The organism is Kitasatospora sp. Xyl93, assembly GCF_055383135.1.
Map to the genome: position 1 here is coordinate 7080001 of NZ_AP029185.1, position 57671 is coordinate 7137671.

A 57671-nucleotide genomic window follows, 5' to 3' on the forward strand; every position below is an offset into this window, starting at 1 on the left:
AAATTCCTTGTCGGGTAAGTTCCGACCTGCACGAATGGCGTAACGACTTCTCGACTGTCTCAACCATAGGCCCGGTGAAATTGCATTACGAGTAAAGATGCTCGTTTCGCGCAGCAGGACGGAAAGACCCCGGGACCTTTACTATAGCTTGATATTGGTGTTCGGTTCGGCTTGTGTAGGATAGGTGGGAGACTGTGAAGCAGCAACGCCAGTTGTTGTGGAGTCGCCGTTGAAATACCACTCTGGTCGTGCTGGATGTCTAACCTGGGTCCGTGATCCGGATCAGGGACAGTGTCTGGTGGGTAGTTTAACTGGGGCGGTTGCCTCCTAAAGGGTAACGGAGGCGCCCAAAGGTTCCCTCAGCCTGGTTGGCAATCAGGTGTTGAGTGTAAGTGCACAAGGGAGCTTGACTGTGAGACTGACGGGTCGAGCAGGTACGAAAGTAGGGACTAGTGATCCGGCGGTGGCTTGTGGAAGCGCCGTCGCTCAACGGATAAAAGGTACCCCGGGGATAACAGGCTGATCTTCCCCAAGAGTCCATATCGACGGGATGGTTTGGCACCTCGATGTCGGCTCGTCGCATCCTGGGGCTGGAGTAGGTCCCAAGGGTTGGGCTGTTCGCCCATTAAAGCGGTACGCGAGCTGGGTTTAGAACGTCGTGAGACAGTTCGGTCCCTATCCGCTGTGCGCGTAGGAGTGTTGAGAAGGGCTGTCCCTAGTACGAGAGGACCGGGACGGACGAACCTCTGGTGTGCCAGTTGTTCTGCCAAGGGCATGGCTGGTTGGCTACGTTCGGGAGGGATAACCGCTGAAAGCATCTAAGCGGGAAGCCTGCTTCGAGATGAGCACTCCCACCTCCTTGAGAGGGTAAGGCTCCCAGTAGACGACTGGGTTGATAGGCCGGATATGGAAGCCCTGTGAGGGGTGGAGTTGACCGGTACTAATAGGCCGAGGGCTTGTCCTCAGTTGCTCGCGTCCACTGTGTTGTTCTGAAACAACGACCCGCCCGTTTCCACGGGTGTGCGGTTGACAGTTTCATAGTGTTTCGGTGGTCATAGCGTGAGGGAAACGCCCGGTTACATTCCGAACCCGGAAGCTAAGCCTTACAGCGCCGATGGTACTGCAGGGGGGACCCTGTGGGAGAGTAGGACGCCGCCGAACAATTCTTCTAGAGAAGCCCCCGCCGGTGAACCGGTCGGGGGCTTCTCTGTTGTAGGGTCAACATGCAATTGTCGTCGTACCGGACAGGAGGGCCCCCGGGTGGAGGTCCAGGAGACGCGGGTCCAGACCGATCGCGTCCTCACCATCCCCAACATGCTGAGCATGGGCCGGCTGGTCGGTGTTCCGCTGTTTCTCTGGCTCATCCTGTGGCCGGTCTTCGACGGGCCCAACAACGACGGTTGGGCACTGCTGATCCTGGCGCTGAGCGGGGTCAGCGACTACCTGGACGGAAAGCTCGCCCGGCGGTGGGGACAGATCAGCCGGGTGGGGCAGCTGCTCGACCCGCTGGCCGACCGGCTCTATGTGCTTTCCACGCTGGTCGGATTGACCTGGCGTGAGATCCTGCCGTGGTGGCTCACCGCGATCCTGTTGGCCCGTGAGGTATTCATCGCCGCGCTGCTGCCGATTCTGAACCGGCACGGCTACGGCCCGCTCCAGGTGAGTTTCCTGGGGAAGGCCGCGACCTTCAACCTGATGTACGCGTTTCCGCTTCTGCTGCTCGGCAGTGTGGACAGCTGGATCGCCCGGCCGGCCGAAGTGGTGAGCTGGGCCTTCATCTGGTGGGGGACGACGCTGTACTGGTGGGCCGCGATTCTTTACGCGGTCCAGGCGCGGCGGATCGTCCGGGGCAGCACCGCGGGCTCGGCGTCCACAGTCTGAGACCTGATCTGAGAGAAGCCCCACGCCTCATCGGTGCGTCGGACGATATCTTCCGGGTAGACAACCTTCTGGAACGGTTTGATGGACCTGCTGGTCCACCACCGCGAAGGAGGACGCACCCGTAATGAAAGCCGTTGTAATGGCAGGGGGCGAGGGCACCCGACTCCGCCCGATGACCTCCAGCATGCCGAAGCCGCTGCTTCCGGTCGCCAACAGGCCGATCATGGAGCACGTGCTTCGGCTGCTGAAGCGGCACGGCCTCTCCGACACAGTCGTCACCGTGCAGTTCCTGGCATCGCTGGTCAAGAACTATTTCGGTGACGGCGAAGAGTTGGGCATGCATCTGACCTATGCCCACGAGGAGACGCCACTGGGCACTGCGGGGAGTGTCAAGAACGCCGAGGACGCGCTCAAGGACGATTCCTTTCTGGTGATCTCCGGTGACGCGCTGACCGACTTCGATCTCTCGGAATTGATCGACTTTCACCGCAGCAAGAACGCTCTGGTCACCGTCTGTCTGACGAGGGTGCCGAACCCGCTGGAGTTCGGCATCACGATCACGGACGACGAGGGGAGGGTGGAGCGGTTCCTGGAGAAGCCGACCTGGGGGCAGGTCTTCTCCGACACTGTGAACACCGGTATCTACGTGATGGAACCCGAGGTCTTCGACTACGTCGCGGCGGGTGAGTCCGTCGACTGGTCGAGCGACGTCTTCCCGCAGCTGTTGAAGGAGGGCAAGCGGGTCTACGGCTACGTCGCCGAGGGCTACTGGGAGGACGTGGGCACTCACGAGAGCTACGGCAAGGCCCAGGCGGACGTCCTGGAGGGCAAGGTCGACGTCGAGCTCGACGGCTTCGAGATCTCCCCGGGGGTCTGGGTGGCCGAGGGCGCCGAGGTGGACCCGGACGCCGTGCTGCGCGGGCCGCTGTACATCGGGGACTACGCCAAGGTCGAGGCCGGCGCGGAGATCCGTGAGCACACCGTGCTGGGCAGCAACGTGGTCGTCAAGCGCGGCGCGTTCCTGCACAAGGCGGTGGTGCACGACAACGTGTACGTCGGGCCGCAGAGCAATCTGCGGGGCTGCGTGGTCGGCAAGAACACCGACGTGATGCGGGCCGCGCGGATCGAGGACGGCGCGGTGATCGGGGACGAGTGCCTGGTCGGCGAGGAGTCGATCATCGGGGCGAACGTCCGGGTCTACCCGTTCAAGACCATCGAGGCCGGCGCCGTCGTCAACACCTCGGTGATCTGGGAGTCGCGCGGCCAGGAGCACCTCTTCGGGGTCCGCGGCGTCTCGGGCGTCCTGAACGTCGAGATCACCCCGGAGCTGGCCGTGCGGCTGGCGGGGGCGTACGCGACGACGTTGAAGAAGGGCGCGACCGTCACCATCGCGCGTGACCACTCGCGTGGTGCGCGTGCCCTCAAACGGGCGATGATCTCGGCGCTCCAGACCTCCGCGATCGACGTCCGCGACCTCGAGAACGTGCCCATGCCGGTGGCCCGGCAGCACACGGCGCGGGGGAGCGCGGGCGGCATCTTCCTGCGGACCACGCCCGGTGTGCCGGACTCGCTGGACATCCTCTTCTTCGACGAGCGCGGGGCGGACCTCTCCCAGGCCGGCCAGCGCAAGCTCGACCGCGTCTACGCGCGCCAGGAGTTCCGGCGGGCCTTCCCCGGCGAGATCGGGGACCTGACCTTCCCGTCCAGCGTCTTCGACTCCTACGCGGGCAACCTGCTGCGGACGGTGGACACCACCGGCGTCCGGGAGGCCGGGCTGAAGGTGGTCGTGGACACCGCGCACGGCAGCGCGGGCCTCGTGCTGCCGAGCATCCTCGGCCGGCTCGGGGTCGAGGCGCTCACCGTCTCCAGCGGGCTGGACGAGGCGCGGCCGACCGAGGACGCGGAGACGCGGCGGGCCGGGCTGGCCAGGCTCGGCGAGCTCGTGGCCTCCTCGCGGGCGGCCTTCGGGGTGCGGTTCGACCCGGTGGGCGAGCGCGTCGCGTTCGTGGACGAGCTCGGCCGGGTGATCGACGACGACCGGGCGCTGCTGGTGCTGCTGGACCTGGTCGCGGCCGAGCGGCGCAGCGGGCAGGTGGCATTGCCGGTCACCACGACCCGGATCGCCGAGCAGGTCGCCGCGTACCACGGCACCCAGGTCACCTGGACCACGACGACGCCGGACGACCTCGCGAAGGCGGCCTCCGCCGAGGGCACGGTGTTCGGCGGGGACGGGCGCGGCGGCTTCGTGGTGCCGGAGTTCAGCGGCGTGCTGGACGGCGCCGCGGCGTTCGTCCGGCTGGTCGGCCTGGTGGCCCGGACCCAGCTCACGCTGAGCCAGATCGACGCGCGGATTCCGCAGGCGCACATCCGGCGCCGGGACATCGCGACGCCGTGGGCGGCCAAGGGCATGGTCATGCGCTCGGTGGTGGAGGCTGCCGGCAGCCGTCGGCTGGACACCACCGACGGCGTCCGGGTGGTCGAGACGGACGGGCGCTGGACGCTGGTGCTGCCGGATCCGGCCGAGGCGGTCACCCACCTGTGGGCGGAGGGCCCGGACGACGAGGCCACCGAGGCGCTGCTGGACGAGTGGGCCGCCGTGGTCGACGGAGCGGGGCGGTGACGGCCCGGAGCTGAGCACGGCCTGAATCCGGAACTGCTTCGAACGGCGGGGCGCACGGTGTGATTCGTGCGCCCCGCCGTCCGTTTTCGCACCATTCGGAACAATCCGTCACTTTCCGTCATGTGTGCAGCGTGTGTGCAGCTCAGGGGCCGTGCACGGGCCCGCTCGGCGGCGTGGGACGATGGTCTCCATGCCAGCGACGCCGACGCCGAGTGCCCCGAACGGACGGTACAACCGTCCGGACGCCTCGATGTCCCTGCTGACCAACGTGATGGACCACAGCCTCGACGAGGGCTACGCGGAGGCGGCCGCCGCGCGCGGCGGGGCCCGCGACAGCCGGATGCCCGGAACCCTGCAGGGCCTGCTCACGCTGGGCGCCGGGCTGGCGCTGGTCGGCGCGGTGGTGACGGTGGGTGCGGTGAACGCGCACAAGGCCGAGCCGTCGCTGGCCAAGGAGCGGGACGCGCTGATCCACCGGATCAACGACAGCAACACCTCGGCCGACCGGCTGCAGAAGCAGGTGCAGCAGCTGCGGCTCAAGGTCGACAGCACCCAGCAGCAGGCACTGGCCTCGGGGGACGCCGATCCGGGCGGGGTGACCGGGGCCGTGGGACTGGGCGAGGTCACCGGGCCCGGCGTGAAGCTGGTCCTGGAGGACGCCGCGGGCACCGGCCTGGGCGGCAACGTCGACCCGCGCGCCGGGCAGGGCTTCTCCAACAGCGGCCGGCTGCGGGACCGCGACCTGCAACTGGTGGTGAACGGCCTCTGGGGTTCCGGGGCCGAGGCGATCGCGATCAACGGCCAGCGGCTGACCGCGCTGTCCGCGATCCGGGCGGCGGGCGAGGCGGTGCTGGTGGACAACCGGCCGCTGGTGCCGCCGTACAGCGTCCAGGCGATCGGGGACGGCTCGAAGCTCCTCAACGCCTTCGAGAAGGACATGGCAGGGCAGTACCTGCGACTGCTCCAGGAGCAGTACGGCATCAAGTCGACGCTCTCGGTGCAGAAGAACCTGACGCTGCCGGCGGCGGTGGGCGTGACGCTGCGGACCGCGCAGCCGGTGACGCCCGAGGCCTCGCCCACGGCTACCCCGACGGCTCCGGTCGGCACGCCGTCGGCCGGAACCCAGGAGAGCCCCGGCGCGTCGGTCCCACCACCGGCCTCGCCGTCCGCGACCGTCTCGCCGACCGCCACGAGCAGTACCTCCACCGCCAAGCGGCGTCCGCCGACCGGAACCACCAAGACCCCGACAGGGACAGGAGCAGCCAGACCGTGATTGCCGTACTGGGTCTTGTGATCGGGGTGGTCGTCGGCCTCTTCGTCCAACCCGAGGTGCCGGACGCCGTCGTGCCGTACCTGCCGATCGCGGTGGTGGCGGCGCTGGACGCCGTGTTCGGCGGTGTCCGGGCGATGCTCGACGGGATCTTCAACGACAAGGTGTTCATCGTCTCGTTCCTGTCGAACGTGGTGGTCGCGGCGCTGATCGTCTTCCTCGGCGACCAGCTGGGCGTCGGCTCGCAGCTGTCCACCGGTGTGGTCGTCGTCCTCGGCATCCGCATCTTCTCCAACGCCGCCGCGATCCGGCGCCATGTCTTCCGTGCCTGAGCCCGGCCGCGAGGCGGCGGAGAAGCGGGAGACGGCGGCGGTCGAGCCGGCCGCCGGGCAGCCGGGCGGCTCGTCGGGCGGGAAGGCGGACGGGAAGTCGGTTGCGAAGCCCGTCGAGAAGGCCCTGGACGCACCTGAGCGGGAGCCGGGCGGGGAGCCCGGGCCGGAGGGCGCGGCGGACCCGGCCGGGGCTGCTGAGACGGCCGGGGAGACCGCCGGCGAAACCGCCGGGGCCGAGGCGGCGGCGGAGGAGTCTGAGGCTGAGCTTGAGGCCGGTCCGGTGCCCGAGCCGACGCTGCGGCTCACCAAGATCCCCGGACCGGCGCCCGAGGCGACGCCGGAGGCCGAACCGGAATCCGGGCCCGGGGCCGAGGCGAAGACCGTGCCGGCACCCGTGTCCGTGCCGGTGCCCGCGCCCGCCGCTGAGCCCGAGCCCAGGCCTGCGCCGGAAGCGGACCCCGAACCGGAAGCGGCAGCCGAGCCCGAGCCCACGCCCGAGCCCGAGCCCGCCGCGGAGCGGAACGCCGGCCGGCGGCGCCTGAAGGCGGCGCTCTGGCCGCCGCGGCTGTCGCGCGGGCAGCTGGTGGTGGCACTGCTGCTGTTCTCGCTCGGCCTGGGGCTGGCGATCCAGGTGCGGTCGACCAACGACCACCACAGTCAGCTGCGCGGGGCCCGCCAGGAGGACCTGGTGCGGATCCTCGACGAACTGGACAGCCGTCAGCAGCGTCTCCAGCAGGAGAAGGCGGAGCTGGAGCAGTCCCTGGCGAAGCTGGAGAACAGCTCCAACCAGGCCAAGGAGGCCCAGGAGCAGACCAGGAAGAAGGCGACGGAACTCGGCGTGCTCGCCGGTACCGTCAAGGCCACTGGTCCGGGCATCGTACTCACGGTCGATGATCCCCAAGGGCAGGTGAAGGCGGATATGCTGCTGGACACCCTGCAAGAACTTCGAGCGGCGGGGGCGGAGGCGATTCAGATCAACGATGTGCGCGTGGTGGTCAACACCTACTTCACCGACCTGTCGGCCGGTGGGGTGCAGATCGACGGGAAGAAGGTCTCACAGCCCTACCGCTTCACGGTCGTGGGGAACCCGCAGGATCTGACCCCCGCGCTGAACATCCCGGGGGGTGTCGTCCGTACGCTGGAGAGCCACCAGGCGCGGGCGACGATCACCCAGCAGCAGAAGGTGGTCGTCGACGCCCTCGTGGACCCGAAGGCGCCGCAGTACGCCAAGCCGGCTTCGAAGTGACGGGGCGCCCGGCGAACGGCCCGTCAAGGGCGGGCGGCACCCGCTGCGGGGCGCCGCCGTCACATGGGCGAGACTGGTTCGCACCGGTACGCTCCGGAGCAACAACCGCAGTACCAGCCGCCGGAGTGCCACTCCGGCGGGCCCGAGCCGCGAAGACCGGGCTCGCAGCATGTCCGAGGTTCTCACCCTGCCCCGCGGGCGGGTCTGTCACACGCAAGGGGATTCGCCCGTGAGTTTCTTCTCGAAGTTGTTCGGTCGCAACAAGGGCCGTGACGCCGCCGCCGTCGAGGCGCCCACCGCGCGTCACCGCCGGCCGGAGGACGAGCCCGCGGTGCCGGGCATGCGCCCGGCCCCCGAGGCCGCGCCGTACGGCCAGCAGCTGTACCGGGACGGCGGAGCCGCCCAGTACGCCGGGAATCCGGCGGGCTACGGCGCGTCGGTTGACCCCTCCGGCGAGCCGCGCATAGGTTTCCCGTCAGGACCCTCAACCTCTGGTGGAGGGTTTGCCCCGGATCCGTACGCCGGGCACAACCCGTCGGGTGTGCCGCGCCAGGAGGCTGTGAACATGGCTGGCCCCACTCCGTGCCCCAGGTGCGGCAACCAGAACCCGGCCTCGGCGCGGTTCTGTTCCAACTGCGGTACGGCGCTGCGCGGTGGCCTGCTCCCGGAGGGGGCTGCGGAGACCACGTCGACCATCTCCATCTCCGGCCTGGAGTCGTACGACCCCACCACCACGACCGGCACCGGGGCCACGCCGGCCCTGTCGGCCGAGGTGCTGTCGGCGATCGACGCGCTGCCGCCGGGCTCGGCCCTGCTGATCGTGCAGCGCGGTCCGAACTCCGGCAGCCGCTTCCTGCTGGACTCGGACGTCACCACGGCGGGTCGTCACCCGCAGGGTGACATCTTCCTGGACGACGTCACGGTCTCGCGCCGCCACGTGGAGTTCCGCCGCACCCCGGCCGGCTTCAGCGTCGCGGACGTGGGCAGCCTCAACGGCACCTACGTGAACCGGGAGCGGATCGACGAGGTGTCGCTGAACAACGGCGACGAGGTGCAGATCGGGAAGTACCGGCTGGTGTTCTTCGCCGGCCACAACCGGGGGTACTGAAAGCGACGTCGGCGGGAGCCCGAGTGAATACGAATTCCCCCTCCTCTTCTCTCGGGGCGGCCACCCCCACCGCGTCCGGTCCGCAGGCGGACCGCGGCGGGCGCGGGGTGGTCGCGGGCCCGCGCCGGCCGGTCCGCGCGGAGCGGCCCGCCGGGCGCCGGCGGGCCGCCGACGAACTGCTGAGCATCGGCGCGGTGCTGGCCTTCCTACGCGACGACTTCCCCGAGGTCACCATCTCCAAGATCCGCTTCCTGGAGGCGGAGGGGCTGGTCGAGCCGCAGCGCACGCCCTCGGGGTACCGAAAGTTCAGTCCGGCCGACGTCGAGCGGCTGGCCTACGTCCTGCGCATGCAGCGGGACCACTACCTGCCACTGCGGGTGATCCGCGAGCACCTGGACGCCATCGAGCGCGGCGAGAGCCCGCCCGCGCTGCCCTCCGCCGCCGACACCCGGCCCGGCCCGCTGGAGGAGGCGGACCGGGAACTGGTGGCCGCCGGCGAGGTGCCCTCCGGCGTCCGGCTGGGGCGCGCCGAGCTGCTGGCGGCGGCCGAGGCCGGGGAGCCGGAGCTGGCCGAGTGGGAGTCCTACGGGCTGGTCGCGCCGGGCCCGGACGGCGGCTACGACGGCGAGGCGCTCCAGGTGGCCCGGCTGGTCGCCGAGCTCGGCCGGTACGGGCTGGAGCCCCGGCACCTGCGGGCCATGAAGGCGGCGGCGGACCGCGAGATCGCGCTGGTGGAGCAGGTGGTGGCGCCGTTGCGCCGGCACCGGAACCCGCAGACCAGGGCCCACGCGGAGGCCACCGCCCGGGAACTCGCCACGCTGTCCGTGCGGCTGCACGCGGCGATGGTCCAGGCCGGTCTGCGGACCCGGGGCTAGCGGTGCCGATGCCCCGGCGGCACCGGCTGCACCGCGCTGACCAGCGGCGTCGGCCCTGCGCTTTCATATCCGGGAGCGGAGCCATAGGGTTGCCTGTGTGAATGAGCTCGACGTCGTGGGTGTCCGAGTGGAGATGCCTTCCAACCAGCCGATCGTGCTGCTGCGGGAGGTCGGGGGAGATCGCTACCTGCCGATCTGGATCGGCCCCGGCGAGGCGACCGCGATCGCCTTCGCCCAGCAGGGCATGACGCCGGTGCGCCCGCTGACGCACGACCTCTTCAAGGACGTCCTGGAGGCGCTCGGCCAGCAGCTCACCGAGGTCCGGATCACCGACCTGCGGGAGGGCGTGTTCTACGCCGAGCTGGTGTTCGCCGGCGGGGTCGAGGTGAGCGCCCGGCCGTCCGACGCCATAGCGCTGGCGCTGCGCACCGGCACGCCGATCTACGGGAGCGAGGAGGTGCTCGCCGAGGCGGGCATCGCGATCCCGGACGAGCAGGAGGACGAGGTCGAGAAGTTCCGCGAGTTCCTCGACCAGGTGTCGCCCGAGGACTTCGGGGGCGGCGGTCCGCAGTAGCGGGGCCCGACCGTGCGGCCAGTTGGCCCACCGTTTTGCCAAAAACCGTCCATCTACCCACACTAGGGGCACGAAAAACCACTCTCCTGAGTGATGTGGTTTGTCTGGCCCGGCGTGGCGATCGTTGACGGGTCATAGGGGACTGCCTACCGTCAGGAGTGGCTGTCCGGGTGGCCGATGCCCGCAGTCGGGTTGCCCGCAGCACAAGTGGACGGAGGCAGGCATGAGAAGCACCGGCGATGACGCGGCCGTGGGAGGCCGGTGCGCCGTGCACATGCCGCGCACCGCTCGTTCCGTCACGGACCTCCCCCGGCTGGGCAGGTTCCCGGCCGTGCAACCGGGCCAGCCGGCCATCGAGCGGCTGTCCCCGACGTCCGACCTCCTCGGCTTCCGGGGCCCGACGGCCTGTGCGGCGGCCGGCATCACCTACCGCCAGCTGGACTACTGGGCCCGCACCGGACTGCTGGAGCCCAGCGTCCGCACCGCGTACCCGTCGACCAGCCAGCGGCTCTACAGCTTCCGCGACATCCTGCTGCTGAAGATCGTGAAGCGGCTGCTCGACGCGGGTGTCTCGCTGCAGAACATCCGGGTGGCCGTCGCCCACCTCCAGACCGCCGACCAGGCCGACCTGGCCGGGATGACGCTGATGTGCGACGGCGCGACGGTGTACGAGTGCACCACGCCGCAGCAGGTGGTGGACCTGCTGAAGGGCGGTCAGGGGGTGTTCGGCATCGCGGTGGGAGCGGTCCGGCAGGAGCTGGAAGTCACCCTCGGGCGGCTGCACGCCGAGCGCACCGACACCGGCGAGACCCTGGTCGGGCACGACCCGGCCGACGAGCTCGCCCAGCGGCGCAACCGGGCGGTCTGAGCACGCGTTCGACGGGGCCGCGGGTCCGGACGGGGAACCGTCCGGACCCGCGGCCCCGTCGTGTTCCCTGGTTGACGTGATCGAGGGAGGGCGCGTGGAGGTCGGCACCGGGATATCGGGGCTGCTGCGGCGCAGGGCCGGTCTGCTGGCGACGCGGCTGCGGCAGCGGCGGACCCAGCGCAGGGTGTTCCAGGTCGCAACGGTGCTCTGCTCGCTGGCGCTGGCGCCGAGCGCCTGGGTGTGGTGCGCCGCGGGGGACCGGGTGGGCACCGTGGCGAGCGCGCCCACCGCTCCGGTCGCGGTGGTCTTCGGCGCCGGGCTGGACCAGGGCAAGCCCTCGCCGTACCTGGAGCACCGGCTGGTCGCGGCGCTGGACCTGTACCGGGAGGGGAAGGTGCAGGCCATCCTGGTGACCGGGGACAACGGGCGGGTCGAGTACGACGAGCCCGACGCGATGTACACCTACCTGACGGCGCACGGGGTGCCCGAGGACCGGGTGGTGCGGGACTACGCGGGCTTCGACACCTGGGACTCCTGCACCAGGGCGCGCCGGATCTTCGGGGTGGACCACGCGGTGCTGGTGAGCCAGGACTTCCACGTCCGCCGGGCGCTGGCGCTGTGCGAGGCGGCGGGCATCCGCTCCTACGCGGTCGGAGTGCCGGAACTGCACGACGCGACCTGGCTGTACGGCGGACTGCGGGAGGTCGCCGGGGCGGGCAAGGCGGCGGCCGATGCCTGGCTGCGGCCGGACCCGCTGTTCCTCGGGCCGACCGAGGACGGCATCCCGAAGGCGCTGGCGGAGGCGGCGAGGAGGTAGCGGCCGGGTAGGCGTCCGGCCGGGTTCGTACGCACTGTCGGACCCGTACGCGATGATCGGCGGGTGCGATCTCTGCCGAGCATCATCCACCTCGACATGGACGCCTTCTTCGCGGCGGTGGAGCAGGCGGCCAAGCCGAGCCTGCGCGGCAAGCCGGTGATCGTCGGCGGACTCGGCGGCCGCGGGGTGGTCTCCACGGCCTCGTACGAGGCGCGCAGGTTCGGGGTGCACTCGGCGATGCCGATGGCCCAGGCGCGCCGGCTCTGCCCCAACGCCGCCTTCCTCTCGGGGCGGTTCGAGGCCTACCGGCAGAACAGCGAGATCGTGATGGGCCTGCTGCGGCAGCTGTCCCCGCTGGTGCAGCCGCTCAGCCTGGACGAGGCCTTCGTGGACCTGGAGGCCGGCCCGTACGGCCCCGCGCTGCTGGACGCGGACCACGAGACCGGCGAGCAGCTGGTGCTGGCGCTGGCGGAGGACCTGCGGGCGGACATCCACCGGCTGACCGGGCTGACCGGCTCGGTCGGGGCGGCCGGGTCCAAGCTGATGGCCAAGATCGCTTCCGAGCAGGCCAAGCCGGACGGCCTCGTGATGATCGAGCCCGGGGAGGAGCGGGCCGTGCTCGGCCCGATGCCGGTCCGGGCGCTGCCCGGAATCGGGCCGGCCACCGAGCAGGTGCTGCGCCGGGCCGGGCTGAACACGGTGGCCGACCTCGCGGAGGCGGGGGAGGCGGAGCTGGTGCAGCTGGTCGGGCGGGCGCACGGCGCCGGGATCTTCCAGATGTCCATAGGGCTGGACGACCGGCCGGTGGTCGCCGACCAGGACGCCAAGTCCGTGTCGGTGGAGGACACCTACGAGGTGGACCTGGCCGACCGGGAGCGGGTGCTGCGCGAGGTGGAGGCGCTGGCCGGCCGCTGCGTGCGGCGGCTGCGGGCGGCCGGGCGCTCGGGGCGGACGGTGGTGCTCAAGGTGCGGCGGTTCGACTTCTCGACGCTGACCCGCTCGGAGACGCTGGGCGGCCCCACCGACGACGAGACGGTGATCACCGCGACCGCGCGCCGGCTGGCCGAGCAGGTGGACATCACCGGCGGGGTCCGGCTGCTCGGCGTGGGCGTCGCCCAACTCGCCGACTACACCCAGGAGGACCTGTTCGCCCAGGCGCTGCGGGAGGAGGCCGCGGAGCAGGTGGAGGCGGCGGCCGAGGCGGTGGAGGCCGAGGAGGAGCCGGAGGCCGTCGTGGTGCGGCGCTGGATGCCAGGGCAGGACGTCCGGCACGAGGAGTTCGGGCCGGGCTGGGTGCAGGGCAGTGGCGTCGGGAGGGTCACCGTACGGTTCGAGACGCCGTGGAGCGGGCCGGGGCGGGTGCGGACCTTCGCGGTGGACGACCCCGCGCTCGAACCGTCCCGCGCGCTGCCGCTGCGGCAGGACGAGGAGGCGGACGGCGCGGCGGGCGCGGACGGCGGTCCGGCCGAGGGGGCCTGAGACGCGAAGCGGCCCCACCCGGTGGGGGAGTACCGGGTGGGGCCGATCACCGTGCCGGACCCCGTACGTTCGTGATGCCCTCGCGACGCACGGAGGCCGGGCCCCGCGCCCTGTCCCTGAGCGCGGGGGCCGGACGCCTCGTCAGGCGTCGGTCTTGACCAGCGCGGGGCTGGAGTCCTGCTGGGCCGAGCCGCCGACGACGGCCGGGGTGGCGGCCGACTTGGCGCCGCGGATCAGGAACGGGACGACGCCGGCGACGATGCAGACGACGGCCGCGGTCCAGAACGCGTGCTTGTAGGCGTCCAGGGTGGGCAGGGAGAGCGGGATCTGCGGCGGCAGCTTCATGAGGTCGCCGGTCAGGATGGCTGCCATGACGGCGGTGCCGATCGCGCCACCGACCGTGCGCAGCACGGAGTTCATGCCGTTGGCGATGCCGCTCTGCTCGGCCGGGACGGCGCCGTTGATGTAGGCGGGCATCGCGGCGAAGGCGAGGCCGACGCCGAGACCGAAGATCGCCGAGGCGGTGTAGATGTCACCCTCGCGCCCGTGGCGCACGGCCAGGTAGGCCATCGCGACGGCGCCGAGGACGCCACCGAGGACCAGCGGCAGGCGCGGGCCGCGACGGGCGATCAGCAGGGCGCCGACCGGGGCGGCGACCATCGAGCCGATCGCGGACGGCAGCAGCATGATGCCGGCGTGCAGCACGGTGGCGGTGAAGCCGTAGTGGGTCAGCTTCTCCGGGGTCTGGGCGAAGTTGCTGATGACCATGAAGGAGCCGTACATGCCGAAGCCGATGAGCAGGCCGGCCACGTTGGTGAAGGCGACGGCCGGACGGGCCATCATCTTCATGTCCACCAGCGGGTGCGCGACCTTGGTCTCGATGATCCCCCAGACGAGGGCGACCACGGCGGCGACGGCGAACAGGCCGAGCGTCTTGTTGGAGGTCCAGCCCCAGTGGTTGCCCTGGCTGACCGCGACCAGCAGCGCGGAGAGCCAGCCGGCCAGGGTGATCGCACCCAGCGGGTCTGCGCCGCCCTCCTTGTCGGTGACCGGGTCGGTCGGGACGCGGAAGGCGACCAGGGCGACCGCGAGCAGGCCGAAGAGCAGGCCCATCCAGAAGATCGACTTGTAGTCCCAGTGCTCCAGCAGGAGGCCGGTGGCGACCAGGCCGAGGCCGGAGCCGACGCCCATCGAGGCGCTGATGGCGGCGACGCCGCCGGTGACCTTCTCCTTGGGCAGCTCGTCACGGACGATGCTGATCGCCAGCGGCAGGACGCCACCGCCGGCGCCCTGGAGGACGCGGGCGACGACCAGCCAGGTGAAGGAGTGGGTGCTGACCGCCAGCGCCGAACCGGCGACCAGGCCGGCCAGCGAGATCAGCAGCATCGGCTTGCGGCCCCGGAGGTCGCCGAAGCGGCCCAGGAGAGGAGTCAGCACGGCTGCGGAGAGCAGGTTGGCGGTCATCAGCCAGGTGATGCTGGACGCGGAGACGTTCAGTTCCTTGGCCAGCGAGGGCAGGATCGGGACGACCGCGGTCTGCACCACGCTGAACGACAGCATCGCCAGGATGAGGGCCGGCAGGACCCGGGCGCTGCTCTGCTTCTCGGCCGCGGTGGTGGGCTGTGGTGCCTCACTCACGGTTGCTTCCTCTCGTACATAGTGAATGAACTGAAGTAACCATGCCGGGTGATACTTCAGAGTGTCAAATATCGAGTGGTTAAGCTTTGGCAAAGGCGAAGGGTCCGGTACGCGACAAGGGCCCCGGACGGCGTCCGGGGCCCTTGTCGGGGGTGTTGTCAGACGAGCGGCCGTACGGGGGCCGGGCGGGACGAGGCGGCGGCCGGGGTCGAGTCGGTCGGCGAGCCGTGGGCCTGGCCGGCGGTGGTGTCATGGACTTCGACGTGCTCGCGGCGGAGCTCCTCCCGGACCGTCTCCTCGGTGGTGTACCGCTCGACGATCAGGCGGACCCGCTCGATGGGGGCGAGGTGCTTGTGGACCACCGGGCGTTCCTCGCGGATGGTGACCTCCTCGACGGCCTCGGCGATGTCCTTCTCGGTGAGCGCGGCACGCTCGGCCTCGCTGACCGGCATCCGTTCGACCCGGACGCGCTCGCGGACCACCGGGACGCGGCGCTCGACCTGTTCGGTCGTCACGTACTTGCGCAGCTTCGCGGTGCCGAGGGTGTGCCACTCGGTGGTGATCTCCAGCCGCTCCTCGCGGCAGGTGATCTCGACCGGGCCGCTGGGAGCGGAGCCGGCGTTCGCGGCGGTGGTCGTGGTGGGGGCGGGCGCGGGGGCCGGCTGCGAGTGCGGCCTCGGCTCCATGGCCGGCGCCACGGACGGGGTGGTGGGCGGGGCGGTCGTGGAGGTGGCGGCCGAGGGAGTGCTGAGGGTCCGCATGTCGGCCTCCGGGGCGGTCCTGGTGGTGTCGGCGACGGTGGGGGCGGTGAGGGTCGGGGCGGTGGAGCCGGGCGCGGCGGCGGTGGGAACCGGGGTCCTGGCCGGGGCCGGCTCGGGCGAGCGCTCGGGGGTGTGGAAGGTGAGCGGCTTGGCCGGGGCCGCCGCGGTGGTGGTGGCGGCGGCTGCCGTGGTGCCGAAGTCGAGGTCGGGCTGCTTGGCGTGGCTGCCGTTCTCGCCGTTCGGGCGGCCGTCCATCGAGGTGTCGAGCCCGTAGTAGCGGTAGAGCTGGAGCTCCTGGGCGGGGGACAGGTGCTGGCCGACGCCGAAGTCCGGCGACTCCTTCACCAGCGACTTGTCGTACGGCACCCGGAGTTCCTCGCCGGAGAACTCGCTCGTGGTCAGTGGGACGAAGGCGTCCCGGCCGAAGATGCCGGTCCGGACCGCGGCCCACTCCGGCCGGCCGGTGGCGTCGTCCAGGTAGACCTCGTCGACCGTGCCGATCTTGTCTCCGTTGCGGTCGACGGCCTTGTGACCGATGAGGTCCCGTGGGTCGATGTCGGTCTGCACTCTTTCCTCCCGTGCGCTGAGCCTGCGGAAGTCCCGCAGAAAGGCGGCCGGAGCACCCGTGCCGGTCGCCACTTCACACCAAAAGCCATGAATCGGGCGGTCGCTACCCGGGTGCGCCCGGACGGGCGGCGCGCTGGACCGTCCGGGGGACGCGCGTAGACCCCGAGTGACCTGACGCACCCGTGATCGGAGGGCCTCCCGCTGGTACCCTGGGCGGCGACCGCAGAGCCCGCTCGGGAGAGTCTCCGACCGCGAAAACCGCTGGTCGGAGCGCCGAAGGAGCAACTCCTCCCCGGAATCTCTCAGGCATCCGTACCGTGTGGGGTAGGTCACTCTGGAAAGCAGGGCAGGAGTGTCGGCATGGGAGCCGGCGATCACCACCCTCACCGACGGTGCAAGCCGGCGGGGTGCCACAGCGCTCCGTGCGGGTGAAGCTCTCAGGTCCCGATGACAGAGGGGGAGGCCTGTCGGGTCCGCCCGCCCCGGTTCGTCCGCTGTGCGCAGCGGCGACGGCCGGCCGGCGTGCGTACCCCCGCCGGTCCGTGACCAGGAGGCCTCGACCACCATGAACGCCCAGCCGAACGCGGGACGCCCCACCAGCGCCTCGACCCTCACCGAGCTTGAGCTGGCCAGCCCCTTCGAGAACCGCCACATCGGCCCCGATGCCGCCGCGCAGGAGAAGATGCTGGCGTCCGTCGGCTACGGCTCGCTGGACGAGCTCGCGGCCACCGCGGTGCCCGAGGCGATCCGTTCCATCACCGCCCTGGACCTGCCCGCGGGCCGGACCGAGGCCCAGGTCCTCGCCGAGCTGCGCGAGCTGGCCGGCCGCAACCAGGTGCTCCAGCCGATGATCGGCCTGGGCTACTACGGCACCTTCACCCCGCCGGTCGTCCTGCGCAACGTCATGGAGAACCCGGCCTGGTACACCGCCTACACCCCGTACCAGCCGGAGATCTCGCAGGGCCGCCTGGAGGCGCTGCTCAACTTCCAGACCGTGGTCTCCGACCTGACCGGCCTGCCGACCTCCGGCTCCTCGCTGCTGGACGAGGGCACCGCGGCCGCCGAGGCGATGGCGCTGGCCCGCCGCGTCACCAAGGTCAAGGGCGGTGTCTTCCTGGTCGACGCCGAGACCCTGCCGCAGACCGTCGCGGTGATCAACACCCGCGCGGTGCCGACCGGCGTCGAGGTCGTCGTCGCCGACCTGTCCGAGGGCATCCCGGCCGAGATCGCCGAGCGCGGCGTCTTCGGCGTGCTGCTCCAGTACCCGGGCGCCACCGGCGTGGTCCGCGACCTCGCCCCGGTGATCGAGCAGGCGCACGGCCTGGGCGCGATCGTCGCCGTCGCCGCCGACCTGCTCGCGCTGACCCTGCTCAAGTCCCCGGGCTCGCTGGGCGCCGACATCGCCTGCGGCACCTCGCAGCGCTTCGGTGTCCCGATGGGCTTCGGCGGCCCGCACGCCGGCTACCTGTCGGTGCGCGCCGAGTACGCCCGCTCGCTGCCCGGCCGCCTGGTCGGCGTCTCCGTCGACGCCGACGGCAACCGCGCCTACCGCCTGGCGCTGCAGACCCGCGAGCAGCACATCCGCCGCGAGAAGGCCACCAGCAACATCTGCACCGCCCAGGTGCTGCTCGCCGTGATGGCCTCGATGTACGCCGTCTACCACGGCCCGGACGGCCTGGCCGACATCGCCCGCCGTACCCACCGCTACGCCGCCGCCCTCGCCGAGGGCCTGCGGGCCGGCGGCGTCGAGCTGCTGCACGGCGAGTTCTTCGACACCGTCACCGCCGTCGTCCCGGGCCGCGCCGCCGAGATCGCCGCCGCCGCCCGCGCCAACGGCATCAACCTGTACCAGGACGGCGAGGACCGGATCTCCGTCTCCACCGACGAGACCACCACCCGCGAGCACCTGGCCGGCGTCTGGGCCGCGTTCGGCGTCCCCGCCGTCGAGGTCGCCGAGGCCGCCGACGCGCTGCCCGCCGCGCTGCTGCGCGAGGACGAGTACCTGACCCACCCGGTCTTCCACAGCCACCGCTCGGAGACCGCCATGCTGCGCTACCTGCGCCGCCTGTCGGACCGGGACTACGCGCTGGACCGCGGCATGATCCCGCTGGGCTCCTGCACCATGAAGCTCAACGCGACCACCGAGATGGAGGCGGTGACCTGGCCGGAGTTCGGCCAGCTGCACCCCTTCGCGCCGATCGACCAGGCCCAGGGCTACCTGACCCTGATCCGCCAGCTGGAGCAGCAGCTGGCCGAGGTGACCGGCTACGACGCCGTGTCGATCCAGCCGAACGCGGGCTCGCAGGGCGAGCTTGCCGGCCTGCTGGCCGTGCGCGCCTACCACCACGCCAACGGCGACACCCAGCGCGAGGTCTGCCTGATCCCGTCCTCGGCGCACGGCACCAACGCGGCCTCCGCGGTGATGGCCGGCATGCGCGTGGTCGTGGTGAAGACCCTGGTCGACGGCGACGTGGACGTCGACGACCTGAAGGCCAAGATCGAGCAGCACCGCGACAACCTCGCCGTGCTGATGGTCACCTACCCGTCCACCCACGGCGTGTACGAGACCCAGATCACCGACATCTGCGCCCTGGTGCACGAGGCCGGCGGCCAGGTGTACGTGGACGGCGCCAACCTGAACGCCCTGGTCGGCCTCGCCAAGCCGGGCAAGTTCGGCGCGGACGTCTCGCACCTGAACCTGCACAAGACCTTCTGCATCCCGCACGGCGGTGGCGGCCCGGGCGTCGGCCCGGTCGCGGTGCGCGCCCACCTGGCGCCGTACCTGCCGAACCACCCGCTGCAGGAGGAGGCCGGCCCGGCCACCGGCGTCGGCCCGATCTCGGCCGCGCCGTGGGGCTCGGCGGCCATCCTGCCGATCTCCTGGGCGTACGTCCGGCTGATGGGCGGCGAGGGCCTCAAGCGTGCGACCCAGGTCGCGGTGCTGAACGCCAACTACATCGCCAAGCGCCTGGCGCCGCACTTCCCGGTGCTCTACACCGGCCCGGGCGGGCTGGTCGCGCACGAGTGCATCATCGACCTGCGCCCGCTGACCAAGGAGACGGGCGTGACGGTGGACGACATCGCCAAGCGCCTGATCGACTACGGCTTCCACGCGCCGACGATGTCGTTCCCGGTGGCCGGCACGCTGATGATCGAGCCGACCGAGTCCGAGGACCTGCACGAGATCGACCGGTTCTGCGACGCGATGATCACCATCCGGGCCGAGATCGACAAGGTCGGCTCGGGCGAGTGGGCGGCCGACGACAACCCGCTGCGCAACGCCCCGCACACCGCCGCCACGCTGGCCGGCGACTGGGCGCACGGCTACTCGCGGCAGGAGGCGGTCTTCCCGGCGGGTGTGAACCCGGCCGACAAGTACTGGCCGCCGGTGAGCCGGATCGACGGCGCGTACGGCGACCGCAATCTGGTCTGCTCCTGCCCGCCGCTGGACGAGTACGGCGTCTGACCGGACCGGGCTCCGGAGGTCCGGGTCGGACGGCAGGGCCCCGGCGGAGTTTCCGCCGGGGCCCTGCCCGTTTACGCCGGTCGAGTCGGCGGCTGCCCCCGCCGTCCGGACGGACCGGGTGGTCAGGCCGCGTGGGCGACGGGGCGGCGCGGGGCGATCACCCGGCCGTCGGGCAGCAGTTCCCCGGTGTCCTCGAACAGGACGACGCCGTTGCAGAGCAGGCTCCAGCCCTGCTCCGGGTGGCGGGCCACCGACGCGGCCGCCTCGCGGTCCTCGGACTCGGCCGACGGGCACTCAGGACGGTGCTGGCACATACGCGTACCCTCGCTTCGCTCTGCGATCCTCCCCGTGGTGCGGCGCCGGAGGTCGTACCGTCCGGAACCGCCGCGGTGGTCGGATCCTGTCCGCACGCCGGCCAGGTGTGGACCGGCGTTCAAGTGGGTAGGACAGGTGGTCCTTCCACGCTGGTTCCCAGTGTCGGCATCCTGCGACCCGCGCGCAGGGATTTCGTGACATGCGCCACAACTCCCGGGCAGAGATCACCCGTTCAGGTGGGGCCGACGGGAAAAGACGCACCAGTGGGTCAGCCGGGGCATGGTCCGATGGGGCCATGCCGGATGGCCCGTTCGGGTGGTCACCGATCGGATGAGGGTCTTCGGGGCGGGCCGGGAGGGTGCGCGGGCGGCCGCCGGCGTCGTCGGGAGGGTGCGCGGGCGCGGTCGAGGGCCGTCGGGCGGGTGGGCCCGGCGGCCCTCGGGGTCGTCGGCGGGTGTCAGGAGGAGCCCAGCAGCAGCGGCCGGGGGAGCGGGGCGCGGACGAGCAGCGGCAGCAGCTCGGCGGCCGGGTAGGCGCGGTGGGCGGTGACGCCGAGCGGGGCCGGGGCCAGCGGGATCAGCAGGTCGGCGGCCGGGCCGGCGTCGGGGCTGTGCAGCCACAGCGCCGTGGCGTACTGGCCGGGGAAGGTCAGCAGCCGGGGCTGCTGGCGGGTCCGGGAGCTCTGGGCGAGCTGCCAGGCCTCGCGCAGCGCCCGGACCGTCGAGTCGAGGTAGGGGCCGGCGGTGAAGTGGGAGAAGCTGTGGCCCTCGGCGCTCTGCACCACCTCGGCGGCGGCGGCCACCTCGGCGCCGTCCTTGATCAGGAAGCGCCAGCCGGTGCGGCGGGCGGCCGGCAGCTCCGGCCGCGGGCCGTCCAGGACGTGCACCGCGAGCGGGTGGGCGGGGAGCAGTGGGCCGGTCGGATGGCGCAGGGCTGCGGCGGCGGGCTGGCGCAGTGCGGTCTCCGAGTCGAGCGCGCCCAGGACCGCGCGCAGGGCGCTCGGTGGGGGCTGGGGGGGTTGCAGAGTCATGGCGGGTCCGCCTCTCCTAGCGAGATCGGCGTGCGAGTGCGGCATACCGGCGTGGCGGGCGACGCGTCCTCGATGACGGGGCCCGGCCGTGTCCGGTTGTGCAGGATCGCGGTGCCCGGCACGGTCGCCGCCGTCGACGTGGGGTTCGGAGCGGGGCGGGCCGGCCAGGGCGCTGTGCGAATTCGAACAGGTGCGCAGGGTGATCTGTTTATCACAGGCAGTGGTGCCGGGCAAGTCCACAGTTCCTCTGATTTTCCGTCAGATGCCTTGCAATGCAAGCCAGTACGCGCATTCGGGTATCGATCTTCGAGGTGGGCATGATGCTTGCACGGTCGGTCGACCGGGTGCTCGACGGGGTGGCTCTGGAGGAGGGGACCGTGGGCGAGAAGGTCGTGGCGACTCGGGCGGAACTGGCGGACCGGCAGCAGTACCGGCGCAAGCTCCACGCCTGTCTCGAAGCGCTCGGACGGATGCTCCAGGAGGACCGGTTCGACCGGCCGCGAGCCGTGGTGGGCCTGGAGATCGAGCTCAACCTGGCCGACGAGCAGGGCCTGCCGGCCATGAACAACGCGCAGGTGCTGAGCTCGATCGCCTCCAGCGACTTCCAGACCGAGCTGGGCCGGTTCAACATCGAGGTCAACATCACGCCGCACCGGCTCTGCGGGCACGTCTTCGAGGACCTGCGCGAGGAGATCGACACCGGGCTGCGCTACGCCGACCGGCGGGCGGCCGAGGTGGGCGCCCGGATCGTGATGGTGGGCATCCTGCCGACTCTGGAGCACGCCCACACCGGGCTGGACGCGATGAGCCACAACCAGCGGTACAGCCTGCTCAGCGACCAGATCCTGGCCGCCCGCGGGGAGGACATCGCACTGGACATCGAGGGGGTCGAGCACCTCCAGCTGGAGTCGATCACCATGGTGGCCGAGGCCGCCGCCACCTCGCTCCAACTGCACCTCCAGGTGACGCCGGAGCGGTTCTCCTCGGTCTGGAACGCGGCCCAGGCGATCTGCGGGCCGCAACTCGCGCTCGGCGCCAACTCGCCCTTCCTGTTCGGCCGGGAGCTGTGGCGGGAGACCCGTCCGGTGCTCTTCCAGCAGGCCTGCGACACCCGTACGGCGGAGCTCAAGGCGCAGGGCGTGCGCCCGATCACCTGGTTCGGCGAGCGCTGGGTGGACTCGGCGTACGACCTGTTCGAGGAGAACCTGAAGTACTTCCCCGCACTGCTGCCGATCTGCGACGACGAGGACCCGCTGAAGGTGCTGGCCTCCGGCGGCGCGCCCAGGCTCGCCGAGATGCGGCTGCACAACGGCACCATCTACCGCTGGAACCGCCCGGTGTACGACGTCGCGGGCGGGGTGGCGCACCTGCGGGTGGAGAACCGGGCGCTGCCGGCCGGGCCGACGGTCGCCGACACGCTGGCCAACGCCGCCTTCTACTACGGGCTGGTGCGGGTGCTCGCCGAGCAGCCCCGGCCGATCTGGACCCGGCTGCCGTTCGAGCGGGCGGACGAGAACTTCCAGCAGGGCGCCCGGTACGGCATCGACGCGGTGTTCCAGTGGCCGCGCCCCGGCCGGGCCGGGCGCGGCGGCGGGCTGCAGACCGTGTCCGCCGTCGACCTGGTGCTGAACGAGCTGCTGCCGATGGCCTACCAGGGCCTCGACGAGTGGGGTGTGGAGCCCGCCGACCGGGACCGCTACCTGGGCATCATCGAGCAGCGCTGCCTGCGCCGCACCAACGGCGCGTCCTGGCAGGCCGCGACCTTCCACCGGCTGCGCGAGCAGTACGGGATGGACCGGCCGGCCGCGCTCGCGGCGATGACCAGGCGCTACGCCGAGCACATGCGCGGCGGCGAGCCGGTGCACACCTGGCCGGTGGGCTGAGACCTCGCCGCCGGGGCGGTCCGGCGGCTGTGTCAGGATGATCGCTCCGGCGGTCGGCCGACGGCCGGAGCGACCGCCCGTCCGCTGGAGCCCCCGTGACCACCGTCCCGACCGCGCCGGAGACCGCGAAGCCCACCCGTCGGCTGTTCGGCGTGGAGCTGCTGATCGTCCTCGGCCTCTCCCTCGGGGCCAGCGGGATCAGTGCGCTGATCAGCTTCGCCGGCTCGCTCACCGAACCGCTCAAGCTCGGCCAGCAGGTCGCCACGCTGAACGGCTCGCGGGCGCCCGGGCGGCCCTGGCTGGACCTGGTGTGGCAGCTGTACTACGTCGGGCGCGGGCTGATGCCGGTGGTGCTGGTCGGCTACCTGCTGGTGCGCGAGGGGGTCGCGCTGCGGGTGCTGGGCTTCGACCTCGGGCAGAAGCTGCGGGACCTGGGGCGGGGCGCCGCCGTCGCGGCCGCGATCGGCGGGTCGGGGCTGGCGCTCTACCTGGCCTCGCAGGCGGCCGGGTACAACCTGACGGTGGCGCCGTCCGGGCTGCCGGACGTGTGGTGGCGGGTGCCGGTGCTGGTGCTGTCGGCCTGGCAGAACGCGATCCTGGAGGAGGTCGTCGTCCTCGGCTACCTGCTGCGCAGGGCCGGGCAGTTGGGGTGGTCCTGGCCGGCGGCGGTGGTGGCGAGTTCGGTGCTGCGCGGCTCGTACCACCTGTACCAGGGGGTCGGCGGGATGGTCGGCAACATGGTGATGGGCGCGGTGTTCTGCCTGCTGTACCGGCGCTGGGGGCGGGTGATGCCGCTGGTGGCGGCGCACGCGCTGATCGACACGGTGGCCTTCGTCGGGTACGCGCTGCTGGCCGGGCACGTCAGCTGGCTGCCGACCCCCTGAGCGCCTGCGCCCGGCCGTGCGGCGGCCGGGCGAGCAGCCGGTCGACGTGCCGGCGCTCCAGGCCCTGGCCGGGGTCGACGGGCAGCAGCAGGCGGTCCTGGCGCCAGTGGGAGCGGCGGACCAGCCGCGGCGGGATGACGTCGTCCACCCAGGCGAACGGCCGGCTCCCGGCGTAGCGCAGCAGCGGCGCCCACTTGGCGGCAGAGAACAGCTCCATCAGGGGGACGCGCGGGTCGCCGGGCTGCGGGACGTAGCCGGTGAAGGTGACCACCGGGAGCGGGTCCAGTCCGATCGCCGGGGCGATGTGGGTGTTGGCGTGCTCCTCCCAGGTCGTGGCCCAGACCAGGTCGTACGTTCCGGTGAGTTCGCGCAGCCAGGCGCCGTGCCGGGCGGACAGCAGGACGGTGTAGCCGAACAGGGTGTGGGCGTCGAACCCGGCGTCCGGGTGCGGGCAGACCGGGTTCAGGACGCCGTCGACGTCCAGGAACAGCAGTGGCTTCGGCACCGGTGGGCCCCCAGGGACGGTGGTGTTTCCTGACTGGTCGGACGCCCCGCGCGTACCTCCGGTTGCCCACGGGCGGGCGCACGCGGGGCGCGCGGGCGCTCAGGGGGCGGGCGCGGGCTCGTCGACGCGCACCGGTGCGTCCGCCGTGCTCCGACGGCTCAGCCGACGCACCTGCGGGTCCAGCAGGACGACCGCGCTGAGCACCAGGCAGGCGACGGCGCAGGCCCAGAGCGCGCCGGCCAGCCCGAGCGCCACGGCGGCGGGGCCGGCCAGCGCGGTGCCGACCGGGGCGAGCGAGTAGGAGCCGAGCTCGTCGTACGCGGTGACCCGGGAGAACATCTCCTCGGGTATCTCCTGCTGGAGCGCGACCATCCAGTTGACGCTGAAGACGGTGACGCCGACGCCGGACAGGAACATCGCTGCGACCAGCAGCGGCAGCGGCACCTCGGCGGCGAGGGCGAGGGCGGGCACGCCGAACAGGAAGACCCCCCAGTTGCCGACCAGCAGGATCCGGCGGGGCCGCCAGCGCGTCATCAGCAGGCCGGCGGCCACCAGGCCGACACCGTAGGCGGACATCGCCAGACCCCAGGCGCCCGCCCCGCCGAGCCGCTCCTTGGCGGCCGTCGGCCCGTACACCGACTCGACCGCGTTGACGCAGGCGACCAGGACGGAGAACTGGAGCACGATCACCCAGAGCCAGCGGCGGGAGGCGAACTCCCGCCAGCCCTCGCGAAGGTCGCGCAGCATGCTGGAGCCGGAGGGGGCGGGGGCCTTCTCCGGCTCCAGGAAGAAGCGGAGGGCGGCGGCGGCCAGGAAGCACAGGGCGTCCAGGGCGAGCACCCAGCCGGGGCCGACGGCGGCGGTGAGCGCGCCGCCGAGGGCGGCGCCGCCGATCTGGGAGGCGTTGAGACCCATCCGGAAGACCGCGAAGGCGCGGGCGGCGTGCTCCTGGGGGACGGCCTGCATGATCATGCCGCCGGAGGCGGGGGAGTAGAGGGCGTAGCCGGCCCCGCCGGCCGCGGAGAGGGCCAGCATCTGCCAGAGCCGGACGTCCCCGGTCAGCACCAGGGCGGCCAGGACGGCCTGGGAGACGCCGCTGAACACGTTGGCGGCGACCATGATCAGGTGGCGCGGCAGCCGGTCGGCGAGGGTGCCGCCCACGATCATGAGCAGCACGGTGGGGACCAGCCGGGCGGCGGTGACGTAGCCGACCTCGGTGGTGCTGCCGCCGGTGCCGAGCACGGCGAAGGCGGTCGCGATGGGGGCTCCGGCGTTGCCGAGGCCGCTGATCACGGTGGCGGCGGTCTGGATGCGGAAGTTGCGGCTCGCCCAGGCGAAGCGGCGTGGGGGCGGGGGTGGGGTCGGCACCCGGCGACTATGCCGTGGGGCCGTACGGGTGTCCATCCGCTTTTCCCACCGGGACGCCCGGAGGGTGGGGTTTCAGCCGGGGTGGCGCCGGCGTGGGCGGAGGTGGCCCGGGAGCCGGGCGGGGCGGCGCCGGAGTCAGCCGAGGTGGCCCCAGAGGAAGGTGAGGGTCCGGCGCCAGGCGATCCGGGCCTGGAGCGGGTCGTAGGTGCCGAGCAGGTTCTCGTCGTTCATGAAGGCGTGCCCGGCCGGGTAGAAGTGGACCTCCGGGCGGACATCGGTGGCCTCGCCGATCCGGATCGCCGCCTCGTCCACCGCGTCCATCGGGATCGAGCCGTCCAACTCGCCGAAGTGGCCCAGCACGTGGGCGGTCAGGCCGCGGTAGTCGAAGTCCGGGTCGGGTGGCAGGCCGTAGAACGGGACCACGGCGGCCACCTTGTCGCCGGCCCGGGCGGCCAGCAGCAGGGCGAAGCCGCCGCCCATGCAGAAGCCGACCGCGCCGACCGCGTCGCCGACCACGCCGTCCAGTGCGAGCAGGTGGTCGACCGCCCCGGCCAGGTCCTCCACCGCCCGGTCGACCGGGAGGTCGCGCTCGAAGCGGGCCGCCTCGGCGCCGTCGTGGGTGGTGGCGCCGCCGAACAGGTCGGGGGCCAGGACGGTGAAGCCCTCGGCGGCGAAGCGGTCGGCCACGTCGGCGATGTGCGAGGTGAGGCCCCACCACTCCTGGACCACCACCAGGCCCGGCCCGACGCCCTGCGGCGGGCGGGCCAGGTAGCCGTGCGCGGTGCGGCCGTTGCTCGGGAAGGTGACGTTCTGCCGGGAGCCGCCCTGTTCAGGCATGGCTTCCTCTCGGTGGTTCGGGCCGGGTACGGCGGGGGATCGGTGGGGCGGGCCCCGGGGGTGCTGCGCCGGGGGTGCTAGCCCATCTCCTCCAGGGCACGGCCCTTGGTCTCCTTGATGCAGAAGGCCACGAACGGGATGGAGAGCAGCGCGAAGGCCGCGTAGATGACGTACGTCGCGGACAGGTTCCAGTCGGCGAGGTCCGGGAAGCTGACGGTGATCGCCCAGTTGGCGATCCACTGCGCCGAGGCGGCGACGGACAGCGCCAGGGCGCGGATCCGGTTGGGGAACATCTCGCCGAGCAGCACCCAGACCACCACGCCCCAGGAGAACGCGAAGCAGAGCACGAAGACGTGCGCGGCGACCAGGGCGACGGTGGCGTGGGTGTCGTCCAGGGTCGCGGTGTCGCCGGTGCCGTGCCGGTAGGAGAACGCCCAGGCGGCGGTGCCCAGCGCGGCCGCCATGCCGATCGAGCCGGCCAGGGCGAGCGGCTTGCGCCCGATCCGGTCCACCAGGGCCATCGCGATCACCGTGCCGATCACGTTGATGATCGAGGTGGAGAGGCTGATCAGCAGCGAGTTGGACTCGTTGATGCCGACCGACTGCCACAGGAAGGACGAGTAGTAGAAGATCACGTTGATGCCGACGAACTGCTGGAACACCGAGGCGCCGATGCCGACCCAGACGATCGGCAGCAGGCCGAAGCGGCCGCCGAGCAGGTCGCCGAGCCGGGGCTTGCGGGCGGACTCCAGCACCGCGCGGATCTCCGCCACCCGGGCGTCCAGGTCGACCCCCTCGCCCTCGACCTCGACCAGCACCTTGCGAGCCTGCGCCTCGCGGTGGTCGGCGATCAGGAAGCGCGGCGACTCCGGGATGGCGAGCGCCATCAACCCGTAGACCAAGGCCGGGATGGCCTCGACGCCGAGCATCCACTGCCAGGCCTGGACGCCGCCGAGGTGGTTGGTGGACTCGCCGCCGGCGGCCTGGTTGAGCGCCCAGTTGGCGAGCTGGGAGACGGTGATGCCGAGCACGATCGCCATCTGCTGGAAGGAAGCGAGCCGGCCGCGGTACGCCGTCGGGGCGACCTCGGCGATGTAGGTCGGCGCGATCACCGAGGCGATGCCGATCGCGACGCCGCCGACCACGCGCCAGGTGGCGAGAACCTCGATGTTCGGCGGGAACATCGAGCCGATGCCGCTGGCCGCGAACAGTGCGGCGGCCAGCAGCATCGTGCGCACCCGGCCGAGGTGGTCGGCGAGCCGGCCGGCCATCACCGCGCCGGCCGCCGAACCCAGCAGCGCGATCGCCACCACGAAGGCGGTCGTGCCGTGGCCCACCGCGAAGTGCTTCTGGATGCCCGTCACGGCGCCGTTGATCACCGCGCTGTCGTAGCCGAACAGGAAACCGCCCATGGCGGCGGCCGCCGAGATGAACACCACGTGACCGAGGTGGGACTCGCCGGCCGCCGGTTGGCTGTTGACTGAGGACACGCGCGCTCCCGGGGTGGACGGGCCCGCTCTGACGCCGAGTGGGCAGGGCTCGTCTCACATTCGAGCAGCGCCGCCGCCGACCTGCCCGAGTTGGCGGCCGATCGGGTGATCCGGGGTCAGCCGGTGGTGCGCGACCGCTCGGTGCGCGGCCAGGGTGTGGCAGACACGCCTAGGCGGTGCGCCGTCGGTGACGGCGGAGCAACTGGGTACGGGCCGCGGCGTACTGGTCGCGGCCGCGCCCGCTGCCGTCGGCCCGCTCGGCGAGCCGGTCGGCGATCGCGTACTGCGCCTCGGCGGGCTTCTTGTCGTCGTACTTGAACTTGGCCCGCACCTCGTTCACCGTCAACCGGAGCGCGCGCAGCCCGGGCAGCTGCCGGGCCAGCTCGCCCTCGCCGGGCACCACCCGGACCTCCGGCGTCTCGGGCTGGAAGTGCGCCAGCTGACGGTTGAGGATCTCCGCCTTGCCGGCCGCCGACTCCACCACCTCGGCGGTGCAGTGGAAGTGGACCGAGGCGTAGTAGCTGGTGGGCGTGCCCGGGGCGCCGCGCCAGTGGCCCGGGGCGAAGGCATAGCCGTCGGTGACCGCGAGGGTGACCTGCGGATCGGCCCGGACGGCGGCGAGCAGCGGGTTGGGCGCGGCGAGGTGGAGCAGGACCTCGCCGCGGTCGACGTCCAGCAGGAAGTGGGTGGGGACGAGCACCGGCCCCTCCCCGGGGCGGCCGTTGGCGGCGAGCAGGCCGAAGTCCCGCCCCTCGGCCAGCCAGGCGCGCCACTCGGCCTCGTCGCCGCGGTCCCAGGATCGGATCAGCACGGGTGGGCCTCCCGTCAGCGGGGGTAGCCGCGCAGGTGCGCGGGGAGCGGGACGGTGGTGCCGGGGTGCGGCTCGGGGGTGCCGTGCACGGTGGTGACCGGGATCAGGCCGGACCAGTGCGGCAGGCCGACGTCCTCCGGATCGTCGTCGGCGCCGTCCTCGCGGGTCTTGGCCGAGACCTCGTCCAGCTCCAGCCGGATGACGGCGGTGGCGGCGAGCTCCTTGGCGTTGGCCGGACGGACCTCGGCGGAGCGCCCCGGCACCGCGTGGTCGACCAGCGCGGCGAGCGCGACGTCCAGCTCCTCGGGGTCGGTGACCTGGTACGCCGTGCCGTGGGCGACCACCGAGCGGAAGTTCACCGAGTGGTTGAACGCGGACTTGGTCAGCACCAGCGCGTCGACCTGGGTGACGGTGACACAGACCGGCATGCCCTGCTCGCCGGCGGCGTTGCGCAGCGGGCGGCTGCCGGTGGAACCGTGGACGTAGAGCCGGCTGCCGACCCGGGCGTAGATCGTCGGCAGGACCACGGGGGCGCCGTCGACGACGAAGCCGAGGTGGCAGATGTAGGCGCTGTCGAGGATGGCGTGGATCGCCTCCTGCTCCCAGGTGGCCCGGTCCCGGTAGCGGGTGGGGGTGGTCCTGGGTGTGCGGGAGTAGCTGGGCGAGCCTTCCGGGTTGGCTGACATGACATCCTCTATGTACTAGTGCATAATTTGCTTTGTGCTAGGAGACTATCCGCTGAAAGGGCGACGCGCCAGCGAAATCGCCGCCCACATCGAACAGGGCGTGAGCAGCGGACGGCTCGCCCCCGGAACCGCGCTGCCCCCGCTGCGCGACCTCGCCGCCGAACTGGGCGTCAACCCCAACACCGTCGCCGCCGCCTACCGGCTGCTGCGCGACCGCGGGGTGATCGAGACCGCCGGGCGCAAGGGCAGCCGCATCCTGCCCAGGCCCGCCCTCACCCCCCGCGACCAGATCCGCATCCCCGTCCCGCCGCACGCCCGCGACCTCTCCACCGGCAACCCCGACCCGGCCCTGCTGCCCGACCTCACCCCGGCGCTGGCGGCCGCCGCCGAGGCCGCGCGCACCGACCCGGTGCTGTACGGGCACGCCGCCGTCGACCCGCTGCTGCTCGCGCTCGCCCGCGCCTCCTTCGAGGCCGACGGGCTGCCCGGCGGCCCGATCGCCGTCGCCTCCGGCTCGCTGGACACCATCGAACGGATCCTCGGCGCCCGGCTGCGCCCCGGCGACGCGGTGGCCGTCGAGGACCCGGGCTGGGGCAGCCTGCTCGACCTGCTGCCGGCGCTGGGGCTGCGGCAGGTGCCCGTCCGGCTGGACGACGAGGGCCCGCTGCCGGACGCGCTGGCCGAGGCGCTGACCGAGGGCGTCCGCGCCGTGGTGGTCACCAGTCGGGCGCAGAATCCGACCGGGGCGGCGCTCACCGCGCGGCGGGCCGAGGCGCTGAAGGCCGTCCTGGCCGAGCACCCCGGGGTACTGCTGGTCGAGGACGACCACGGGCACGGCATGGTCGACCAGCCCTACCACTCGCTCGTCGGCGCCGAGACCCGGCACTGGGCGGTGGTGCGCTCGGCGGCCAAGGCGTACGGGCCCGACCTGCGGGTCTCGGTGGCGGTCGGCGACGAGGAGACGATCGGGCGGGTGGCCGGCCGGCTACGGCTGGGCGCCGGCTGGGTCAGCCACCTGCTGCAGCGCACCGTCGCGGAGCTGTGGCGCGGCGACGCCGCGCCGGCGGACCGGGTGGCCGCCGCGTACCGGGCCCGGCGGGACGCGCTGCTGGGCGAGCTGGCGGCCCGGGGGATCGCCGCGCACGGGCGGAGCGGACTGAACGTCTGGGTGCCGGTGCCGGACGAGACCTCGGTGCTGGCGGCGCTGGTGCAGCGCGGCTGGGTCGCGGCGCCCGGCGCGCGGTACCGGATCCAGTCGCCGCCCGGGCTGCGGTTCACCACGGCGCGGCTGGAGGCGGCGCAGGCGCGGGACCTGGCGGAGGACCTGGCGACGGTGCTGGGGACGGGTGGGGGTGGATCGCGGCTGGTGTGAGCCCCCGGGCCCCGGGGTCTGGGGGCTCGGGCCCGGGGCCTCGCGGCTCGGGGCCTGTGGGGTGGGTGGGGCAGGTGTTGCGGGTGTGAACCGCGGGCGGCATCCGGTCGTCGGCCGCGGGCTTGGTCTGAACCCGGCGGTAACAAAAGCGGAAACCTCCTGCAGCTACCTAGCGGTAACCGGCGCGGGCATGTCATCTTCATCGCGCCACCGGCCGGCGGCCCACCCTCACCCAGGCGTCCTCCCGTTCCCCATGCCGCGGGAAGACCGAGCCGCAGGAGTTCCGCAGTGCCCGAGAACTGTTCGAACAACACCCGCAGCGCCCCTCGACCCGCCCGACGGCTGCTCACCGCAGCGCTCGCCCTCCCGCTCGCCGTCGCGGGCCTGGCCGCCGCCTCGCCGGCCTCCGCCGCCCCGTCCGCGACGGCCGCCGTGCCGTCCGGGCCCACCGCCAGCGTCACGCTCGGCGACAGCTACATCTCCGGCGAGGCCGGCCGCTGGAAGGGCAACTCGGCGGGTACCAGCGGCAGCCGCAACGGCACCGACCGCGCCTGGACCGGCAGTTCGTACGACCCCTCGCGGATCTACGGCGCCACCGCCACGAGCGGGTGCGACCGCTCGGACGTCGCCGAGGTGCTCAGCGCCTCCACCGGCGCCCAGAACGAGATCAACCTGGCCTGCTCCGGCGCCGTCACCGCGAACGTCTTCCGCGCCTCCAACGGCGGCCAGTCGTACAAGGGCGAGGCCCCGCAGGCCGACCAACTCGCCGCCGTGGCGCGGCAGAACAACGTCAAGCTGATCACCCTGTCGATCGGCGGCAACGACCTGGGCTTCGCCGACGTCATCTCCACCTGCGTGCAGGACTACCTGATCTGGTACTCGTACTGCCACGGCTCCGCGCAGTCCCAGATCGACGCCAAGATGCCCGCGGCGATGGCCGGGGTCGGCAAGGCGATCGACGAGGTCCGCGCGGTGATGGCCGACGCCGGCTACGCGCAGTCGGACTACCGCCTGGTGCTGCAGTCCTACCCGTCGCCGATCCCGCGCAGCGCCGAGATGCGCTACCCGGAGAGCGGCTGGACCCGCTCCGACACCGGCGGCTGCCCGTTCTGGGACGGGGACGCCGACTGGGCGCGCGACTCGATGGTGCCGCAGATCTCCCGGTCGCTGGCGGGCGTCGCCGCCGCCAAGGGCGCGCAGTTCCTGGACCTGTCGGACATGCTGCAGGGCCGCGAGGTCTGCTCGACGGCCACCAGGCAGCCGACCGCGACCTCGGGCCCGTCCGCGACCACCAGCGAGTGGGCGCGCTTCCTGGACGGCGGGCTCAACTCCACGCAGGGCGTGCTGCAGGAGTCGATGCACCCCAACTACTACGGCCAGCAGGCGGTCGGGCGCTGCCTGACGCTGCTGTGGGCGCGTCCGAGCGGTGACTACGCGTGCCGCAACACGGCCGGGCAGGACGCGAGCGGGATGTACCTGACCGCACGGTGACCGCACGGTCCGGCGCCTCCGCGGCTCCGGCCGCGGGGGCGCCGTTCGGCTCGCCGTCCTGCCTCCGCTCCGTGTTCCGGTCGGCGCGCGGTGCTCGGCGCTCGGAGCTCAGCCCTTCGCGAGCAGCGACTGGGCGTGCGCGCGTACCTGATCCTTCGTCAAGTACGCGTCGGTGTACTCGAAGTCCTGCAGCCGGGCGGGCTGGCGGGCGAGGAAGCCGGTGCGGACGAAGTCGTCGCCGGCGGTCGCGTTGAGCAGCCAGTTGGCGCCCACCCGGAACTTGGCCGCGTTGGTGCGCATCGCCATCAGGTGGTAGCCGCGCGCCACCACCTGGGCGGGCACCCCGCGCAGCTCCACGCCGAGCGGCTTGGACACCGCGTCCTTGCCGCCGAGGTCGACCACCAGGCCCAAGTCCTTGTGGTAGTAAGGCTCCAGGGGCTGGTTGTGGAGCGAGGCGATCACGTTGTTCGCGACCGCGCGGCCCTGGCGGGCGGAGTGCTGGGCGGTCGGCGGGCAGACCGCGCCGTCACCCTTGGCGAGGTCGGGGACGGCGGCGGCGTCGCCGATCGCGAACACGCCCTCGAACTGCGGCACCCGCATCTCCGCCGTCACGGCCAGCCGGCCGCGGACCGTCTCGGCGTCCAGGGTGCCGATCAGCGGGCTCGCGGCCACCCCGGCGGTCCAGATCAGGGTGCGGCAGGGGAGCACCCGGCCGTCGGTGAACTTGACGGTCTCGGCGCCGACTTCGGCCACCGAGACGCCCAGCGACACCTCGATGCCGCGGTCGCGCAGCACCTCCAGGGCGGCCTCGCCGAGCGGGTCGCCGAGCTCCGGCATCAGCTTCGGGGCGATGTCGATCAGGTGCCACTTGATCTGCCGGGCGTCCAGGCGCGGGTAGCGGTGGGCGGCTGCGGTGGTCAGCCGCTGGAGGCAGGCAGCGGTCTCGGTGCCCGCGTAGCCGCCGCCGACCACCACGAACTGGAGCCGGGACTCGCGCTCCTTCTGGTCCACGGTGGCGGAGGCGAGGTCGAGTTGGGCGATCACGTGGTCGCGGACGTAGGCGGCCTCGGCGAGCGTCTTCATGCCGCGGGCGTAGTCGGTGAGGCCGGGGATGTCGAAGGTGCGGGTGACGCTGCCCGGGGCGAGCACCAGGACGTCGTACCGCTGCGCGACCACCTCGTCGGTGATCTTGCGGACGACGCACACCTTGGACGCCGGGTCCACGCCGATGGCGCCGCCGGGGACGATGTGGGTGCGGCGCAGCGAGCGGCGCAGGGAGACGGCCACGGACTGCGGGGTGAGCACGCCGGCCGCGACGTGGGGGAGGAGGGGGAGGTAGAGCTGGTAGCTGAACGGCGTGACCAGCGAGATCTCGGCCTCCGACGGTGACAGCTTTCGTTCGAGGCGGCGGGCGCACTCCAGGCCGGCGAAGCCACCGCCCACGATCAGGATCCGAGGTCGTTCCATCGCTCATCCCTTTGCCGTGAAGGTCCCCATTACTGTCCGCCACACTCGCACGGAGCAGCGGGGGCTGCCACCGGGGCGGGGCCGTGGGGGTGGGGGAGGACGGGAGTGTGGTGGGAGGTCGGAGTGACGGGCGTTGCCACTGGGGCGTAACGACATGGGCGGGGCCATGGAGGTGTGGCGGATGTGAGTGCGGAGGTGGGGAGTGGGGTGGGGGAGCCGGGTTGTGCCGGGGTGGCGGTGGGAGGAAGGAGAGGAAGCGGCGGGGACACCGATAAGCTGTCGGCCGTGCTACCCGAGGTGACGGCGATCCGGTACGTGACGCCACTGCGAGAAGGCGGCTCGATGCCGGGCCTGGTCGAGGCCGACGATCGGCGGCTGTACGCGCTGAAATGGGTCGGTGCGGCGCAGGGCCGCAAGGCGCTGGTCGCGGAGGTGCTGGCCGGGGAGCTCGGCCGGCGGCTCGGGCTGCCGGTGCCGGAGCTGGTGACGATCGACCTGGACCCGGTGCTCGCGCGCAGCGAGCCGGACCACCAGGTCCAGGACCAGATGCGGGCCAGCGGCGGGACCAACCTGGGGATGGCCTTCGTCAGCGGGGCGCTCAACTTCGACCCGCTCTGCTTCGAGGTGGACCCGGAGCTCGCCGGGCAGGTGCTCTGGTTCGACGCGCTGATCGGGAACGTCGACCGCTCCTGGCGCAATCCGAACCTGCTGGTGGCGACCGGCGGGCTGCGGCTGATCGACCACGGCGCGAGCCTGATCTTCCACCACAACTGGTCGGGTGCCGCCTCCTGGATCCGCCGTCCGTACGACGCCTCCGACCACGCGCTGCTGGGGGCCCGGCCGGACCTGGCGGCGGCCGACAAGGCGCTAGCGCCGCTCGCCGAGGCGGCGATCGAGGGCGCGGTGGCGCAGATCCCCGAGGTCTGGCTGGTGGACGAGTTCGGCTTCGACTCGCCCGACGAGGTGCGTGCCGCGTACCGCGCCCAGCTGACCGAGCGACTGGCCGGTCCGCGCGACTGGCTGCCGGAGGTGTCCGCATGACCGGGTCCGTGCCGTCCTCGCTGCCGGCCACCGTCGAGCTGCACGACTACGAGTACGCCGTGATCCGCGCGGTGCCGAGGGTCGAGCGCGGCGAGTGCGTCAACGTCGGGGTGCTGCTGTACTGCCGGCAGAGTTCGCACCTCGCCGCCCGCACCCACCTGGACCAGGCCCGGCTGCTGGCGCTGGACCCGGTGGCGGACGTGCAGGGCGTGCGGCGGGCGCTGCACGGGATCGAGGCGGTCTGCCACGGCGGCCCGCAGGCCGGTCCGGCGGCGGGGGACAGCCCCGGGCAGCGGTTCCGCTGGCTGACCGCGCCGCGCAGCGCGATCGTCCAGCCGGGGCCGGTGCACACCGGGCTGACCGCGGACCCGGACACGGAGCTGCGGCGGCTGTTCGACCAACTGGTGCTCTGACTCCGGGCGGCCGCGGAACGGCTCGCCGACGGTTGCCGTGGTCAAATCTTGAGTTGCTGAAGCACCTGGCCGTACCCTGGCCCCATGGGTTCGACAGCGACGACGACCGTACCGACCAACGCCGAGTTGATGGAGGCGTTGGCCGCCGTCGGCGCCGCGTACTTCCAGGACTTCGCGGCGGCCGCGGCCCGGCACGGGCTCTCCTCCTCGCAGGCCAAGGCGCTGGGCGCGGTGCAGGAGCCGGTGCCGATGCGGGCGCTGGCCGGGCGGCTGGGCTGCGACGCGTCGAACGTCACCGGGATCGTGGACCGGTTGGAGACGCTGGGCCTGGCCAACCGGGAGGCCGCGGCCGGTGACCGCCGGGTGAAGATCGTGGTGATCACGGCCGAGGGCCGGGAGATCCTGAACCTGATCCGCGGCGAGATGGCCAGGACCCACCAGGCCTTCGAGGCGATGACCGACGAGCAGCGGATCGCCCTGCACTCGATCTGCGCCCAGGTGCTGCCGGTGCTGGCCGGCCGTACGGGCGGCGCGCAGTAGCGCCAGGGCTCTACGGGCGTAGCGTCCTGGCGGCTGCGAGGGGCGTGACCTCGGCTGTTAGGCTTGCGAAGCGTGAGCGCGAAGCCCCAGATCCCCAATGTCCTGGCCTCCCGGTACGCCTCGGCGACCCTGGCCCAGCTGTGGTCCCCCGAGCACAAGGTGGTCCTCGAGCGCCACCTGTGGCTCGCCGTCCTGAAGGCCCAGCAGGACCTCGGCGTCGAGGTGCCGGCGAACGCCGTCGCCGACTACGAGCGGGTGATCGACCAGGTCGACCTCGGCTCGATCGCCGCCCGTGAGCGGGTCACCCGCCACGACGTGAAGGCCCGCATCGAGGAGTTCAGCGACCTCGCCGGGCACGAGCAGATCCACAAGGGCATGACCTCCCGGGACCTGACCGAGAACGTCGAGCAGCTCCAGATCCGCCAGTCGCTGGAGCACGTGCGCGACCGTACGGTGGCCGTGCTGGTGCGCCTGGCCAAGCTGGCCGCCCAGCACTCCGAGCTGGTCATGGCCGGTCGCTCGCACAACGTGGCCGCGCAGGCCACCACCCTGGGCAAGCGGTTCGCGTCGATCGCCGACGAGCTGCTGGTCGCCTTCCGCCGGCTGGAGGAGCTGATCGCCCGCTACCCGCTGCGCGGGATCAAGGGCCCGGTCGGCACCGCCCAGGACATGCTGGACCTGCTCGGCGGCGACACCGGGAAGCTGGCCGAGCTGGAGCGCCGGGTCGCCGGTCACCTCGGCTTCGACCACGTGCTGACCAGCGTCGGCCAGGTCTACCCGCGCTCGCTGGACTTCGAGGTGCTCACCGCCCTCGTCCAGCTGGCCGCCGCGCCGTCCAGCCTGGCCAAGACCATCCGGCTGATGGCCGGCCACGAGCTGGTCACGGAGGGCTTCAAGGAGGGCCAGGTCGGCTCCTCCGCGATGCCCCACAAGATGAACACCCGCTCCTGCGAGCGCGTCAACGGCCTGGCCGTCATCCTGCGCGGCTACGCCTCGATGACCGGCGAGCTGGCCGGCGACCAGTGGAACGAGGGCGACGTCTCCTGCTCGGTGGTGCGCCGGGTCGCGCTGCCGGACGCCTTCTTCGCCTTCGACGGCCTGCTGGAGACCTTCCTGACCGTCCTCGACGAGTTCGGCGCCTTCCCCGCCGTGGTCGAGGCCGAGCTGGACCGCTACCTGCCGTTCCTCGCCACCACCAAGGTGCTGATGGGCGCGGTGCGCGCGGGCGTCGGCCGGGAGACCGGGCACGAGGTCATCAAGGAGCACGCCGTCGCCTCCGCGCTGGCGATGCGCGCGGGTGCCCGGGAGAACGAGCTGCTGGACCGGCTGGCCGCCGACGAGCGGATCCCGCTGGACCGGGCCGCGCTGGACGCGCTGCTGGCCGACCGGCTGTCCTTCACCGGCGCGGCCGGCGCCCAGGTCGCCGAGGTGGTCCGCCAGGTGGAGGCCGTCGCGGCCGCCCACCCGGAGGCCGCCAAGTACGCGCCGGGCGACATCCTCTGACCGGACAGCACATCCTGACGTAGCGTCAGCTCTCCCGCGAGGGCCCCGCCGCCGGACCGGTGGCGGGGCTCTCGCGCGCCGTGGGGACGTGGCCCGGGTCGAACGGCGGAGTGGTGGTCCCGCACGGCCAGTCGCAGTTCGGCTCGGCCACCGGCTGCTCCTCGGGGGCCAGCACGTTGCCCCGTACGGTCGCGAAGGCGATCAGCCCGCCGGCGGCCAGCAGGCCCGCGCAGATCAGCATCGCGGTGTGGAAGGCGGAGTCGACCGAGGCGGGCACCCGGTAGGCGTCGCCGCTCAGCCCGGCCAGCGCCGGCAGGGCGGCCACCGCGAGCAGGCCGGCCGCGCGGGCGGCGGCGTTGTTGACCCCGCTGGCGATGCCCGCGTGCCGGACCTCGACCGCCGCCAGCACGGTCGCCGTGAGCGGCGCGACCAGGAGCGTCATCCCGCAGCCCATCACCGTGACGGCGGGCAGCACGTCCACCCAGTACGAGGAGTCCGGCCCGGTGCGCAGCATCAGCAGCACCCCGGCGGCGCACAGCATCGGGCCGACGGTCAGCGGGACGCGCGGGCCGATCCGCTTGCCGAGGCGGCCGGCCCGGGCGGACAGCGCCAGCATCAGGACGGTGATCGGCACCAGGGCGAAGCCCGAGACCAGGGGCGAGAACCCGGACACGATCTGGAGCTGCACCACCAGCAGGAAGAAGACGCCGCTGAACGCCGCGTACACGCACAGGGTGACCAGGTTCACCGCGGTGAACAGCCGGGAGGAGAACAACCCGAGCGGCAGCATCGGGTCGGGCGCGCGGCGCTCGACGGCCACGAAGACGACGCCGAGCACCAGCCCGATCGCCCCGCTGGTCCAGACCGTGGGGGACAGGCCCTCGCCGGCCGCGGTCAGCGCGTAGGTGATCGCGCCGAGGGCGAGTGCGGCGAGCACGGCGCCGAGCACGTCGAAGCGCCCGGCGGCGCCCTCGTCCCGGCTCTCCGGCACCGAGCGGGTGGTGACCGCGATCACGGCGGCGGCGAGCGGCAGGTTCAGCAGGAAGATCCAGCGCCAGCCGGGGCCGTCCACCAGCCAGCCGCCGAGGAAGGGGCCGACCGCGGCCGACACCCCGCCGAGGCCTGACCAGAGGCCGACCGCCGCCGAGCGGTCGTCAGGGTGGAAGACCGCCTGGAGCATGGCGAGCGAGCCGGGGGTGAGCAGCGCGCCGCCGATGCCCTGGACGGCGCGGGCGGCGATCAGCACGTGGATGTTCGGCGCGGCGGCGCAGGCCGCGGAGGCGATGGCGAACCAGACCACGCCGATCAGGAAGACCTTGCGCCGCCCGTACCGGTCGCCGAGCGCGCCGCCGAGCAGGATCAGGCCCGCCAGGGTGAGCAGATAGGCGTTCAGCGTCCACTGCAGGGACGCCAGGGAGGCGCCGAGGTCGGCGCCGATGCGGGGCAGGGCGACGTTCACCACGGTGCCGTCGAGCATCGCCATGCTGGAGCCGAGCACCGTCGCCAGTAGTACCCAGCGTCCCTGCGCGGTGCCCAGGCGCAGGGTGCCGGCCTCGGAGGTGGCCACGGGCGAATCCTGCGCTGCTGAGGCGCACGTGACAAGGGTCACCGGTGGGTGTGTTGGGTTTGGGCGGTGGGTGAGCGGGCGGGTGCGCAGTGTCGCCGATCTCGGCGCAGGGTCGTGGATCAGTGGCAGGGGGTGAATGGATTGTGTACGCACCGTGTGGCCGGGCCTGCGGAGGGTCACCGGGACGAGGGGGATCGTTGCGGTTTCAAGAGATCGACATTGCTTCACCCGAACGGATGGGTTTTAGTTCAGCGACCGCCCGGCCAGTCCGGACGGATCCACCGGGTGGAACGCCGAGTCCTGCCGCCGCCCGGTGGTTCGAAACGAACTCTGTACGGCAGGAGCGGGGGACCCACAGGTAAGTCGCCGGACCGGAGTTCGCGCCTCAGGGCGCGGGCGTCCAGGACCGGCTAGGGGTGAAGCCGCGCATGCGGCCGGGCAACTCCAGCCCGAACCCGACAGCTCACCTCGCAGGCGTCGGAGAGGAAAATTCCATGCCTGCTCAGGCTCGTCGTATCGCCCTGCCCCGCGCCGCCCGCATCGGCATCGCCACCGCCGTCACCGGCGTGTCGTTCGTCCTCCCGCTCGTCACCGCGGTGAGCGCCCAGGCGCACACCGCTCCGGCCGCCCCGGCCGCCGCCTCCACCGAGGCCAAGCCGGCCGCGCAGGCCGCCGCCCCCGCCGCCCGGGCCGCTGCCCCGGCCGCACAGGAGAGCTACCGCGTCGTCAGCGGCGACACCCTGTCCAAGATCGCCGACGCCAAGAACGTCGACGGCGGCTGGCACGCCCTGTACGAGCAGAACCGCTCGGTCGTCGGCGCCAACCCGAACCTGATCTTCCCGGGCCAGCAGCTCGCGCTGCCGGGTCACGCCGCCGCGCCGTCCGCCGACGCCGCTCCGGCGAAGCCCGCCGCCCCGGCCAAGCCGGCCGCTCCGGCGACCCAGGCCGCCAAGCCGCAGGCCCAGGTCCAGGTGAAGACCGAGGCGGCCAAGCCGTCCGCGCAGCTCCAGACCCAGGTGCAGGTCGCCGCTCCGGCCGCGACCGTGACCGCCACTCCGGTCGCCGCCGCCACCTCCGGCTACGTCGCCCCGCTGGCCAACCCGAAGCTGGGCACCGCCTACGGCGTGGCCGGCTCGATGTGGGCCTCCGGGCACCACACCGGCCAGGACTTCGTCGCCGCCACCGGCACCCCGCTGCGCGCCGTCGCCAACGGTGTCGTGGTCAAGGCCGGCAACGGCGGTGCCTACGGCAACGAGGTCGAGATCAAGCTCGCCGACGGCCACTACGCCGAGTACGCGCACCTCTCCTCGATCGGTGTGAAGATCGGTCAGACCGTCACCGTCGGCCAGCAGATCGGCCTCTCCGGCGCCACCGGCAACGTGACCGGCCCGCACCTGCACTTCGAGATCCGCAACGGCTCGGAGTACGGCTCGGACATCAACCCGGTCACCTACCTGCGCGCGCACGGCGTCGCGCTCTGACCAGGGGCCGCTGAGCCTCCAGGGTTTCAGGAACCACCGCTGCTGCGGGGCGAATCGATCCTCCGGGATGGTCATGTCGGGTGACCGCTCGACCGGGTGATCGCCGCACAGTGGACATGGGCGCGGGACACGCCCAGGCCGGCCCGGCCGCACGAGGGGACCTCCTCGTGCGGCCGGGCCGGCCGCTGTCGTTTCCGGGGCCGGGCCTGTCTTCCGGGGGTGGGCCCGCTTTCCGCGGCCGGGTCCGCTTCCGGGCCGGGCCCGCCTCCGAGGCCGGGTCCGCCTCCGGGCTCGGGGCCGTTTTCCGGGCCATCCGGCTCCGCCGTGCCGTTCGAGCGGTCGAACGCGGCGTCAACTCCGCTGTGCCGCCCGCTGGTCGTCGTCACCGCGGGCGCCCTCCGCGCGCCATGCTGGCGGACGGTCAGCGCCCGGCCGGTCCGGTCGGTCGGGCGGGTCCGGGAGGCGAGGAGGCCGGATGGCTGTCCGGAGCGGGGACGTGGCGGGGGAGGCGGTCGGGCGGGAGCGGCCCGGGGCGGGCCGGGTCGACCGGCTGAAGGCGGACTCGGTCGGCCTGGTCGGCGTGGTGTTCATGGCACTCGCGACCGCCGCCCCGATCACCGCGATGACCGGCAACCTGCCGATCATCGTCGGACAGGGCAACGGAGTCGGCGCGCCCGCCGCGTACGTCGTGGCGACCGTGGTGCTGACGGTGTTCTCGGTCGGGTACGTGGCGATGGCCCGGCACATCACCGCGGCCGGCGCGTTCTACGGCTACGTCTCGCACGGGCTGGGCCGGGCGGTCGGGATGGCCTCGGGGCTGCTCGCGGTGCTCGCGTACGTCGTCACCGAGGCCTCGGCGCTCGGCTTCTTCGCGTACTCGCTGCGCGGGCTGGTCCGTTCGCAGCTGGGGGTGGAGCTGGGCTGGGGCTGGTACGCGCTGTTCGGGGCGGCGGCGATCGGGGTGACGGCCTGGTTCGACCTCCATCTGACGGCCAGGGTGCTCGGGGTCGCGCTGGTGCTGGAGATCGGGGTGCTGGGGGCGGTCTCGTTCGCGGTGCTGTTCTCCGGCGGTGGCCCGGACGGGATCGTGCTCGGGGCCGTGAACCCGCTGAACGCGCTGAAGGGAGTGGGGAGTTCGGGCGCGGCGGCGGCCGGGCTCGGCCTGTTCTTCGCGTTCTGGTCCTGGGTGGGGTTCGAGTCCACCGCGATGTACGGCGAGGAGTCCCGCGATCCGAAGCGGGTGGTGCCGCGGGCGACGCTGGTGTCGGTGATCGGGGTCGGACTGCTCTACGTCTTCGTGTCCTGGATGATCGTGTCCGGCAACGGGGTCGAGCAGGCGATCGCGGTGGCGAGCGGCGGGGTGCCGGGCAAGGACGGCAACAGCCTGTTCTTCGACCCGCTCGGCGTGCACCTGGGGGCCTGGGCGGTGAAGGTGTTCCAATGGCTGGTCGTCACCGGCTCGTTCGCCTGCGCGATGGCCTTCCACCAGTGCGCGGCCCGGTACCTGTACGCGATCGGGCGGGAGGGCCTGCTGCACCCGGCGCTCGGCCGCACCCATCCGCGGCACGGCTCTCCGCACGTCGCCTCGGTGGTGCAGTCGGTGATCGCGGTGGGGCTGGTGGCGGGGTTCCTGGCGGCCGGGATGGACCCGTACGCGCACCTGTACACCCTGCTGGCGCTGCTCGGGACGATGGCGATCCTGGTCGTGCAGACGCTCTGCTCCTTCGCCGTGGTCGGGTACTTCCACGTGCGGGGGCGGCACCCGGAGACCGCGCACTGGTTCCGGACGCTGGTCGCGCCGCTGGTGGGCGGGGTGGCGATGGCCGGGGTGGTGGTGCTGCTGGTGCTCAACAAGGACACCGCGGCCGGGTCGGCGGCGCACACGCTGGTGTTCCGGCTGATCCCGTACCTGGTGATCGGGGTGTTCGCGGGCGGGGTGGGGTTGGCGCTCGCGGTGCGCCGGTGGCGGCCGCGGCTGTACGCGCGGATCGGACGGGTGGTGCTGGAGGACGCGGTCGAGCGGTGACGGCCCGTCGACGGGCGCTCAGCCGCGGTGCACCGGCAGGCCGTACTGGGCGGCGGCCAGCAGCTCGTGCATCCGGTGGCCGAAGTCCTCGGCGTCACGGGCGGGTTCGGGAAAGACCAGCCGGACGTCGCGGTGGCCGTGCGGGTGGTCCAGGCGCAGCACCAGGCCGTAGCGGTCCAGGGCGAGCGGGCGGACCTCCGGGTGCCGGGCGAGCACGGCCGGGTCGAGCAGCCGGGTGAGGACGTCGAGCGCCTCGGCGTGGTCGTCGGCGAAGTGGGTGAGCAGCGCGGCCTCGTGGCGGGCCAGCGGGTCCGGGGCGGCGAGGGCGAGGTCGGCGGCGGTGATCGCGCCGGTGCCGTACGGGGTGGCGAGGACGGCGTGGGCGACGTCCACCCGCAGGTGCACGCTGAGGCCGTCGTCGGCGAGGTGGGCCAGGTGCAGCCGGCCGGCCAGGGTGAGGCGGGCGCGGACCCGGTCGCGGACGGCGACGGGGGCGACGTCGGTGACGTCGAGGACGACGGCGAGGCCGTCGGTGGCGCCGGCGGCGGCCGCGGTGAGCGGGTCGTCCAGGGCGGTGCGCAGCCGCAGCCGGGAGCCGTGCACGGAGACCGGGGTGTCCAGGTGGTGGTGCTCGCCCAGGGCGCGGACGGTGAGCGAGGAGGTCGTGCCGAGCAGGCTGTGGATCCGTTCGGCGGTGGTGGGCTCGGGGACCTCGGGGTCGCCGGTGGGCAGGCTCATGGACGGACCTCCAGGTAGTTAGGTGAGCCTAACCTAATATTCGAATGGGGGTGTGGCAAGCAGGCGTCCGGGGCGCCGGGAGGGGTCCCGGAGGCGCCGAAGGGCCCGGACGCCGCCCGCGCGTCCGGGCCCTTCGGCGCAGTGGCGGGTCAGCCGATGACGGCCTGGGCGTCGATCTCGACCAGCATCGGCTCCTGCGGCAGCTCGGCGAAGACGGTGGTGCGGCACGGCTTCACGCCGCCGGGCCTGACGTTCTCGTCGATGAACTCGGCGTAGACCTCGTTCATCAGCGGGAAGTCCGCGCGCTTGGTGAGGTAGACGCGGAACATCACCACGTCCTCGATGGTGGCGCCGCCGGCCTCGACGATGGCCTTGACGTTCTCCAGGGTCCGGCGGGTCTGCGCCTTCACGTCGCCGTGGTGCAGGTACTCGCCGGTGGCCGGGTCCTGCGGGCCCTGGCCGGAGACCTGGAGGATCGGGCCCTTGCGGACGCCCTGGGAGAACATCCAGGCGGGGGCGGGGGCGCCGTCGGTGCGGATCTCGGTCTTCTCGCCGGTCCGGGAGTGCTCGGAGGTCATGGGCTTCCTTAGATTGACGGAGTGTCAGTTGTGGTCGGGGCGGCCGCAGTCGGCCGAGATCGCGCGCGTGGCGGCGAGCAGTTGGGGGAGCAGCTCCAGCACCTGCTCGTACGGCAGGACCACGTCCGGGACGGAGATCGAGGCGGCGGCGACCACCCGGCCGCTGGCGTCCCGGACGGGCGCGGCCACGCAGTTGATGAAGGCCTCGTGCTCGGCGTGGTCCTGCGCCCAGCCCTGGGCGGCGACCCTCTCCAGCTCGGCGAGCAGGGCCTCGGGGGTGGTCAGGGTGCGCCCGGTGTGGGGGGTGAAGTCGATCCCGGCCACCACCCGGCGCCGCTCGGGCAGCGGCAGGTCGGCCAGCAGCACCTTGGAGACGGCGGCGCTGTGCAGGGCGGCGCGCAGGCCGATCCGGGAGTACATCCGCACCGGGTGGCGGGAGTCGAACTTGTCGATGTAGACCACCTCGCCGCCCTCGTACGCGGCCAGGTGCACGGTCTGGCCGGTGGCGGCGTTCAGTTCGGCCAGGTGCGGGGCGGCGATCCGGCGTACGCCGCGCTGCTCCAGGGCCAGGCCGGAGAGTGCGAAGAGGCCGGCGCCCAGGTGGTAGCGGTAGCTCGCGTCGCGATAGACGAATCGTTCCTCTTCGAGGCTCTGGAGCAGTCGGAGCACGGTCGTCTTGTGGACACCGAGCACCTCGGCGAGCTGGTCGAGGGAGCGCTCGCCCTCACCGAGCTCGGCGAGGATGCGCAGGGCGCGGGTGACGGTCTGGCTCATCGTGCTCCGCTTCGAGGGCTGGGGTTACCGCTCATTGTGCCCGGGCCCGGTCGGCGGCCGTTGCGCGGTCGGTGGGCCGGGGCCGGGGCGGGTCGGCCGGGCGTCCGCGGCCGGTGGGCAGGGCCGGGCCGGTGATGCCCGCCGCGGTGACCCGGGTGGCGGCCCAGGCGGCGGGGGAGGCGTCGAGCAGCGCGGCGACCACGGCGGCGTCCGGCAGCTCGGCCTGGTCGCCGTGGGCGGTCAGCGCGCAGGCGGCGCTCAGGTGGCCGAGCCGCAGCCGACGGCGCTGGTCCAGGCCCCGGACGGTGCCGGCCAGGTAGCCGGCCGCGAAGGCGTCGCCCGCGCCGGTGGCCTCGACCACCTCGACCGCGAGGGCCGGCTCGGTGGCCGCCGTCCCGTCCCGCTCCAGGGCGGTCGCCTGCCGCGCGGCGTCCTTGACCACGACGGTGGCCGGGGCGGGGAAGCGGCGGCGCAGGGCGGCCGGATCGCCGGTTCCGAAGGCGGCCTCGGCCTCGTCGGCGCCGAGCAGCAGCAGGTCGGCGGCGTCCAGCAGGGGCGGCAGCACGGCCGGGTCGCGGTCGCGCCAGAGCGAGGGGCGCCAGTTGAGGTCGAAGCTGACCAGGCGGCCCGGGCGGCGGTCGGCCAGCAGGGCGCGGAGCAGGGCCAGGCAACCGTCGGAGAGCGCGGCGGTGATGCCGGACAGGTGCAGCAGCCGGGCACCGGCCAGCAGCGCGGCGGCGGCCGGCTCGGCGAGCAGCTCGGGGGAGAGCGCGGCGGCCGCGGAGCCGCGCCGGTGGTAGTGCAGCCGGCTGCGGCCCGGTCCGAGGTCGTGGCGGTGGCCGGTGGTGCCGCCGACCTCCTTCAGGTAGACGCCGGTCGGGCGGTGCGGGTCGACCGCGACCGCCGAGACGTCCACGCCGCGGGCGGCGACCTCGGTGAGCAGCCTCCGGCCGAAGCCGTCGTCGCCGACCCGGCTGATCCAGGCCGTCGGCACGCCGTGTGCGGCCAGTGCGCCCGCCACGTTGGACTCGGCGCCGCCGACCGAGAGCCGGAAGTTCTCCACCGACTCCAGCGGGCCCGGGCGGTCCGGCAGCAGGACGGCCATCGACTCGCCCACGCACACGGCCGTCGGGGGAGGACCGGGGCGGGTCGGGCCCTGGGTGTCCTGTCGCGGCATGTGCGGGGCTCCTCGTCTGCGGCCGTTCCGTCGAGAGCGGGCCCACCGGGTCGGCTCCGTGGTGCGGAGCGCCGCGTTGTCCGTGGGCGCCGCACGCGAGCCGACCCCGTTGACCGGGAGTCAGGTCCGTTGACCGTGATCCGGCGCCGATGCTAGAACCGTGCTGCCAGCATGTGCAACCCTCGTTGCGCATGTTGCAACCTGTGCGGATGGAGGAAGACGGTGCAGCAGACCTTCGCAAGCAGTGCCACCGGGCCGGGCATCGCCCGTGACGCGGTGGCCGCCCTGGGCGACGAGCCGCTCGACTGGCGGTTCAAGGCCGCCCCGCCGCAGTCGTGGGGCCGCACCACCCCGGAGTGGCTCGCCACCGGCCCCACCCTCTCCTCGCTCGGCACCCCGCTGCTCACCCTCGACGCCGCCGCCCTCGACCACAACGTCCGCACCATGGCCGACTGGTGCGCCAAGGCGGGCGTCGCGCTCGCCCCGCACGGCAAGACCACCATGGCGCCCGCCCTCTGGCAGGCGCAGCTCGACGCCGGCAGCCACGGCATCACCCTCGCCAACCTGCCCCAGGTGCGGATCGCCCGGGCCTTCGGAGTCCAGCGCGTCCTGCTCGCCAACACCCTGCTCGAACCGGCCGGACTGGCCTGGCTCGCCGACGAACTCGCCACCGACCCGGACTTCGCGTTCGTCTCCTGGGTCGACGACGTCGAGAGCGTGCGGCTGATGGACGAGGCGCTGCGCGCCGCCGGGGCCGAGCGGCCGGTCGAGGTGCTGGTCGAACTCGGCGGCCCCGGCGGGCGGACCGGCACCCGCGGGGTGGACGCGGCCGTCGAGGTCGCCGCCGCCGTGCTGCGCGCACCCACCCTGCGCCTGGCGGGCGTCGGCGGGTACGAGGGCGCGCTCGCCCACGACGCCTCGGCCGAGGCGCTAGCGGCCGTCCGCGGCTACCTGCGGGAGCTCGGCGACCTGCACGGCCGGCTGGCGAGGGCCTACCCGGACGGCGCCCCGCCGGTGGTCTCGGCCGGCGGCAGCGCCTACTTCGACCTGGTGGTCGAGGAGTTGGCGAACCTGCCGGAGGCGTTCGTGGTGCTGCGCTCGGGCGCGTACATCGCCCACGACGACGGCTTCTACCGGGGCATCTCGCCGCTCGCCCGGGACGGCGGGCAGGCGCCGTTCCGCAGCGCGCTGCACGGCTGGGCCCGGGTGGTCTCCCGGCCCGAGCCGCAGCTCGCGCTGCTGGACGCCGGCAAGCGCGACCTGCCCTTCGACGAGGGCCTGCCCGAGCCGCAACGGGTTCGGGGCGGCGCCGAGCTGACGGGTACGGCGGCCCGGATCACCGCGCTCAACGACCAGCACGCCTTCCTGCGCGACGCGGGCGACCTCGCGCCGATCGGCGCGGTGCTGCGGCTGGGCGTCTCGCACCCGTGCACGGCCTTCGACAAGTGGACGGCGATCCCGGTGCTGGACTCCGCGGACGCGGCCGAGCCGAAGGTCACCGGCCTGGTCAGGACGTTCTTCTGATGCCCGGGGAGAGAGCGGCAGCCGGGCGCGGCGGGGACGCGACGGTCTTCCGGGGCGCCACCGTCGTGGACGGCACCGGCGCGGAGCGCTACCGGGCGGACGTCCGGATCGCCGACGGCCGGATCGCCGAGATCGGCGAGGGCCTCGACGCGCCCGCGACGGTGGACGCCGACGGGCTGGTCCTGGCCCCCGGCTTCATCGACATGCACGCCCACTCCGACCTGGCCCTGCTGATCGAACCCGAGCACCCGGCCAAGGTCACCCAGGGCGTCACCTGCGAGGTCCTCGGCCAGGACGGCCTCTCCTACGCCCCCGTGGACGACGCCACGCTGCCCGCGCTGCGCCGCCAACTCGCGGGCTGGAACGGCGATCCGGACGGCTTCGACTGGGACTGGCGGGACGTCGCCGGCTACCTGGACCGGATCGACCGCACCGGTGTCGCCGTCAACGCCTGCTACCTCGTCCCGCACGGCACGCTGCGGATGCTCGCCATGGGCTGGGCCAACCGTCCGCCCACCCCCGGCGAACTGGACCGGATGCGGCAGACGCTGGCGAAGAGCCTGCTGGACGGTGCGGTCGGCATGTCCAGCGGCCTCAGCTACACCCCCGGGACGTACGCGGACACCGCCGAGCTGGTCGAGCTGTGCACCATCGTCGCGGCCTACGGCGGCTTCCACGCCCCACACCAACGCTCCTACGGACAAGGGGCGTTGGAGGGCTACGCGGAGATGGTGGAGATCGCCCGGCGGAGCGGCTGCGCGCTGCACCTGACCCACGCCACGATGAACTTCGGGGTCAACCGGGGCCGGGCCGGCGAGCTGCTGGACCTCCTCGACCGGGCGCTCGCCGACGGCGTCGACCTCACCCTGGACAGCTACCCCTACCTGCCCGGCTCCACCACCCTGGCCGCCCTGCTGCCGAGTTGGGCCACCGAGGGCGGCCCCGCCGCGACGCTGGCGCGGCTCGTCGACCCCGCGCAGTGCGCGAGGATCCGGTACGAGGTGGAGGAGAAGGGCAGCGACGGCTGCCACGGCGTGGTCACCGACTGGGCGACGATCCAGATCTCCGGAGTCCGCTCGGCCTCGCTCGCCGGCACCGTCGGCCGTACCGTCGCCGAACTGGCCGCCGAGGAGCGACGGACCGGCACCGAGGTGTTCCTGGACCTGCTGCGCCGGGACGAGCTGGGCACCACGATCCTCCAGCACGTCGGGCACGAGGAGAACGTCCGGGCGATCATGCGCCACCGGGCGCACACCGTCGGCAGCGACGGACTGCTGGTCGGCGCCCGGCCGCACCCGCGCGCCTGGGGCACCTTTCCGCGCTACCTCGGCCACTACAGCCGGGAGTTGGGCGTGCTGACGCTGGAGGAGACGATCGCCCGGATGACCGGCCGCCCCGCCGCCCGGCTGGGACTGGACCGGCGCGGCCTGATCGCCCCCGGCCACCACGCCGACCTGGTGCTCCTCGACCCCGGGAGGGTCCGGGACGCCGCCACCTTCGAGCACCCCCGGCTGCCCGCCGAGGGCATCGAGTACGTGTACGTCAACGGCACCGCCGTCGTCCGGCAGGGTCGCACCACCGGCGCCCGGCCCGGGCGCGCCCTGCGTCGCACCGACCGAGGAACCCTGGCCATATGACCGAGCTCTCCGCCCCGAACGACCTGCCCGCCCCCGCCGATCTCCCCGCCCCTGCCGCCCGTCCCGCGCCGGCGGATCTCGCCGTCCTGCGTGACGAACAGGTGATCGCGGTGGTCCGCGCACCCCGGATCCCGGACGCCGCCGCGCTCTGCGCGGCCCTCGCCGAGGGCGGCATCAACCTGACCGAATTCACGTACACCACACCGGATGTGACGACACACCTGCTGAGGGCCTCGAAGTCGGGCTGGCAGGTCGGGGTGGGGACGGTGCTGACCGCCGAGCAGGCCCGGCGGGGCGTCGCGGCGGGGGCGTCCTTCCTGGTCACCCCCGGCTGCCGGGCCGAGGTCGCCGAGGCGGCGGCCGTCGCCGGGGTGCCGGTGGTGCTCGGGGCGCTCACCCCGACCGAGGTGGCGCACGCGGTGGACCTCGGCGCCGCCGCCGTCAAGATCTTCCCGGCCCGGGCGTTCGGCCCCGGCTACTTCAAGGACCTGCGGGGCCCGTACCCCGGTGTGCCACTGGTGGCCTCCGGCGGGGTGAACGCGGGCAACGCCGCCGAATTCCTGGCGCACGGCGCGCTCGCGGTCTGCGCGGGGACGGACGTGGTGCCGCCGGACGTGGTCGCGGCGGGGGACTGGGCGGAGATCACCCGGCGGGCCCGGGCGTTCACGGCGGCCTGCGCGGGGGCGGGCGCGTAGGCGGTGGCCCACCGGCGGGTGCGTTGCGGCGCGGTGGCCTCGTAGGGGGTGCGTCGCGGCGGCGCGGGCCGCGTGAAGGAGGCGTCGGCGGGGCGAGGCGGGCTGTCGGGACGGCCGGGATTGGACGAGAATCGGGGGCACCCGGACCCCGGCAGGAGGAACCGCCCATGACCTCGACCCGCCCCGGCCCCGAGTGGCTCGCCGACGCCGTGCTGTACCAGATCTACCCGCAGAGCTTCGCCGACTCCAACGGCGACGGCATCGGCGACTTCGCCGGCATCACCGAACACCTGGACCACCTCGCCTGGCTCGGCATCGACACCGTCTGGCTCAACCCCTGCTTCGCCTCCCCGTTCCGCGACGCCGGGTACGACGTCTCCGACTACCTCACGCCCGCCCCGCGCTACGGCAGCACCGAGGACCTGGTGGCCCTGGTCGAGGCCGCCCGCCGCAGGGGCGTCCGGGTCCTGCTGGACCTGGTGGCCGGGCACACCTCCGACCGCCACCCCTGGTTCCTGGCCTCCGCCGAGGACCCGTCCGACCACCGGTACATCTGGGCCGACCGCCCGGTGGACGGCTTCGTCGCCTCGCCCGGAAGCCGCCCCGGCTGGTACCGGCCGAACTTCTTCGACTGTCAGCCGGCGCTCAACTTCGGCTACGCCCGGACCAGTTCGGAGGAGCCCTGGCGGCAGGCGGTGGACGCGGACGGCCCCCGAGCCAACCGGGCGGAGCTGCGCGCGATCATGGCCTACTGGCTCGGCCTCGGGGTGTCCGGCTTCCGGGTGGACATGGCGTACTCGCTGGTCAAGGACGACCCGGGCAAGGTGGAGACCGCCAAGCTCTGGACCGAGGTGCGCGACTGGCTGGACCGCGACCACCCCGACGCCGCCCTGCTCGCCGAGTGGGGCGACCCGGCCGCCGCCGTCGCGGCCGGCTTCCACGCCGACTTCTTCCTGCACTTCGGCGGCGAGGACCACGGCCTGCCGCTGCGCTCCCTCTGGAACAACAACGGCGGGACGGTCGAGGAGTTCTGGTGCCAGGACTCCTGCTACTTCGACGCCGACGGCCGGGGCACCGCGCAGCCCTTCCTGGACGCCTGGCGCTCCGCCGCCGAACTCGCCGAGGGCAGCGGGCACATCGTGCTGCCCACCTCCAACCACGACTTCTCCCGCCTGGCCGCCGGCCCGCGCACCGCCGAGCAACTCGCCCCCGCCTTCGCCCTCCTGCTCACCTGGCCCACCCTCCCGGCGGTCTACTACGGCGACGAGATCGGCATGCGCTACCTGCCCGGCCTGCCCGACACCGAGGGCAGCGTGCTCGGCCCGCGCTTCAACCGGGCCGGCTCTCGCACCCCGATGCAGTGGACGCCGGGGCCCACCGCCGGCTTCTCCAGCGCGCCGCCCGAGCGGCTGTACCTGCCGGTCGACCCGGACCCGCACCGCCCGGACGTGCTCTCCCAGCGGGCCGACCCGACCTCACTGCTGCACACCGTCCGGCGGCTGATCGCGCTGCGCCGGGCGCACCCGGGACTGGGCGCGGGCGGCGGGGTGGAGGTCCGGCACGCCGGATACCCGCTGGTGTACACCCGGGCCGGGCGGTACCTGGTGGCGGTCAACCCGCGCCGTGAGCCGGCGTCCGTACCGCTGGCGTCCGAATCGCTGGCGTCCGTACCGCTCGCGTCCGTGCCGTCGGCGGGCCTGCCGGAGGGCGCCCGGCGGGTGCCGGGCGTGCGGCCGCTGCAGGTGCAGGGCGTCCGGGTGGTGGACGGGGAGCTGCGGGCGGACGGGTTCTCGTACGGGGTGTTCGAGCTGGACTGACGGGCGATCCGGTGGAAGCCGGGCCCCGGTCGGTGGGGCCCGGCTTCCGCTCGATGTCGGATGGTTGTAAGCTACATCGAGTTGGTTGCATTTACCATCCTGATTGGTTGTATTTGCCACCTTCATCACCAGACTGAGAGACACCACCGGAGGACGGTACGAACCCCATGAGCACACCCCGGAACCCCGCCGCAGCGCCCACCCTGGGGCACTCGCTCAAACACCTCGCCGTCCACCTGATCACCCCGCTGCTGATGTGCCTCGGCATGGCGCTCGCCTACCAGGGCGCCTTCCACCAGCCCGAGCCGCACCACCTCAAGGTGGCCGTGGTCGGCACCACGCCGCAGGCGCAGGGCCTGGCCCAGGCGATCCAGGGCAAGGCCGGGGACGCGCTCGACGTCCGCACGGTGGACGAACGGGCGGCCGCCGAGCAGCAGCTGCGCGACCGGGACCTGGTGGGCGCCTTCGTCCCGGACGCCAGGAGCCCCGAGCTGATCGTCGCCAAGGGGAACTCGGACACCTCGGTGGTGGCCGCCACGGCCGTGTTCACCAACGTCACCGACAAGCAGGGCGTGCCGCTGCACGTCACCGACCTGACCACCCCGGCGAAGGGCGACCCGACCGGACAGGGCCTGTTCTTCCTGCTGGTCGCGCTGAGCATCGGCTCCTACGCCAGCGTCGCGGTGATCGGCGCGGCCGGCGCGGGGCTGGCCATGAGGGTCCGGGCGCTGGTCGGAGTGGCGGTCTCGCTGGTGGTCAGCGTGATCGGGATCGTCACCGCCGGGCCGGTCTTCCACGTCGTCGACCACGACTACGCCGCGATCTGGGCGCTCGGCTGGCTCTACTCGGCGGGCATCGTGCTGATCGGCATCGGCCTGCACAGCTTCCTGAAGAAGTGGACCACGCTGGCCCTGATGGTGCTGTTCGTGATGCTGAACTTCACCTCCTCCGGCGGCATCTACCGGCCCGAGCTGCAGAACGGGTTCTTCGGCGGCCTGCACGGCTTCTGGACGGGCGCCGGGTTCATGGAGGGCGCGCGCAGCGTCATGTACTTCGACGGTGGTGCGGGCCTCGGCGGGCACGTCGTGACCCTGCTGGTCTGGCTGCTGCTCGGCGGGGCCGCCCTGGTGGCCGCCGCGGTGTACGAGGGCCGCGGGCGCCGTCCGGTGGAGACGCCGGAGGAGGCCGAGGAGGAGATGGAGGAGGCGGTCGCGGTCTGACCGCGTCCCTCGGAAGGGCTCCACCCGGCGCCACGGGCATCGGCACCGGGTGTGGAACGGCGGCCCGCGGCCGGCTCTGGACAAGCCGGACGCGTGCCGCGGCGCGTGCCGGGGCGGACCCGGCGGCGCTCAGGGTTCTTGTCGCGGCCCCTTGTCGTGCAGGTTCTGGTCGGGCGCGGTCCTGTCGCACGTGGGTTGGTCGCACGTGGGCCGGTCGGTCGGGGTGTCCAGCCAGGCGGTCAGTTCGGCGGTGTGCTCGCCGAGCCGGGGCGGCGGCAGCTGGTAGCGGGGCGGGGTGCGGGAGAGGCCGATCGGGTTGGCGACCAGGTCCAGTGGGCGGCCCTTGGGGCCCGGCAGCGGCGCCCGGGGGTGCAGGCCGAGCGAGTCGGCGAGGCTGAAGGCCTCCGCCAGGTCGTTGACCGGGCCACAGGGCACCCCGAGCGGCGTGAGCACCGCGAACCACTCGGCGGCGGTGCGGAGTTCGAGCCGGGCGGTGAGCTCGCGGGCCAGTACGGCCACGTGGGCGACCCGGTCGGAGTTGGTGGCGAAGCGCGGGTCGGTGGCCAGTTCGGGAGCGCCGACGCCCCGGCAGAGCGCCCCGAACTGCCGGTCGTTGCCGACCGCGACGACCAGCGGACGGTCGGCGGCGGTGAACACCTCGTACGGGGCGACGGACGGGTGGCGGTTGCCGAGGATGCCCGGCACGGCGCCGGCCAGGGTGTAGCCGGCGGACTGGTTGACCAGGCCGGAGAGCAGGGTGGAGAGCAGGTTCAGCTCCACCAGCTGGCCCCGGCCGGTGCTCTCGCGCTCGCGCAGTGCGGCCAGTACGCCGACCGCCGCGTGCAGCCCGGTCAGCACGTCCACCAGCGCGACGCCGGTCTTCACCGGCTCGCCCGGGCTCGGGCCGGTCACCGACATCAGTCCGCCGACGGCCTGCACCAGCAGGTCGTAGCCGGGCAGTCCGGCCCCCTCGCCGGAGCCGAAGCCGGTGATCGAGCAGTAGACCAGCCTCGGGTTGAGGGCCTGGGCGCGGTCCGGGCCGAGGCCGTGGCGGGCCATCGTGCCGGGTCGGAAGTTCTCCACCAGCACGTCGGCGCGGCGGACGAGTTCGACGGCGCGGGCGTGGTCGGCGGGGTCGCGCAGGTCGAGGGTGAGGGAGCGCTTGTTGCGGTTGACGGAGAGGAAGTAGGTGGCCTCGCCCTGGGCGTGCGGCGGGCCCCAGGCGCGGGTGTCGTCGCCGGTGCCGGGCTGCTCGACCTTGATGACGTCGGCGCCGAGGTCGGCGAGCAGCATGGTGAGGTAGGGCGCGGCCAGGACCCGGCCGAAGTCGGCGACCAGGACGCCGTCCAGCGGGAGGCCGGTCATGCCCGCTCCCCGGTCATGCCCGATCCCTGGTCGGGCCGGTCGGGCCGGCTGGGGCCGTCAGGGCCGCCGTCGTTCCGGCCGCGGCCGTGGCGTCGCCCGAGGGGGCGTCGCCGCGCAGGTGCGGGCGGGCCAGCAGGAGGTAGAGGCCGCCGGCCGCGAGCACCACCACCGCCGAGAGCAGCACCAGGTAGTTGTCGTACCAGACGGCGTCCGGGGTCCGGCCCCAGCAGATGTTGACGATCGCGGCGACGCCGTAGACCAGCGCGCCGGTGTTCACCGCCAGGCCCCAGCGGCCGAGCCGGAAGTCCCCGCTCGGGCGCCAGCCGCGCAGCCGGGCCCGCAGGGCGGCCAGCACCACCATCTGGAAGGCCAGGTAGATACCGATGCTGGAGAAGGAGATGATCTTCGTGAGGGCGCCCTCGGAGAGCGCCGAGGCGCCGACGATGATCACACCGGGCAGTGCCGCGGCGAGCAGCAGCGCGTACGGCGGCACCCGCAGCCGGTCCGAGACGGTGGCCAGCAGACGGCTGCCCGCGATCATCCGGTCCCGGGCGAAGGAGTACGTGAGCCGACTGGCCGCCGCCTGGAGGCTCAGCACGCAGGAGAGGAACGAGATCAGCACCACGGCGATCACCACCCGGGCGCCGGTCGCGCCGAAGGCGTCGTGCAGCACCTTGGCCACCGGGTCCGTGTCGTCGCCGGAGACCACCGCGCCGATGTCCCGGATCGACATCACCAGGGCCAGGCTGACGCCGATCGCCGCCGCGCCGCCGACGTAGATGGTGCGCCGCATCGACTTGGGGATCTGTCGACCCGGGTCGGGCACCTCCTCGGCGACGTCGCCGCAGGCCTCGAAGCCGAAGAACAGGAAGACCGCGATCAGCCCGGCGGCCAGGAAGGCGTCGGTGTAGTCGCCGTCGCCGCCCGCGCCGAAGCGGTCGAGGACCACGCCGAGCCCGTGGTAGCGGTGCGTCAGCAGCAGCCAGGCGCCGACCGCCAAGGCGCCGACCAACTCGGCGGCGAAGCCGAACACGGCCGCCGCCGACAGCACCCGGGTGCCGCCGAGGTTGATCACGGTGGCGAGGGCCAGCAGGCCGAGCGCGCACCAGACGGTCGTCGCGGTGCTCGGCTCGACGCCCAGCAGGGCGGCCACGTACGGGCCGGCGCCGTAGGAGACCGCCGCGATGGTGGACATCAGCGCCAGCAGGTAGACCCAGCCGGTCAGCCAGCCCCAGGTGCGGCCCCAGAGCCGGCGCGCCCAGGGGTACACCCCGCCGGCCACCGGGAACTGGGCGACCACCTCGCTGAACACCAGGGCCACCAGCAGCTGGCCGAGGCCCGCGATCACGAAGCTCCAGAGCATCGGCGGCCCGGCGGTCCGGAGCGAGGAAGCGAAGAGTGTGTACACGCCGACGACGGGGGACAGATAGGTGAAGCCGAGCGAGAAGTTCGCCCAGAGGCTCATGTCGCGTTTGAACTCGGAGGTGTAGCCGAGGGCGGCGAGCCGTTCGGCGTCCGGGTCGGGGGAGTGGACGGTGGCACGTGCACGGGCATCGGTCATGACCAGCTCCTGGGAACGTGTCGTGATGCGTGGGAGCGCTACGGGTGGTGCTCGGGCGAAGGCTGCGGGAAAACATAGGAGATCGAGTTTCTAGCGGCAAGAGCGCGTACTCGATCGGGGTACCCTGCGGGAAACATCCGGGCGGCCGGCGATCCGGCGACGGTGACGGCGATCCGGTGATCCGGTGTTCCGGCGCGCCGGAGACGGCGAACTGGCTTGCCGGCGCAGGCGATTCGGCGAGTTCGATCCGGCGACGGCGATCGAGGAGAGGTGCGCGTGACGACCATCGGCAGTGCGACACCACTGCTCAGCGCCGTCCTCGCGCCGCTCGCCGACCTCGGGCGCGCCGACGCGGTGGCCCGCCGGATCACCCAGGCGATCGCCCTCGGGCTGGTCGCCGACGGGGACCAACTGCCCAGCGAGAACGACCTGGCCGACCAGCTCGGCGTCGCCAACGGCACCGTCCGCGAGGCCCTCGCGCTGCTCCGCGAGGCCGGTCTGATCGAGACCCGGCGCGGCCGCAACGGCGGCAGCTTCGTCCGCACCCCCGCCGGGGGCTCCGAAGACCTCCAGCTCGCCCGGCTGCGCGACCTCGCCACCGCGGACCTGCGCGACCTCGGCGACGAGGAGCTGGCCGTCTTCGGCACCGCCGCCCGGCTCGCCGCCGAACGCGCCCCGGCCGACCTCGGCCCCAGGCTCACCCGGCTGGTACACGACCTGCGCGACGCCGCCGGCCCCGCCGAGCAGCGCCGCGCCGACGCGCGCTTCCACATCGAACTCGCCGCCGCCGCCCAGTCGGTGCGGCTCACCCAGCTCGCCGTCCGGCTCCAGGCCGAACTCGGCCCGCTGCTCTGGCTGCCCGCCCCGTACGGGCCGGACCAGTCGGGCCTCGCCGAGCAGCACCGGGAGATCCTGGTCGCGGTGCTGGCCGGAGACGCGGCCGGCGCCCGGACCGCCGCCGAGGCGCACACGGTGGCCTGCGTGCACCATCTCGTCCGGCGGCACCTGGAGTTGGCGGACGGCGGCTGATCCGGGGCCGTACCGCCGCCCCGTCCCGCCCCGTCCCGCTCTGCCCCGTCCCGTCCCGTCCCTGGAACACTCCCGCGCCGCCGGAGCCGTCGGTGCGCCCGCTGCGGTCCGGTGCTGCGCCCGGCCGGTGGGCGTACCGGGCGCGGGCTTCGCCGGGGTGGCGGCCCGGCGGCCGGACGGGTCGCGGTGCCGTCGGCGGCGGTGGACTGGACCGGGGTGCGCGGCCGAGAAGGCGACGGCGTACCGACATGACCTTTGATTGTGAAGGTATTAGTTCTTCCGCTCCCCCGTGACGGTGGATTGGCATGATCTGCGTGCCCTGATCGGTGGAGTTGCCCGTGACGTCCAGGACCTGACCGCTCTTGCGGGAGGTGAAGGTGACGGCGTCGGACCCGCTCACGTCGCCGATCCGCCGCTGCTGGACCGGTCCGTCTGCTGCTCGGTGACGGCGCCCTGGTGGGATCGGGCGGCCCGTGGGCGCGTCCGCCCTCGGGGTCACCCGTCAGGTGCCGACGCGGAGGAGGCTGCCGCCCGTTCGAAAGAGTTTTCGGCCGGTCCGTGCGAGGCGTCCGAGCGAGCCACAGGGCCCGACGGGATCGGCAAGGGCCTGAACAAAATGCCGGTCGGACGCCGGTCGCGGCGTAGTATGCCCGGCATGTCCACAGCTGCCGTGATCGCCGTCGTCGCGCTCGCCCTCCTGCACGTCTACATCCTGGTCCTGGAGATGTTCCTGTGGACGACCCCCCGGGCCCGGGCCGCCTTCGGCACGTCCCCGGAGTTCGCGGTCTCGACCAAGTCGATGGCCGCCAACCAGGGCCTGTACAACGGCTTCCTGGCGGCCGGTCTGCTGTGGGGCGCCTTCGCCGCCGACCCGGTCGGGTTCCAGGTGCGGGTCTTCTTCACCACCTGCGTCGCCGTCGCCGGCGTGTACGGCGCCGCGACGTCCTCCCGCAAGATCCTCTTCGTGCAGACCCTGCCGGCCCTGGTCGTGCTCGCCCTGGTGCTGCTGGCCCACTGAGTCCGAACGGCGAAGGGGTGCCTCTCCGCCGAGAGGTACCCCTTCCGCATGTCCCAGGGCGGGCGTGCCGCCCACCCTCCTGGAAGAGGACGGGCGCGGTGCGGGGGCACCGCGCCCGTCCCCGTCGAGCAGCCGGTCGGGAACTGGCCCGGCGCCTGTTGTAGACGTCGAAGCCGACGGCCGCCAGCAGCACCAGGCCGTCTTCCACGGTCCGAACCGCTCGGGCAGGTCGCGCCGGTGCACGCCGGTCCGCACCCGGTGCAGGATCCCGTCGATCACCTGTCGGTGGTCCCGCCACCGGCCACAACGCCTGTTGCCGACCGGCA

47 protein-coding genes, 2 rRNA genes, 1 pseudogene and 3 riboswitches (2 of these 53 only partly in view) are annotated in these 57671 nt (G+C 73.0%); of the genes and pseudogenes, 31 read left to right on the plus strand and 19 right to left on the minus strand.

Features of this window, described 5'->3' with window-relative positions; translation table 11 throughout:
- From ACZ5GH_RS30715 to ACZ5GH_RS30775, 13 genes are all read left to right on the plus strand, one after another.
- Window positions 1-964, plus strand: a 23S ribosomal RNA gene (locus tag ACZ5GH_RS30715); it begins 2156 nt to the left of the window's first position.
- A gap of 80 nt (window positions 965-1044) precedes the next feature.
- Window positions 1045-1161, plus strand: a 5S ribosomal RNA gene (gene rrf / locus ACZ5GH_RS30720).
- Between the two features lie 99 nt (window positions 1162-1260).
- Window positions 1261-1881, plus strand: a complete 621-nt coding sequence (locus tag ACZ5GH_RS30725) for a CDP-alcohol phosphatidyltransferase family protein (RefSeq protein WP_387760136.1) — start codon at window positions 1261-1263, stop codon at window positions 1879-1881.
- Between the two features lie 124 nt (window positions 1882-2005).
- Window positions 2006-4501 carry a sugar phosphate nucleotidyltransferase gene (locus tag ACZ5GH_RS30730; protein ID WP_464335902.1) on the plus strand — a complete coding sequence of 832 codons (2496 nt, stop codon included), beginning with the start codon at window positions 2006-2008 and terminating at the stop codon, window positions 4499-4501.
- A 190-nt stretch (window positions 4502-4691) separates the two neighbouring features.
- The gene (locus ACZ5GH_RS30735) at window positions 4692-5774 is read left to right on the plus strand and encodes a DUF881 domain-containing protein (RefSeq protein ID WP_464335903.1); all 1083 of its coding nucleotides are present in this window, start codon (window positions 4692-4694) and stop codon (window positions 5772-5774) included.
- Complete coding sequence (locus tag ACZ5GH_RS30740) at window positions 5771-6103, plus strand: small basic family protein (RefSeq protein ID WP_030062488.1); 333 nt, start codon at window positions 5771-5773, stop codon at window positions 6101-6103. The genes ACZ5GH_RS30735 and ACZ5GH_RS30740 overlap by 4 nt, the downstream gene beginning before the upstream one ends.
- Window positions 6104-6485: 382 nt before the next feature.
- The gene (locus tag ACZ5GH_RS30745) at window positions 6486-7349 is read left to right on the plus strand and encodes a DUF881 domain-containing protein (protein WP_464336901.1); all 864 of its coding nucleotides are present in this window, start codon (window positions 6486-6488) and stop codon (window positions 7347-7349) included.
- A gap of 229 nt (window positions 7350-7578) precedes the next feature.
- A complete protein-coding gene (locus tag ACZ5GH_RS30750) occupies window positions 7579-8457 on the plus strand; it encodes an FHA domain-containing protein (protein ID WP_387760131.1) in 879 nt (292 codons plus the stop codon).
- A gap of 179 nt (window positions 8458-8636) precedes the next feature.
- A complete protein-coding gene (ftsR, locus tag ACZ5GH_RS30755; protein ID WP_464336902.1) occupies window positions 8637-9332 on the plus strand; it encodes a transcriptional regulator FtsR in 696 nt (231 codons plus the stop codon).
- A 97-nt stretch (window positions 9333-9429) separates the two neighbouring features.
- Window positions 9430-9906 carry a bifunctional nuclease family protein gene (locus ACZ5GH_RS30760; protein ID WP_030062493.1) on the plus strand — a complete coding sequence of 159 codons (477 nt, stop codon included), beginning with the start codon at window positions 9430-9432 and terminating at the stop codon, window positions 9904-9906.
- A 223-nt stretch (window positions 9907-10129) separates the two neighbouring features.
- A complete protein-coding gene (locus ACZ5GH_RS30765) occupies window positions 10130-10774 on the plus strand; it encodes a MerR family transcriptional regulator (RefSeq protein WP_464335904.1) in 645 nt (214 codons plus the stop codon).
- A 94-nt stretch (window positions 10775-10868) separates the two neighbouring features.
- A complete protein-coding gene (locus ACZ5GH_RS30770) occupies window positions 10869-11591 on the plus strand; it encodes a SanA/YdcF family protein (RefSeq protein ID WP_464335905.1) in 723 nt (240 codons plus the stop codon).
- Between the two features lie 63 nt (window positions 11592-11654).
- Window positions 11655-13070, plus strand: a complete 1416-nt coding sequence (locus ACZ5GH_RS30775) for a DNA polymerase IV (protein ID WP_387760127.1) — start codon at window positions 11655-11657, stop codon at window positions 13068-13070.
- Between the two features lie 141 nt (window positions 13071-13211).
- Here the strand turns inward: ACZ5GH_RS30775 and ACZ5GH_RS30780 are convergent, their stop codons facing one another.
- Both ACZ5GH_RS30780 and ACZ5GH_RS30785 read right to left on the minus strand, forming a co-directional pair.
- Window positions 13212-14708 (minus strand): MFS transporter, encoded by a 1497-nt coding sequence (locus ACZ5GH_RS30780; RefSeq protein WP_387760126.1) that lies wholly within the window; start codon window positions 14706-14708, stop codon window positions 13212-13214.
- A gap of 158 nt (window positions 14709-14866) precedes the next feature.
- A complete protein-coding gene (locus ACZ5GH_RS30785) occupies window positions 14867-16036 on the minus strand; it encodes a PRC and DUF2382 domain-containing protein (protein WP_464335906.1) in 1170 nt (389 codons plus the stop codon).
- A gap of 224 nt (window positions 16037-16260) precedes the next feature.
- A riboswitch (glycine riboswitch) is annotated at window positions 16261-16364 on the plus strand.
- A gap of 1 nt (window position 16365) precedes the next feature.
- Window positions 16366-16497: riboswitch (glycine riboswitch) on the plus strand.
- A 104-nt stretch (window positions 16498-16601) separates the two neighbouring features.
- On the opposite strand from ACZ5GH_RS30785, the gene gcvP reads away from it, so the two are divergent.
- The gene (gene gcvP / locus ACZ5GH_RS30790) at window positions 16602-19502 is read left to right on the plus strand and encodes an aminomethyl-transferring glycine dehydrogenase (protein ID WP_464335907.1); all 2901 of its coding nucleotides are present in this window, start codon (window positions 16602-16604) and stop codon (window positions 19500-19502) included.
- A 122-nt stretch (window positions 19503-19624) separates the two neighbouring features.
- On the opposite strand, the gene ACZ5GH_RS30795 is transcribed toward gcvP, so the two are convergent.
- Window positions 19625-19816, minus strand: coding sequence for a DUF5999 family protein (locus ACZ5GH_RS30795; RefSeq protein ID WP_188300053.1), 192 nt, complete (start codon window positions 19814-19816; stop codon window positions 19625-19627).
- Window positions 19817-20274: 458 nt separating this feature from the next.
- Window positions 20275-20847, minus strand: coding sequence for a hypothetical protein (locus tag ACZ5GH_RS30800; RefSeq protein WP_387760122.1), 573 nt, complete (start codon window positions 20845-20847; stop codon window positions 20275-20277).
- Between the two features lie 377 nt (window positions 20848-21224).
- Here ACZ5GH_RS30800 and ACZ5GH_RS30805 point away from each other — a divergent pair, with 377 nt between their 5' ends.
- Together ACZ5GH_RS30805 and ACZ5GH_RS30810 are read left to right on the plus strand one after the other, a co-directional pair.
- Window positions 21225-22730, plus strand: a complete 1506-nt coding sequence (locus tag ACZ5GH_RS30805; protein ID WP_387760138.1) for a glutamate--cysteine ligase — start codon at window positions 21225-21227, stop codon at window positions 22728-22730.
- A 95-nt stretch (window positions 22731-22825) separates the two neighbouring features.
- Window positions 22826-23614 (plus strand): CPBP family intramembrane glutamic endopeptidase, encoded by a 789-nt coding sequence (locus ACZ5GH_RS30810; protein ID WP_387760120.1) that lies wholly within the window; start codon window positions 22826-22828, stop codon window positions 23612-23614.
- Here the strand turns inward: ACZ5GH_RS30810 and ACZ5GH_RS30815 are convergent.
- The 6 genes from ACZ5GH_RS30815 to ACZ5GH_RS30840 all read right to left on the minus strand — a co-directional run bounded on the left by ACZ5GH_RS30815 (window position 23592) and on the right by ACZ5GH_RS30840 (window position 29311).
- Window positions 23592-24119 carry an HAD domain-containing protein gene (locus ACZ5GH_RS30815; RefSeq protein WP_464335908.1) on the minus strand — a complete coding sequence of 176 codons (528 nt, stop codon included), beginning with the start codon at window positions 24117-24119 and terminating at the stop codon, window positions 23592-23594. The genes ACZ5GH_RS30810 and ACZ5GH_RS30815 overlap by 23 nt on opposite strands.
- Window positions 24120-24218: 99 nt before the next feature.
- Window positions 24219-25487 (minus strand): MFS transporter, encoded by a 1269-nt coding sequence (locus tag ACZ5GH_RS30820; protein WP_464335909.1) that lies wholly within the window; start codon window positions 25485-25487, stop codon window positions 24219-24221.
- 135 nt (window positions 25488-25622) lie between these two features.
- The gene (locus ACZ5GH_RS30825) at window positions 25623-26324 is read right to left on the minus strand and encodes a dienelactone hydrolase family protein (protein WP_387760115.1); all 702 of its coding nucleotides are present in this window, start codon (window positions 26322-26324) and stop codon (window positions 25623-25625) included.
- A 77-nt stretch (window positions 26325-26401) separates the two neighbouring features.
- Window positions 26402-27814, minus strand: coding sequence for a sugar porter family MFS transporter (locus ACZ5GH_RS30830; RefSeq protein ID WP_387760113.1), 1413 nt, complete (start codon window positions 27812-27814; stop codon window positions 26402-26404).
- A 169-nt stretch (window positions 27815-27983) separates the two neighbouring features.
- On the minus strand, window positions 27984-28625 hold the full coding sequence (locus ACZ5GH_RS30835) for an FMN-binding negative transcriptional regulator (RefSeq protein ID WP_387760112.1): 642 nt from the start codon (window positions 28623-28625) through the stop codon (window positions 27984-27986).
- A 14-nt stretch (window positions 28626-28639) separates the two neighbouring features.
- Window positions 28640-29311 carry a pyridoxamine 5'-phosphate oxidase family protein gene (locus ACZ5GH_RS30840; protein WP_387760110.1) on the minus strand — a complete coding sequence of 224 codons (672 nt, stop codon included), beginning with the start codon at window positions 29309-29311 and terminating at the stop codon, window positions 28640-28642.
- A gap of 34 nt (window positions 29312-29345) precedes the next feature.
- On the opposite strand from ACZ5GH_RS30840, the gene ACZ5GH_RS30845 reads away from it, so the two are divergent.
- Both ACZ5GH_RS30845 and ACZ5GH_RS30850 read left to right on the plus strand, forming a co-directional pair.
- On the plus strand, window positions 29346-30683 hold the full coding sequence (locus ACZ5GH_RS30845; protein ID WP_464335910.1) for an aminotransferase class I/II-fold pyridoxal phosphate-dependent enzyme: 1338 nt from the start codon (window positions 29346-29348) through the stop codon (window positions 30681-30683).
- Window positions 30684-30971: 288 nt separating this feature from the next.
- Complete coding sequence (locus tag ACZ5GH_RS30850; RefSeq protein ID WP_464335911.1) at window positions 30972-32174, plus strand: GDSL-type esterase/lipase family protein; 1203 nt, start codon at window positions 30972-30974, stop codon at window positions 32172-32174.
- Window positions 32175-32282: 108 nt separating this feature from the next.
- On the opposite strand, the gene ACZ5GH_RS30855 is transcribed toward ACZ5GH_RS30850, so the two are convergent.
- Complete coding sequence (locus tag ACZ5GH_RS30855) at window positions 32283-33641, minus strand: NAD(P)/FAD-dependent oxidoreductase (protein ID WP_387760106.1); 1359 nt, start codon at window positions 33639-33641, stop codon at window positions 32283-32285.
- A gap of 285 nt (window positions 33642-33926) precedes the next feature.
- On the opposite strand from ACZ5GH_RS30855, the gene ACZ5GH_RS30860 reads away from it, so the two are divergent.
- The 4 genes from ACZ5GH_RS30860 (at window position 33927) to purB (ending at window position 37138) form a co-directional block, all read left to right on the plus strand.
- Complete coding sequence (locus tag ACZ5GH_RS30860) at window positions 33927-34682, plus strand: HipA family kinase (RefSeq protein WP_387760105.1); 756 nt, start codon at window positions 33927-33929, stop codon at window positions 34680-34682.
- Window positions 34679-35095, plus strand: a complete 417-nt coding sequence (locus ACZ5GH_RS30865; RefSeq protein WP_387760103.1) for a DUF3037 domain-containing protein — start codon at window positions 34679-34681, stop codon at window positions 35093-35095. The genes ACZ5GH_RS30860 and ACZ5GH_RS30865 overlap by 4 nt, the downstream gene beginning before the upstream one ends.
- 84 nt (window positions 35096-35179) lie before the next feature.
- Complete coding sequence (locus ACZ5GH_RS30870) at window positions 35180-35635, plus strand: MarR family winged helix-turn-helix transcriptional regulator (protein ID WP_387760102.1); 456 nt, start codon at window positions 35180-35182, stop codon at window positions 35633-35635.
- 63 nt (window positions 35636-35698) lie between these two features.
- On the plus strand, window positions 35699-37138 hold the full coding sequence (gene purB, locus ACZ5GH_RS30875) for an adenylosuccinate lyase (RefSeq protein WP_387760100.1): 1440 nt from the start codon (window positions 35699-35701) through the stop codon (window positions 37136-37138).
- Between the two features lie 25 nt (window positions 37139-37163).
- On the opposite strand, the gene ACZ5GH_RS30880 is transcribed toward purB, so the two are convergent.
- On the minus strand, window positions 37164-38705 hold the full coding sequence (locus tag ACZ5GH_RS30880; protein WP_387760099.1) for an MFS transporter: 1542 nt from the start codon (window positions 38703-38705) through the stop codon (window positions 37164-37166).
- A 354-nt stretch (window positions 38706-39059) separates the two neighbouring features.
- A riboswitch (cyclic di-AMP (ydaO/yuaA leader) is annotated at window positions 39060-39197 on the plus strand.
- Between the two features lie 2 nt (window positions 39198-39199).
- Between ACZ5GH_RS30880 and ACZ5GH_RS30885 the strand changes: the two genes are divergently transcribed.
- Together ACZ5GH_RS30885 and ACZ5GH_RS30890 are read left to right on the plus strand one after the other, a co-directional pair.
- Window positions 39200-40186: a M23 family metallopeptidase gene (locus ACZ5GH_RS30885; protein ID WP_387760098.1), complete on the plus strand. Its 987-nt coding sequence runs from the start codon at window positions 39200-39202 to the stop codon at window positions 40184-40186.
- A gap of 475 nt (window positions 40187-40661) precedes the next feature.
- Window positions 40662-42212, plus strand: coding sequence for an APC family permease (locus ACZ5GH_RS30890; RefSeq protein ID WP_464335912.1), 1551 nt, complete (start codon window positions 40662-40664; stop codon window positions 42210-42212).
- 18 nt (window positions 42213-42230) lie between these two features.
- Here ACZ5GH_RS30890 and ACZ5GH_RS30895 read toward each other — a convergent pair whose 3' ends face one another.
- From ACZ5GH_RS30895 to ACZ5GH_RS30910, 4 genes are all read right to left on the minus strand, one after another.
- A complete protein-coding gene (locus tag ACZ5GH_RS30895; protein ID WP_387760095.1) occupies window positions 42231-42950 on the minus strand; it encodes a DUF2470 domain-containing protein in 720 nt (239 codons plus the stop codon).
- 149 nt (window positions 42951-43099) lie between these two features.
- On the minus strand, window positions 43100-43528 hold the full coding sequence (locus ACZ5GH_RS30900) for a RidA family protein (protein WP_464335913.1): 429 nt from the start codon (window positions 43526-43528) through the stop codon (window positions 43100-43102).
- A 24-nt stretch (window positions 43529-43552) separates the two neighbouring features.
- Window positions 43553-44302 carry an IclR family transcriptional regulator gene (locus ACZ5GH_RS30905; RefSeq protein ID WP_387760092.1) on the minus strand — a complete coding sequence of 250 codons (750 nt, stop codon included), beginning with the start codon at window positions 44300-44302 and terminating at the stop codon, window positions 43553-43555.
- Between the two features lie 31 nt (window positions 44303-44333).
- Window positions 44334-45479 (minus strand): sugar kinase, encoded by a 1146-nt coding sequence (locus tag ACZ5GH_RS30910; RefSeq protein WP_464335914.1) that lies wholly within the window; start codon window positions 45477-45479, stop codon window positions 44334-44336.
- A 222-nt stretch (window positions 45480-45701) separates the two neighbouring features.
- Between ACZ5GH_RS30910 and ACZ5GH_RS30915 the strand changes: the two genes are divergently transcribed.
- From ACZ5GH_RS30915 to ACZ5GH_RS30935, 5 genes are all read left to right on the plus strand, one after another.
- Window positions 45702-47003, plus strand: coding sequence for an alanine racemase (locus tag ACZ5GH_RS30915; protein WP_464335915.1), 1302 nt, complete (start codon window positions 45702-45704; stop codon window positions 47001-47003).
- Window positions 47003-48640 (plus strand): N-acyl-D-amino-acid deacylase family protein, encoded by a 1638-nt coding sequence (locus ACZ5GH_RS30920; protein ID WP_464335916.1) that lies wholly within the window; start codon window positions 47003-47005, stop codon window positions 48638-48640. Before ACZ5GH_RS30915 ends, ACZ5GH_RS30920 begins: the two co-directional genes overlap by 1 nt.
- Window positions 48637-49335 (plus strand): bifunctional 4-hydroxy-2-oxoglutarate aldolase/2-dehydro-3-deoxy-phosphogluconate aldolase, encoded by a 699-nt coding sequence (locus tag ACZ5GH_RS30925; RefSeq protein WP_464335917.1) that lies wholly within the window; start codon window positions 48637-48639, stop codon window positions 49333-49335. The genes ACZ5GH_RS30920 and ACZ5GH_RS30925 overlap by 4 nt, the downstream gene beginning before the upstream one ends.
- Window positions 49336-49502: 167 nt before the next feature.
- Window positions 49503-51152, plus strand: a complete 1650-nt coding sequence (locus tag ACZ5GH_RS30930) for an alpha-amylase family glycosyl hydrolase (RefSeq protein WP_464335918.1) — start codon at window positions 49503-49505, stop codon at window positions 51150-51152.
- Between the two features lie 167 nt (window positions 51153-51319).
- Window positions 51320-52372, plus strand: coding sequence for an ABC transporter permease (locus ACZ5GH_RS30935; RefSeq protein WP_464335919.1), 1053 nt, complete (start codon window positions 51320-51322; stop codon window positions 52370-52372).
- A 129-nt stretch (window positions 52373-52501) separates the two neighbouring features.
- Here the strand turns inward: ACZ5GH_RS30935 and ACZ5GH_RS30940 are convergent, their stop codons facing one another.
- A complete protein-coding gene (locus tag ACZ5GH_RS30940; protein WP_464335920.1) occupies window positions 52502-53737 on the minus strand; it encodes a CaiB/BaiF CoA transferase family protein in 1236 nt (411 codons plus the stop codon).
- 13 nt (window positions 53738-53750) lie between these two features.
- Window positions 53751-55298: an APC family permease gene (locus ACZ5GH_RS30945; RefSeq protein ID WP_464335921.1), complete on the minus strand. Its 1548-nt coding sequence runs from the start codon at window positions 55296-55298 to the stop codon at window positions 53751-53753.
- Window positions 55299-55574: 276 nt separating this feature from the next.
- On the opposite strand from ACZ5GH_RS30945, the gene ACZ5GH_RS30950 reads away from it, so the two are divergent.
- Both ACZ5GH_RS30950 and ACZ5GH_RS30955 read left to right on the plus strand, forming a co-directional pair.
- A complete protein-coding gene (locus tag ACZ5GH_RS30950) occupies window positions 55575-56327 on the plus strand; it encodes a FadR/GntR family transcriptional regulator (protein ID WP_464335922.1) in 753 nt (250 codons plus the stop codon).
- 655 nt (window positions 56328-56982) lie between these two features.
- Window positions 56983-57345, plus strand: coding sequence for a DUF1304 domain-containing protein (locus ACZ5GH_RS30955; protein WP_464335923.1), 363 nt, complete (start codon window positions 56983-56985; stop codon window positions 57343-57345).
- Window positions 57346-57537: 192 nt separating this feature from the next.
- Here the strand turns inward: ACZ5GH_RS30955 and ACZ5GH_RS30960 are convergent.
- Window positions 57538-57671, minus strand: a pseudogene (locus ACZ5GH_RS30960) (transposase); its annotated part runs 52 nt beyond the window's last position; the annotation flags it as partial.

Bases quoted from the DNA above. Each gene is read 5' to 3' on its own strand.
- ACZ5GH_RS30730 (WP_464335902.1), top strand. From the start codon at position 2,006: ATGAAAGCCGTTGTAATGGCAGGGGGCGAGGGCACCCGACTCCGCCCG.
- ACZ5GH_RS30735 (WP_464335903.1), top strand. From the start codon at position 4,692: ATGCCAGCGACGCCGACGCCGAGTGCCCCGAACGGACGGTACAACCGT.
- ACZ5GH_RS30765 (WP_464335904.1), top strand. From the start codon at position 10,130: ATGAGAAGCACCGGCGATGACGCGGCCGTGGGAGGCCGGTGCGCCGTG.
- gcvP (WP_464335907.1), top strand. From the start codon at position 16,602: ATGAACGCCCAGCCGAACGCGGGACGCCCCACCAGCGCCTCGACCCTC.
- ACZ5GH_RS30795 (WP_188300053.1), bottom strand. From the start codon at position 19,816: ATGTGCCAGCACCGTCCTGAGTGCCCGTCGGCCGAGTCCGAGGACCGC.
- ACZ5GH_RS30800 (WP_387760122.1), bottom strand. From the start codon at position 20,847: ATGACTCTGCAACCCCCCCAGCCCCCACCGAGCGCCCTGCGCGCGGTC.
- ACZ5GH_RS30825 (WP_387760115.1), bottom strand. From the start codon at position 26,324: ATGCCTGAACAGGGCGGCTCCCGGCAGAACGTCACCTTCCCGAGCAAC.
- ACZ5GH_RS30840 (WP_387760110.1), bottom strand. From the start codon at position 29,311: ATGTCAGCCAACCCGGAAGGCTCGCCCAGCTACTCCCGCACACCCAGG.
- ACZ5GH_RS30855 (WP_387760106.1), bottom strand. From the start codon at position 33,641: ATGGAACGACCTCGGATCCTGATCGTGGGCGGTGGCTTCGCCGGCCTG.
- ACZ5GH_RS30865 (WP_387760103.1), top strand. From the start codon at position 34,679: ATGACCGGGTCCGTGCCGTCCTCGCTGCCGGCCACCGTCGAGCTGCAC.
- ACZ5GH_RS30870 (WP_387760102.1), top strand. From the start codon at position 35,180: ATGGGTTCGACAGCGACGACGACCGTACCGACCAACGCCGAGTTGATG.
- ACZ5GH_RS30885 (WP_387760098.1), top strand. From the start codon at position 39,200: ATGCCTGCTCAGGCTCGTCGTATCGCCCTGCCCCGCGCCGCCCGCATC.
- ACZ5GH_RS30890 (WP_464335912.1), top strand. From the start codon at position 40,662: ATGGCTGTCCGGAGCGGGGACGTGGCGGGGGAGGCGGTCGGGCGGGAG.
- ACZ5GH_RS30895 (WP_387760095.1), bottom strand. From the start codon at position 42,950: ATGAGCCTGCCCACCGGCGACCCCGAGGTCCCCGAGCCCACCACCGCC.
- ACZ5GH_RS30900 (WP_464335913.1), bottom strand. From the start codon at position 43,528: ATGACCTCCGAGCACTCCCGGACCGGCGAGAAGACCGAGATCCGCACC.
- ACZ5GH_RS30905 (WP_387760092.1), bottom strand. From the start codon at position 44,302: ATGAGCCAGACCGTCACCCGCGCCCTGCGCATCCTCGCCGAGCTCGGT.
- ACZ5GH_RS30910 (WP_464335914.1), bottom strand. From the start codon at position 45,479: ATGCCGCGACAGGACACCCAGGGCCCGACCCGCCCCGGTCCTCCCCCG.
- ACZ5GH_RS30920 (WP_464335916.1), top strand. From the start codon at position 47,003: ATGCCCGGGGAGAGAGCGGCAGCCGGGCGCGGCGGGGACGCGACGGTC.
- ACZ5GH_RS30925 (WP_464335917.1), top strand. From the start codon at position 48,637: ATGACCGAGCTCTCCGCCCCGAACGACCTGCCCGCCCCCGCCGATCTC.
- ACZ5GH_RS30930 (WP_464335918.1), top strand. From the start codon at position 49,503: ATGACCTCGACCCGCCCCGGCCCCGAGTGGCTCGCCGACGCCGTGCTG.
- ACZ5GH_RS30935 (WP_464335919.1), top strand. From the start codon at position 51,320: ATGAGCACACCCCGGAACCCCGCCGCAGCGCCCACCCTGGGGCACTCG.
- ACZ5GH_RS30940 (WP_464335920.1), bottom strand. From the start codon at position 53,737: ATGACCGGCCTCCCGCTGGACGGCGTCCTGGTCGCCGACTTCGGCCGG.
- ACZ5GH_RS30945 (WP_464335921.1), bottom strand. From the start codon at position 55,298: ATGACCGATGCCCGTGCACGTGCCACCGTCCACTCCCCCGACCCGGAC.
- ACZ5GH_RS30955 (WP_464335923.1), top strand. From the start codon at position 56,983: ATGTCCACAGCTGCCGTGATCGCCGTCGTCGCGCTCGCCCTCCTGCAC.